Annotated in this window: 39 protein-coding genes and 1 pseudogene; 6 read left to right on the forward strand and 34 right to left on the reverse strand. The window is 41.4% G+C overall.

Annotation, left to right across the window (positions count from 1 at the left end):
* Positions 1 to 165 precede the first annotated feature (165 nt).
* Positions 166 to 3,423, forward strand: coding sequence for a S41 family peptidase (locus ACK4HU_RS06075; RefSeq protein WP_409804325.1), 3,258 nt, complete (start codon positions 166 to 168; stop codon positions 3,421 to 3,423).
* A 518-nt stretch (positions 3,424 to 3,941) separates the two neighbouring features.
* On the forward strand, positions 3,942 to 5,573 hold the full coding sequence (locus ACK4HU_RS06080) for a M28 family peptidase (protein WP_409804327.1): 1,632 nt from the start codon (positions 3,942 to 3,944) through the stop codon (positions 5,571 to 5,573).
* Positions 5,574 to 5,647: 74 nt separating this feature from the next.
* Here ACK4HU_RS06080 and ACK4HU_RS06085 read toward each other — a convergent pair whose 3' ends face one another.
* Positions 5,648 to 6,166, reverse strand: coding sequence for a hypothetical protein (locus ACK4HU_RS06085; RefSeq protein ID WP_409804330.1), 519 nt, complete (start codon positions 6,164 to 6,166; stop codon positions 5,648 to 5,650).
* 244 nt (positions 6,167 to 6,410) lie between these two features.
* Between ACK4HU_RS06085 and ACK4HU_RS06090 the strand changes: the two genes are divergently transcribed.
* From ACK4HU_RS06090 to ACK4HU_RS06100, 3 genes are all read left to right on the forward strand, one after another.
* Positions 6,411 to 8,357 carry a histidine kinase dimerization/phosphoacceptor domain -containing protein gene (locus ACK4HU_RS06090; protein ID WP_409804332.1) on the forward strand — a complete coding sequence of 649 codons (1,947 nt, stop codon included), beginning with the start codon at positions 6,411 to 6,413 and terminating at the stop codon, positions 8,355 to 8,357.
* A complete protein-coding gene (locus ACK4HU_RS06095) occupies positions 8,358 to 9,089 on the forward strand; it encodes a LytR/AlgR family response regulator transcription factor (RefSeq protein WP_409804335.1) in 732 nt (243 codons plus the stop codon).
* A gap of 114 nt (positions 9,090 to 9,203) precedes the next feature.
* A complete protein-coding gene (locus tag ACK4HU_RS06100; RefSeq protein WP_409804337.1) occupies positions 9,204 to 9,914 on the forward strand; it encodes a DUF6962 family protein in 711 nt (236 codons plus the stop codon).
* A 65-nt stretch (positions 9,915 to 9,979) separates the two neighbouring features.
* Here the strand turns inward: ACK4HU_RS06100 and ACK4HU_RS06105 are convergent, their stop codons facing one another.
* The 33 genes and pseudogenes from ACK4HU_RS06105 to ACK4HU_RS06265 all read right to left on the reverse strand — a co-directional run bounded on the left by ACK4HU_RS06105 (position 9,980) and on the right by ACK4HU_RS06265 (position 44,102).
* Complete coding sequence (locus ACK4HU_RS06105) at positions 9,980 to 10,327, reverse strand: DUF86 domain-containing protein (RefSeq protein WP_409804339.1); 348 nt, start codon at positions 10,325 to 10,327, stop codon at positions 9,980 to 9,982.
* Positions 10,317 to 10,904 carry a helix-turn-helix domain-containing protein gene (locus tag ACK4HU_RS06110; protein WP_409804341.1) on the reverse strand — a complete coding sequence of 196 codons (588 nt, stop codon included), beginning with the start codon at positions 10,902 to 10,904 and terminating at the stop codon, positions 10,317 to 10,319. The genes ACK4HU_RS06105 and ACK4HU_RS06110 overlap by 11 nt, the downstream gene beginning before the upstream one ends.
* Before the next feature lie 248 nt (positions 10,905 to 11,152).
* Complete coding sequence (locus ACK4HU_RS06115; RefSeq protein WP_409804342.1) at positions 11,153 to 11,989, reverse strand: sterol desaturase family protein; 837 nt, start codon at positions 11,987 to 11,989, stop codon at positions 11,153 to 11,155.
* Positions 11,990 to 12,038: 49 nt separating this feature from the next.
* Positions 12,039 to 13,220: a DUF1624 domain-containing protein gene (locus ACK4HU_RS06120; RefSeq protein WP_409804345.1), complete on the reverse strand. Its 1,182-nt coding sequence runs from the start codon at positions 13,218 to 13,220 to the stop codon at positions 12,039 to 12,041.
* A gap of 344 nt (positions 13,221 to 13,564) precedes the next feature.
* Positions 13,565 to 14,566 (reverse strand): c-type cytochrome, encoded by a 1,002-nt coding sequence (locus tag ACK4HU_RS06125; RefSeq protein WP_409804347.1) that lies wholly within the window; start codon positions 14,564 to 14,566, stop codon positions 13,565 to 13,567.
* A gap of 183 nt (positions 14,567 to 14,749) precedes the next feature.
* Entirely contained in the window at positions 14,750 to 15,382 is a 633-nt protein-coding gene (locus tag ACK4HU_RS06130; RefSeq protein ID WP_409804350.1) for a DUF2306 domain-containing protein, read from the reverse strand.
* Between the two features lie 11 nt (positions 15,383 to 15,393).
* On the reverse strand, positions 15,394 to 15,897 hold the full coding sequence (locus ACK4HU_RS06135; RefSeq protein ID WP_409804352.1) for a nuclear transport factor 2 family protein: 504 nt from the start codon (positions 15,895 to 15,897) through the stop codon (positions 15,394 to 15,396).
* A 167-nt stretch (positions 15,898 to 16,064) separates the two neighbouring features.
* On the reverse strand, positions 16,065 to 16,331 hold the full coding sequence (locus ACK4HU_RS06140; RefSeq protein ID WP_409804353.1) for a hypothetical protein: 267 nt from the start codon (positions 16,329 to 16,331) through the stop codon (positions 16,065 to 16,067).
* 140 nt (positions 16,332 to 16,471) lie between these two features.
* Positions 16,472 to 17,332, reverse strand: a complete 861-nt coding sequence (locus ACK4HU_RS06145; protein WP_409804355.1) for an SDR family oxidoreductase — start codon at positions 17,330 to 17,332, stop codon at positions 16,472 to 16,474.
* Positions 17,333 to 17,835: 503 nt separating this feature from the next.
* The gene (locus ACK4HU_RS06150; RefSeq protein ID WP_409804358.1) at positions 17,836 to 18,354 is read right to left on the reverse strand and encodes a nuclear transport factor 2 family protein; all 519 of its coding nucleotides are present in this window, start codon (positions 18,352 to 18,354) and stop codon (positions 17,836 to 17,838) included.
* A gap of 197 nt (positions 18,355 to 18,551) precedes the next feature.
* A complete protein-coding gene (locus tag ACK4HU_RS06155) occupies positions 18,552 to 19,883 on the reverse strand; it encodes a DUF418 domain-containing protein (RefSeq protein WP_409804360.1) in 1,332 nt (443 codons plus the stop codon).
* Between the two features lie 615 nt (positions 19,884 to 20,498).
* Positions 20,499 to 21,251 (reverse strand): DUF6090 family protein, encoded by a 753-nt coding sequence (locus ACK4HU_RS06160; RefSeq protein WP_409804362.1) that lies wholly within the window; start codon positions 21,249 to 21,251, stop codon positions 20,499 to 20,501.
* 20 nt (positions 21,252 to 21,271) lie between these two features.
* Entirely contained in the window at positions 21,272 to 21,538 is a 267-nt protein-coding gene (locus ACK4HU_RS06165; protein ID WP_409804364.1) for a hypothetical protein, read from the reverse strand.
* A 203-nt stretch (positions 21,539 to 21,741) separates the two neighbouring features.
* Positions 21,742 to 22,326 (reverse strand): hypothetical protein, encoded by a 585-nt coding sequence (locus tag ACK4HU_RS06170; protein WP_409804367.1) that lies wholly within the window; start codon positions 22,324 to 22,326, stop codon positions 21,742 to 21,744.
* 3 nt (positions 22,327 to 22,329) lie between these two features.
* Positions 22,330 to 23,103 (reverse strand): hypothetical protein, encoded by a 774-nt coding sequence (locus ACK4HU_RS06175; RefSeq protein ID WP_409804369.1) that lies wholly within the window; start codon positions 23,101 to 23,103, stop codon positions 22,330 to 22,332.
* 4 nt (positions 23,104 to 23,107) lie between these two features.
* Positions 23,108 to 23,542, reverse strand: coding sequence for a nuclear transport factor 2 family protein (locus ACK4HU_RS06180; protein WP_409804371.1), 435 nt, complete (start codon positions 23,540 to 23,542; stop codon positions 23,108 to 23,110).
* Positions 23,539 to 24,075 (reverse strand): DsrE family protein, encoded by a 537-nt coding sequence (locus ACK4HU_RS06185; protein WP_409804373.1) that lies wholly within the window; start codon positions 24,073 to 24,075, stop codon positions 23,539 to 23,541. Before ACK4HU_RS06185 ends, ACK4HU_RS06180 begins: the two co-directional genes overlap by 4 nt.
* Before the next feature lie 32 nt (positions 24,076 to 24,107).
* Positions 24,108 to 26,141 carry a S9 family peptidase gene (locus tag ACK4HU_RS06190; RefSeq protein WP_409804376.1) on the reverse strand — a complete coding sequence of 678 codons (2,034 nt, stop codon included), beginning with the start codon at positions 26,139 to 26,141 and terminating at the stop codon, positions 24,108 to 24,110.
* A gap of 45 nt (positions 26,142 to 26,186) precedes the next feature.
* Complete coding sequence (gene ggt / locus ACK4HU_RS06195) at positions 26,187 to 27,887, reverse strand: gamma-glutamyltransferase (RefSeq protein WP_409804378.1); 1,701 nt, start codon at positions 27,885 to 27,887, stop codon at positions 26,187 to 26,189.
* 120 nt (positions 27,888 to 28,007) lie between these two features.
* Positions 28,008 to 28,457: an amino acid permease gene (locus tag ACK4HU_RS06200; protein WP_409804380.1), complete on the reverse strand. Its 450-nt coding sequence runs from the start codon at positions 28,455 to 28,457 to the stop codon at positions 28,008 to 28,010.
* The gene (locus ACK4HU_RS06205; protein ID WP_409804382.1) at positions 28,421 to 29,317 is read right to left on the reverse strand and encodes an APC family permease; all 897 of its coding nucleotides are present in this window, start codon (positions 29,315 to 29,317) and stop codon (positions 28,421 to 28,423) included. Before ACK4HU_RS06205 ends, ACK4HU_RS06200 begins: the two co-directional genes overlap by 37 nt.
* Positions 29,318 to 29,587: 270 nt before the next feature.
* Complete coding sequence (locus tag ACK4HU_RS06210; protein WP_409804385.1) at positions 29,588 to 29,788, reverse strand: hypothetical protein; 201 nt, start codon at positions 29,786 to 29,788, stop codon at positions 29,588 to 29,590.
* A gap of 146 nt (positions 29,789 to 29,934) precedes the next feature.
* Positions 29,935 to 30,561 (reverse strand): hypothetical protein, encoded by a 627-nt coding sequence (locus ACK4HU_RS06215; RefSeq protein WP_409804387.1) that lies wholly within the window; start codon positions 30,559 to 30,561, stop codon positions 29,935 to 29,937.
* Positions 30,562 to 31,168: 607 nt separating this feature from the next.
* Positions 31,169 to 32,398 carry an ATP-binding protein gene (locus ACK4HU_RS06220; protein ID WP_409804390.1) on the reverse strand — a complete coding sequence of 410 codons (1,230 nt, stop codon included), beginning with the start codon at positions 32,396 to 32,398 and terminating at the stop codon, positions 31,169 to 31,171.
* 371 nt (positions 32,399 to 32,769) lie between these two features.
* Positions 32,770 to 35,226 carry a CehA/McbA family metallohydrolase gene (locus ACK4HU_RS06225; RefSeq protein WP_409804391.1) on the reverse strand — a complete coding sequence of 819 codons (2,457 nt, stop codon included), beginning with the start codon at positions 35,224 to 35,226 and terminating at the stop codon, positions 32,770 to 32,772.
* A 129-nt stretch (positions 35,227 to 35,355) separates the two neighbouring features.
* On the reverse strand, positions 35,356 to 36,531 hold the full coding sequence (locus tag ACK4HU_RS06230; protein WP_409804394.1) for a P1 family peptidase: 1,176 nt from the start codon (positions 36,529 to 36,531) through the stop codon (positions 35,356 to 35,358).
* A 298-nt stretch (positions 36,532 to 36,829) separates the two neighbouring features.
* Positions 36,830 to 37,561 (reverse strand): DUF6090 family protein, encoded by a 732-nt coding sequence (locus tag ACK4HU_RS06235; protein WP_409804397.1) that lies wholly within the window; start codon positions 37,559 to 37,561, stop codon positions 36,830 to 36,832.
* Positions 37,562 to 37,595: 34 nt separating this feature from the next.
* Positions 37,596 to 38,387: a DUF6090 family protein gene (locus ACK4HU_RS06240; RefSeq protein ID WP_409804399.1), complete on the reverse strand. Its 792-nt coding sequence runs from the start codon at positions 38,385 to 38,387 to the stop codon at positions 37,596 to 37,598.
* Between the two features lie 215 nt (positions 38,388 to 38,602).
* The gene (locus ACK4HU_RS06245; protein WP_409804401.1) at positions 38,603 to 40,615 is read right to left on the reverse strand and encodes a S9 family peptidase; all 2,013 of its coding nucleotides are present in this window, start codon (positions 40,613 to 40,615) and stop codon (positions 38,603 to 38,605) included.
* A gap of 103 nt (positions 40,616 to 40,718) precedes the next feature.
* Positions 40,719 to 42,014, reverse strand: a complete 1,296-nt coding sequence (locus ACK4HU_RS06250) for an agmatine/peptidylarginine deiminase (protein ID WP_409804404.1) — start codon at positions 42,012 to 42,014, stop codon at positions 40,719 to 40,721.
* Between the two features lie 30 nt (positions 42,015 to 42,044).
* A pseudogene (locus ACK4HU_RS06255) lies at positions 42,045 to 42,530 on the reverse strand (ester cyclase).
* Between the two features lie 19 nt (positions 42,531 to 42,549).
* The gene (locus tag ACK4HU_RS06260) at positions 42,550 to 43,038 is read right to left on the reverse strand and encodes an ester cyclase (protein WP_409804406.1); all 489 of its coding nucleotides are present in this window, start codon (positions 43,036 to 43,038) and stop codon (positions 42,550 to 42,552) included.
* Positions 43,039 to 43,163: 125 nt separating this feature from the next.
* Positions 43,164 to 44,102 carry an NAD-dependent epimerase/dehydratase family protein gene (locus ACK4HU_RS06265; RefSeq protein ID WP_409804408.1) on the reverse strand — a complete coding sequence of 313 codons (939 nt, stop codon included), beginning with the start codon at positions 44,100 to 44,102 and terminating at the stop codon, positions 43,164 to 43,166.
* A 533-nt stretch (positions 44,103 to 44,635) separates the two neighbouring features.
* On the opposite strand from ACK4HU_RS06265, the gene ACK4HU_RS06270 reads away from it, so the two are divergent.
* Positions 44,636 to 46,603 (forward strand): histidine kinase dimerization/phosphoacceptor domain -containing protein, encoded by a 1,968-nt coding sequence (locus ACK4HU_RS06270; protein ID WP_409804411.1) that lies wholly within the window; start codon positions 44,636 to 44,638, stop codon positions 46,601 to 46,603.
* Positions 46,604 to 46,770 lie beyond the last annotated feature (167 nt).

The following is a 46,770-nucleotide window of genomic DNA, read 5'->3' on the forward strand; positions in this document are numbered from 1 at the left end:
TTTTCGGGGTGGTTTTCATTTGGGGGCCCCCCCTTAATCCCCACCCCTCCCCTAAACAACCAGAATCCGGAGGCCGAGCGAAGTCGAGGCCATTTTGATTTACTGGCAAAGAAGCAGATATACATAATTTTCAATATTCCAAATGATCCACCCTACCTCTACATTATGAAAAAATTCTTAACGTTCAGCTTTGGGCTGATTTTGCCCTTAATCGGAATCTGCCAAAACGCTCCAGGTTACTTCATGCATCCGGATATTCATGAAAACATAATCGTTTTTGTGGCAGAAGGAGATCTATGGAAAACTTCCCTAAGTGGTGGCGAAGCAATCCGTCTGACCACTCATGCCGGAGAGGAAAGCTCACCTAAGATTTCTCCCGATGGGAAATGGGTTGCTTATGCTGCCACCTACGAAGGTCCTACCGAAGTTTATCTGATTCCGATCACCGGCGGTTTGCCGAGACGATTGACTTACGAACCTGCAGCTTCGATCCCGACTGATTGGAAATCCACTACAGAAGTCGCTTACGTGACCAATCAATATTCTACTTTGCCTCGATTGAATACCGTAGTGATGAATATCGAAAACGGTAATAAATCGATCGTACCACTTGAGATGGCAGCTGAGGGAAGTTTTAATGCTTCGGGTGACACCTACTATTTTGTCCGACCTACTTATCACAACAATGTTACTAAACGCTACGAAGGTGGCACCGCCCGTCAGCTATGGAAATATACCTCCGGACAAGGGGAGGCGGTAAAACTGACCAATGAATACAAAGGAGAAGATCATCACCCGATTCATCATAATGGCCGAGTTTATTTCCTCTCTTCCCGAGATGGAATCCAAAATGTCTGGTCGATGAATGAAAAAGGTTCGGATCTGAATCAGCATACCAAGCAGACAAGCTATGATGTGCGAGAAGCATCCATTCATGGAAATAACTTGGTGTACCGAGCTGGAGCAGATCTTTTCGTCCACAATCTGGAGCTTGTGAAGGATCAAAAACTTGCGATCACTCTGACCTCAGATTTTGAGCAGTTGCGGGAATACTGGATAGACAATCCAGCTAATTATATCAGCAATATCGCTGTAAGCAATGATGGGGAAAAAGTTGCACTGACCGCTCGAGGTCGTGTTTTTGTTTTTCCTGTAAAGCAGGGAAGATCTCTTCGACTTAGTCAAAAAGATGGTGTGCGTTATCGAGACGCAATTTTCTCATCAGACGAAAAAGACATCCTAACTTTCTCCGACGAAAGCGGAGAGTTTGAAATTCACCAGTATTCCGGCTTGGGTTTGGATCAGGGCAAAAAGCTGACTTCTGACGGGACAACACTTCGGTTTGGACTCACTCCCTCTCCCGATGGGAAAAAACTCGCTTACTATGATCTGGAAAATGACCTTTGGGTGATGGATTTGGCATCCGGCAAAAAGGTCAAAGCAAATGCTTCTGACGAGGGAATCAGCGGAGCAATGGCTTGGTCTCCGGATAGCAAATGGTTGGCGTTTGGCGAGACAGCTTCCAATACCTTTCAGCAACTTTTCATTTTCAACCCGGAAACAGGCAAGCGAATCCCGTTGACCACCGACCGAACCAACAGCATGAATCCGCAATGGAGTCCGGATGGAAAGTGGATTTACTTTATGTCCGACAGGAATTTTGAATCAAAAATTGGTTCGCCTTGGGGCACCCGTCAGCCGGAACCTTTCTGGGAAAAGCAGATCAAAATCTATCAGGTGGGATTGAAAAAAGGTTTGATTTCTCCTTTCCAACCTAAAAACGAACTGAAACCCACCGAGGAGAAAAAGTCAGAGGGAGCGGTGACTGTTTCCATAGATGAAGTGGGATTGATGGAGCGCGTTCGCGAGGTTCCAATCCCAGCCGGAAACTACAAGAATCTCGTGGTGACAGACAAGGCATTGTACTATCATCGAGTTGGCCCAGGAATGGGAATTTATTATGGTGGAGGCGCATCCAATGACGATAATACTGCATTGATGATGACTCCGATCGATGAGAAGGCCGAGCAGAAAGTTTTTGCCGACAAGGTCAACAGCTTTGTCACTTCGCTGAATAATAAGTATGCAGTCTTGCGAATGGGATCTAATCATTATGTGGTTGAATTGGGAACTTCGCCAATAACTGACCTTTCTAAAAATCAATTAAGTCTGAGTGGTTGGAAGTTTTCTGTCGATCCGAGAGTGGATTGGAAGCAGATTTATACCGATGCTTGGCGAATGGAGCGGGACTATTTCTATGACCGAAATATGCACGGTGTGGACTGGGATGCAATGTATGAAAAGTACCTTCCACTCGTAGATCGAGTGACCACCCGTCGGGAGCTTTCAGATGTGATGGGGGAATTGATCGGGGAGTTGAGCGTCCTTCATACTTCAGTCGGTGGAGGAGATTTGCGTAGTGGTGATGATCAGATTCAGTTTGGGATGCTGGGAGCGAGATTTTCCAGAAATGAAAAACTGAAAGGCTATTCCATCGATCATATTTTCCAAAGTGATCCAGACTATCCTGATGAGATGTCTCCTCTTTCCCACCCGGATCTGAATATCATCGAAGGAGATGTGATCACTCATATCGATGGAGTGGCTGTGATGGATGCACCGGATCTGTTGTATTTACTCAGAGATAAGGCAAATAAGCAAACCCGGATCAAAGTCTTGGGTGCTACTGGGGCAGACAAAGGCGATCGGATCATTGTTCCTTTGACTTCTCAACAGGAATCAAACCTTCGCTACAACGAATGGGAATATACCCGTCGTTTGATGGCAGAGGAAAAATCAGGAGGCGATATCGGCTACGTTCACCTTCGAGCCATGACTGCACCGGATATCGGGCAGTGGTACCGGGATTTTTATCCACAGTTTAAGAAGTCAGGCCTAGTCATCGATGTGCGCCAAAATCGTGGAGGAAATATCGATTCCTTTATTCTGGAAAAGCTCATGCGGGAAGTCTTTTTCTACTGGAAAAGCAGAACGGGCGAACCCTATTGGAACATGCCTTATGCCTTCCGTGGACATTTGGTTTTACTTGTGGATGAATTTACGGCCTCGGATGGAGAAGCTTTTGCCGAAGGCTTCCGAAGACTCGAAATGGGTCAAGCGCTCGGCGCAAGAACTTGGGGTGGGGAAGTTTGGCTTTCAGGTGTAAATACTTTGACGGATAATGGAGTGGCAAGGGCTCCGATGAATGGGGTGTATGGAGAAGAAGGCGAATGGCTCATCGAAGGAGTTGGTTTTGTTCCGGACATCGAAGTGATCAATTTGCCAAAGGCAACTTTTGACGGAAAAGATGCGCAATTGGATGCTGCGATTGAGCATTTGAAAGCATTGATCAAAGCCGATCCGAGAACTGTACCTCAAGCACCGGCCTATCCGGATAAGAGTTTTAAGAATGGAAAAAATTGATCAGTTAAGGTCAGTGGGGACACTGACCTTGGCGGAAGAATTGAAAAGTTGAGGTCAGAGGAGACACTGACCTCGGCGAACTGACATCTGCGTCACTGCGAGTGAGGAACGAGCGAAGCAGTCTTATAAAAAAAAGAACATTAGTAAATGATTCAGTTTTTTGGTAATTGAATTAGGAAAATATGGATATACGCAATTCTGCCAGTAGCCAAATTCTATTTAGCTTCACCTCGACCTCGCTCGGGGTCCGTTAGTTTTGTTTTAATCGAGGCTGTCTCAGAAGTACCGAATGTCACATTGAGTGAAGTCGAAATGTAGTCCAATTCCCTAGGAATGGCCTTCGACTCCGCTCAGGCTGACACTGGAACCCTTTTTGAGACGGCCTCCCTAAACAACCAGAATCCGGTGGCCGTCCCGATAGCTATCGGGACGAGGCCATTTTGATTTACTGGCAAAGAAGCGTATACATAGACAAGAAAAATTAAGCTTCTCCAATATTTTAAATCACTTCTATTATAATGAAAAAACACCTATCTCTACTTCTAATTCTAATCTCTTTCCAATCATTTTCCCAAAAAATCCCCATTCCCGGCTCCGTCAAACGAGCGATGAATCAAGTGGACACGGTCACCATCCGAAACCACATCGCTTACCTTGCCGATGATAAACTGAAAGGCCGAATGCCCGGCACGGAGGGCTATCAAATGGCAGTGGATTATGTCGTGGATCAATTCCAAAAGATGGGAATTCAACCCGGTGGTGATCCCGGACAGTACACGCAAAAGTTGATTTTGAGAAAGTCTGTGGTGAATAACTCCACCGCCAAAGCAGCCTTGAAAGATAAAAATGGAAATGTGGATTCCTTGATTTTTGCCAAGGATTTTCAGCCAGTTCCCCATCCCATGTCGGCAACCGCTTCAGGAGAAGGCGCTTTGGTTTTTGTGGGTTATGGGGTGGATATACCGGGATTGTATTCGGATTATGAGGGGATTGATGTCAAAGGAAAAGTCGTGGTGATGGTCACGGGAGTGCCGGATGGAATTCCAGCCTCGACCTTGGTTTCGCATTTTTCCAGTCCCGGAAATAAAATGAACACAGCTTTTGCCAAAGGAGCGGTAGGAACAATTCTAGTCAACTCAAACGCCCAGTTTACCAATCCCAATCCAACAATTCAGTCCAACGTCGCCGTGAATCCGGAGAAGACGACTGCATATGGCCGTGGCTTTGTTGGGAATCTAGGCTTTGCGCTCAATGGAAGTAAATCTTTCCTCACGGGTTTGTTTTTGAACTCTGGGAAAAATCTAAATCAGGTTTTAGCCGATATCAAAGCCCGTAAAAACTCCTCTTTTGAATTTCCTTTTCAATTTGCTGCAAGCTATTCTAACACGCACAGTGAGTTTGAAAGCCATAATGTGATCGGCTTGATTCCGGGTTCAGATTCCAAGTTGAAAAATGAATATGTGGTACATTCCGCCCACCTTGATCACGTGGGAATCGGCAGACCGGAAAATGGAGACTCCATTTTTAATGGAGCACATGACAATGCATCAGGAGTTGCCTCACTTTTGGAAATTGCCAGAATCTATAAAAATGGAAATGCTAGACCCAAGCGCTCTGTTTTGATCGTGATGGTAACGGCCGAGGAGATGGGCTTGGTGGGGTCCTCCTATTTTGCGGCGAATCCTACTGTGCCGAAGTCTTCGATAGTGGCTGATGTAAATACGGATATGCCAACCGTAATCGCACCATTGCTGTCAATTGTACCGCTAGGGGCTGAGCATTCCAGCATCATGGGCAATGTAAAATTCGCCGCAGATTACCTCGGTTTGGAGGTCGAGGCAGATCCTGAGCCTGAGCAAAATCGATTTGTTCGAAGTGATCAATACAGTTTTGTGGTTAGTGGAATTCCAGCCCTACATATCAAGTATGGCAACAAGACCAACATTCCCGGATTTGACATGGATGCATTTATCAAGGAATGGAGAGCCAAATATTACCACCGTGCAGCTGATGGAATGGATGGGATTTTCAATTTCACTGCAGCAAAAACTTACGTGCACCTCAACTTTCTGATCAGCTATTCGATCGCAAATACACCTGCGAAACCCCGTTGGAATCCGGGGGATTTGTTTGGAACAGGTGGTAATTAAATTGAATAAACCGGGAAGATTGGTCAATTGGAAATCGAACCTCTTCCCGGTTATTAAAAAATGGTTTGGTGGCTTTATTTTGAAGGTATAGCAGCTGCTTTCTCTGCTTCAATTTGTAGGGCCATTGCATCCATCTGGATCGGGGAATTATCCCAATAGCCATAGGTTTTGACAATTTTTCCACCGACAAATTGGGAGGTGATGTGAATTGGAACCTCATAGGTTTTGCCGTTGGCTGCCATTGTACCTTTCCAGACACCCCAGTAATTCACCCAAGTTTCCCCTTTGTCATCCAAGACCATTTCAACGGCTTCATTTTCCCGATCAATCGAGTAGGAACTTAGGGGTTCCAACTCCAGTTTTTGTTGAGCGATGATTTGTTGGATGGTTGCAGGTTTATCCTCGGTTGTATTGAAGAAAATTTGGGCACCCTCGGCATAGTGGGATTGGTAGGCCTCCCACTCTCCATTTACATAATTGGACATGATCGATTTGACCGTTTCGATCTCGGCGGATTGCTGGGTGTATCGGTCTTTGCTATTGCACGAGCAAAGCAATAAGGCGATTACACTGATTAAGGTTAGATTTTTCATAGTGTGGGTATTAAATGGTTTTGATTATTATGATCAGAACTCATATTTCAAAATGTCCAAATAATGAGCATTTGAAAATTTTGATGAGAAATCGTTGACGAAGTTGAAAAGTTTTGTCCTTTCTTAAAATCCATCTTGGATGAACGTATGCTAATCTTGTCCCAAATGGGTCTAAAATTTTTCAGAAGCATTTGAACTACAAAAAATTGAGTTTCAAAAACTTATATTTAGCTAAATTAGCAAGATGAAGAGACTTTTAATCCTTCTGCTTTTTTTAAATCCATTTCTGTCCAGCGCACAGATAGAAAAGGTAAATGGACAGTATCACTACAAAGAGGTATTTGTAGAAAAAGATGATTTTGGTTCGGAGTATCTGGATGTTTTGGAGAATAGTCTGGACGAAATCCACGATGACCCCTTGCTGATGTTGAAAATCCTGAATGACCTGGGTTATTACTATCATACCCGAAATCTCAATAAAGCACTGGAGCTGATCAACCGTGGGCTTGATGAAGCGCTAATACAAAAAAATATCTACTGGCAGGGAAGACTTGAGATTTCTCAGGCAGCGATTTTACTACGAATGGATGAATTGGACCTGGCGGAGGTCTTACTTAAAGATGCGATTCCAAAAATTCCTGAATCTGAGAGTTGGTTGCTTTATACTAATCTTGGCTATGTCTATGAAAGACGAGGAGACTTGGGAAGGGCATTTGATTATGCAGCTAAAACCCTCAAAATTGGGGAAACCTACGGTGAGCAAAAAGCCATTGCCATGGCCTATTCCGATATGAGCAACCTTTTTTGGAAGCAGGGAAAATTTGCCGTTGGATTGGAATATGGGCTCAAATCCATCGATATTTTTGAGAAGGGAGAGATCAATGATCTGGATTATGACTTCACGCTTCATGTGGTTGGCAATAACCTGGTGGAATTGAAAAGGCTGAATGAGGCAGAAGCATACTTTTATAAATCCATTGAGATCGGCGAGAAATATGGCTTCTATAATAATTTAAGCGATAGTTACATCGCACTTTCGGAGCTAAATTCCCAACAGGGGGACTTCCGCGAAGCGATAGATTCAGGATTGGAAGCTTTGAAATTTGCGGAGCTCCTGGAAAATAGATTTATGATCATGCGGTCATATTTGTCCCTCGGAAGGACGAGTAATCTTGCTGGTAATTTTGTGGAGGCAGTTGGCTTTTTGCAAAAAAGTATTCAAATAGCCACATCGGATTTTGAAGATAAATATTTCCTAAGCTTGGCTTATTTGGAATTAAGTAATGCTTTGGAAGGTAGTGGGCAATTTGATAAAGCATTGAATGCCTCACGAATCTACGATCAGCTAAGACAGGATGTATTTACAGCTGAGACTAATGACCGGATTTCCGTCTTGCAGACAGAAATGCAGCTTTCACAAAAAGAAAACACGATCAAGCTACAAGAGGCCCAACTTTCTAAAAATCGGATTCTCCAGGGCTTTATCCTAATCCTTTCTGGTGTATTGGCGACTTTTTTATTTGTACTTTATCTGATTTTTCTCAAAAAGAAGAAATACAGTCGTTTGTTGGAAAAGAAGAATGTGGAGAAGGAGTTTTTACTCAAGGAAATTCATCATCGGGTCAAAAACAATCTGGAGACAATTTCAAGCTTGCTTTCCCTACAAAAATCAAAGATTCAAAGTAAAGAGTTTCGCAAAATAATGGAGGAAACTCAAAACCGAGTTCAAAGCATGGGAATGATTCATCAACGATTATATCAGGGTGAAAACATGAAGGAGATCGAAATGAAAGGGTTTTTCGAAAATCTAGGGAATCACATCATTGACACGTTTGATGCCTCGGAAAGAATCCGATTTTTAGCTAATATGGAACCTATTGAACTTGATGTTGATTTGGCGATTCCCATTGGACTTATCGTGAATGAATTGATTTCCAATTCGCTTAAATATGCATTTCCGGAAAATCGGTTTGGTGATATTGAAGTGCAATTATCTGAAAAAGACAACCATTTATTCCTGATTGTTTCCGATAATGGGATTGGAATGACAGCAGATCCTCCAATCCTAGGGACGGGATTCGGCAGTGAACTTATCCGCTTGCTTACCCTCCAATTGGATGGGAAAATGACCCTTCAGGCCCAAAAAGGGACCTCAATTATATTTGAATTTCAACTCAACAGAGCTGCTTAAATGGAAAAGACTAAAATACTGATCGTAGAGGATGACATGATCATCGCCGCCAATATCAGTTTGCAGCTGTCCAATCTGGGATACGAGGTGACTGGGATTGAAACCAAAGCAGAAGAAGCCGTCCATCATGCGCTGGAAACCAAGCCTGATATGATCCTGATGGACATCCAACTCAAGGGAGGATCTAACGGAATAGATGCCGCACACGCCATCCGCAAATACCTCGACATTCCCTTGATCTATCTTACTGCCAATGTGGATGACGCTACTTTTCAAAAAGCAAAAGAAACGCATCCCTTTGCCTTTATCGCCAAACCCTTCACCAACTTAAATCTGGAACGAACCATTGCCCTAGTCGAAGAAAAAATATTGGAGAAAAGGACAACTGTATCGGTGGAAGATACTTTTGAAGATTCTCAGGAGGATCGGATTTTTATCCGAAATAACAACAAACTGGTCAAGGTGATGCTGGACGATATTCTTTATGTGGAGGCAGATCGGAATTATTGTAAAATCACCACCAAAGCACAATCCTTTATGGTGGTCAGCCCGATGAATAAATTTTGTGAGAAAATTGATCCTAGGAACTTTATTAGAATTCATCGCTCATTTGTTGTGAACTTTTCAAAACTGGAAGCCGTGGCCGAGTCTTATGTCGAGGTCAATGGAAAATTGATCCCCATCGGAAAACAGTATAAGGAAGAGTTGCACAGGATGTTGAATAAGGTCTGACGGAAATGGAGGAAGACTTTCTGCCGAACTAAAGGCTTTAGAAAAGGTCTGTGAGGACACAGACCTTGGGGTAGGGGAAATTTAAAAATGGATTCTCCGTTAGAATATTCAACCATGGAGTTATTACCTCAACCTTCTATTCATATTTTTAGAATTCGTGTGGACGAGCCGATGACCACATTTACAGATCTGCTTGTTTCTGCGGTTTGCTTTTATGCTTTTTACCAGCTTTCTAAGCGAAAAATACCTGGCCGAACCCTACTTTATTTCAGGTATTATTTTCTACTGATGGGAATTGCTACCGCCTTAGGAGGCCTGGTTGGACATGCATTTTTATATCTACTAAGTTTTGCTTGGAAACTGCCAGGATGGATTACGAGTATGCTTTCAGTGGCACTCATTGAACGATCTGCTATCCAACATGCTAAGCCTTATATCAAACCCGGAGTAGGAAAAGCTTTCCTGGTTATCAATGTGATCGAATTAGTTGTCATCATGACAATCACGATGATCACGCTCGATTTTGCTTGGGTCGAATTCCATTCCGGCTATGGACTTTTGGCAATCGTCGCCCCTTTTCACCTCTGGGTTTACTACAAAACCCGAGATTGTGGGAGTGCATTCATTTTGCTGGCGGTGGGGATCGCCTCCATCGCGGCCTTATTCTATATGAACAAGGTTTCTTTTCATACCTGGTTCAACTATCTGGACATCAGCCATACGGTGATGGCAATCGCTGCTTATGTATTTTACCTCGGAGCGCTTAATCTCAATAAGCCTATGAAGGGGGAAAATCGAAGTAATTTGCCTGAACAGCCTGCTTGAAATTTGAAAAAGGTCTGTGGAGACACAGACCTTGGGGATGAAAATAAAATTAGATCCAAAACCAATTAGAACTCAGTTTCAAGGATAATTTTAATCGTTGATTTTAATTTGGGTAATTCCTTCTGAATGGTTTCCCAAACAGCAATCATTTTGATGTTAAAATATTCATGGGCAATCATATTCCTGAACGACATAACCTTATACCAAGGGTAGTCATATTTGAGTAACTTATCGCTTTCCACATAATTAATGGACTCACCAATGACTATAAACTGCATCAGCACAGCGTCTTGAACCAAGCCATTATTGCAGAAAGTAATTCTATCCTGATCTTTTATATATTCCTCGATTTCAGCAATAGCTATAAGGATTTGTTCCAACCTCTTTTGGCTATCCAAATGCCTATCTTTCATATATCAGCTTAAGATCCTCTTTTACATGCTCTAAAATATAGGGCTTGAAAGAATCAATAAATCCTATGTCAACTTTTCGGTTGATGGTTTTTTCTAATTCATTTTGTATTTCAAGCAGATCAAAATAGGAGAACGTCGGATCAGCTTGGACAGCGATGTCCACATCACTTTTGGGACCATCATCTTTCCTTGAAAAAGAACCATAAATCCATGCCTTTTGTACTTGTTTGAAATTGCTAATACCATCTTGGATCTTTCTCAAAATTTCATTGCGATCAATTTTTTGAAATGCCAGATATGCAGCCCTCTCCTCCGCCACTTGCAATGCTTCCAAACCAATCTCTTCACCGGCCACTTCATATAGCACTTTATCTGCCAAAAAAGCCAACATTAACCCTTTTTCCGGAACATTGAAATAGACAGCGAGTTTGGGTATCAAATCCCTGCTTGGCCTGCGAAGTCCGCGTTCGATTTTGCTCAAAATCGCCTGATCTATATCGAGATAAGCCGCAACTGTCCTTAGTGGCAAATCCTTTTCTTCTCTCAATTTTCTGATAGTTTCTCCTAGGCTCAGCATTTTTTGAAAAAGCTTTTGACAAATATTATTTTGACTTATTTTGTCAAAAATATTAATTTTTAAAAATAAATACAAGGATCAAAGAGGATCTTTCCATTAAACTCAGCATTCCTCCATCACTTTACTGAAGCTGAAATGTAGGGTTCACCAAATGAATCATACGAAATCGAAAAAAGGCAGCATTTTTCCTTAACAGGCAGCTTGAACCCAAATTTTGCGTAATCCGGGAATAACCGCTAGAGCGCCTATTATGAATGCCTATTATGACTAATCAAATTCTCCTTTTCAGTTCTCTCAATTCGGATAAAAGGACTTCTGACCAAATACCAGAATGTCTGCTTTCTATCTTCGTCAAATTCTTTTAAGCCTAACTTAACCTGATCAGCAGGCTTGTACTTGTAGGTTCCAAAAATCCTGTCCCAAAGGATAAAGATGTCTGCATAATTGGAATCGGTGTAGTGTTGATCTTGGTCATGATGGATCTTGTGCAGGTTGGGTGTGGTGAAGATCAATCCGAAGGTCTTTTCCAACCAAGCAGGAAATCGAAGATTGGAATGCTCAAGAACCAGAAAAGGTGTCAGAACCAAGAAATAGAAACCGATGACCATCAAATCCAAACCAAAAATACCGGCAGCCACAATGGGAGTACTGCCAAACCAAAACAATACCTCAATCGGATGAGCCCGGAAATAGGAGGAGGAATCCATCGTTGTGTCGCTGTGATGGACTCGGTGGAAACGCCAAATAACAGGGACTCTATGAGATAAGCGATGAAACCAATAGGTTGATAAATCCAAAAGCAAAATTCCTAAAATCAACTTTAACCAAAGCGGTAGATCAATCAGGTAAAACAGCCCGATTTCATGTTGATTGAGCCATTCAATACTAAAAACGGTGACGCCTGCCCAAAAGAGATTTCCCGCAAAAAACACGATCTGAAATAGGAAACTGTTCCAGAAGTGCTTTCCTCTGTCTCGGAAAGAAAATTGGGTGCTTAGGATTTGTTCCAAAGTGAAGAACACCGCAATCAAACCAATTGCGATGTAATTGATGTCAATAGAGAGGAGGTAATCGAGAGCTTGCATAAGGTATGATATTTTTGAGATCTGGCAAATCACGGCTGAAAGGAGAAAATCAAAAGTAACTTAACCACCATTTATCTTTATTCCCAATTTTATATCGGTCAAACTTTTTACAAAGAGGATACAAAACTAAGATCACTGAAATCCAGACAACATATACTACCCAAAGGGGAAACCCATATCCTGGAATAGGATTTTCAAAACCGCGTAAAACCACTAAAATCATGTTCTTTTTCCAACCAAATCCTGAAAGCGTAGCCAGTACCATGGCAATCAAATGGATAAGGTAAAGGTGGAGGATATAGTAAAAAAACGGAACCCTACCGAAAGTGCAGATAAAATCTACCGTTTTACCTTTCCATTTCTCAGAGTTTGCCAAAAGCAGAAATGTACCTCCTAATGTCATCAACAGATACAATAAAGAAGGTGGATATTTAGATGGATTAAAGAATGAAATGAGACTCATTGAAAGTGTTCCAAGCTGTTCAAATACTTTGGGTTCACCATAAAAATTTGTCCATCTCAAAATAACAAACAGCAAAATGGCCAATATTCCGATCACGTTGAATGTCAGCTTTCTTTTGGCACTATCAACAGACTTGTTATAAAAATCACCAAAGCAATACCCAAGAGACATCACACCGGTCCATGGAATGATTGTATAGCCCACCAAGAGCAAGAAGTTATCCAATACAAAGAAAGTATTCCTTTGGTGAATAAGGGCCCACCATATCGAATCATCGAAACGGATACTATCAAGAAGGTTGTGACCAAAAATCATGATAAGGCTAAAAATCAAAATAAATTTTCTCGGAAGAAACACCAATCCTGCCAAAGCAATCATGCTGATCCCCAAAGACCAAATAACGCCAAACAAAAACGTCCCAAAACCAATATCAAAAAACCATGAAAAGCATACTACGGTAAATTCAATGAAAATCAGCCAAATTCCTCTTTTTAAAAGAAATCCGGACAATTCCTTTTTTGACTTTCGCTTACTGATCATAAAGGCGGACATGCCAGCCAGAAAACTAAAGGCAGGCGCACAGAAGTGGGTGACCCATCTAGTGAAGAAAATCGCCAAAGTAGTCTGTGTAGGGTCACCAGGATCAAACAAAAATGCCGGAGCATGAACAAAATCCCGCACATGGTCCAATGCCATGATGATCATGGCCAAACCTTTTACAAGATCGATAGAGGAAATTCTTTGATTAGGGTTAGAGATTATAGTCATTGGGGCTAATAAGTGACATTAAAAATCAGTTCAATCATTTGCCTCATTATTCTAAATGTGTCATTATCCTTTGGTTTTTAACTTGAATGATAAATTGAATCTTTCAATTCTTTCCCTCAATTTTTGGAGAGGTTTATCCAAATCAATTGCTGATTGTTTAATATTTCACCCAACGTAGCCTCAAACTTTTTCCGTCAATGATTTCTCTTGCAGAAAGAATCAAGGTGATTTGTCCATAGTCAAATTTGAACTGCCTCGTTATAATTTCAACTTAGCGTCTTCGTGCCTTTGTGGCAAAATAAAATTTTAGGGCCACAAAGGCTCGAAGACACCAAGTCCAAAACTCATTTCTTAAACATCAACTCCCCCGCATCATAATCAGAAGGCTCGAGACTTGTCAAATAGAGGTAAAGCGCCTCTAAGTCCTCATCCGTCATTCGTGAAAAGGGCCCCCAATGCATCGGTGAAATTTTGATTTGTCTGCCTTTTCGAAACCGTTCTTTCCATTCTTCTACATTCTTGAATTTCGACAAGGAACTATTGGGGGAAGGAGTAATATTTGGTGTTCGCAACCAGAGTTCAGGATCCTCTCCTACCATTAGATGCAATTCAGGAAAGGGCTCAAATTCCATTCCTCCACCGTATTCAGGGCCTATCGCTTCAAAGGTCATTTGGTCTCTATTGGTATGGCAGCCTACACAATTGGCTACATATCGGGAAAGGTATTCACCTAGCTCAATGGTAGCGGCCATGGGAGGAGCGGATGGATAAGGCTTGGGGTTTTCAATCGGCTGAAAGGAGGAAGCTATAATCCGAACAGCCTTGCCCATAAATGTCCACTCATTTTGTTGTACGTCGTTACTGACGGGCTCCATACTTCTCAAATAGGAAACCACCGCCACTAGATCTTCATCAGCCATATCCCAAAAAGGCATCAACACAGAAAGTGTGGCTGTTCCATCAGGCTTTACTGCATGGCGCATCATTCGAAAAACTTCAGCGTCTGAATATCTTCCAATTCCCGTGGTAGGGTCAGGGGTTAAATTTTTAGTGTATAATGTCCCTACTGGACCCAAAGGAAATATGACTCCACCCTTTAGTGGAACATTCTCTCCTGCATCGGCAGCTATCATTTCAGCTACACTACCCACATGACAGTTGGAACAGTGTGCTGGGCCATGAACCAAATATTTGCCTCTTTCGATAATTTCAGGATCGGTGCTTACTTGAAGCTCCGGATAGGGAATATCATAAGTTTTATTCCAATTCAATTGGACAAAAACAACAAAACCTCCAATGATAACAATCAGAAGGATTAGGATACCGAAAATGATTTTCTTTAGCATGGGTTGAGTAGTTAGGTGAACTGATTTTCTTTTTTGATTATCCGCTTTTACCCCAGTAGGCGATTTTTTTTTGGTTACTGGTCGGATGTCAGATGACCGATGACCGATGAAGCCAAAATCACGTTTTTCGAAGAATTTCTTATTCTATAATTTAAACTACTGGCAGAATAGCGTGTATCCATATTATCTTTTATTCCATTGTAAAATGATTTCAGTGAAAAAAAGTGGAATGACCCAGGAAATCCAGATCAAATTGGCACCCACAATAGTGAAATTTCCGAATTCATGGATCCATGACATTTCATTCATCCATCGGAATAGTACAAAAGCAAAAGTCACCACATAGCTTCGAATCATCCATTCTTTGTGGAGGTTGACCCGCTTTAGCAGGATAAATCGTAAGGCCATTGCAGATGTAAAAAACCAAGCCATAGCCAGCATCATTAAGGAAAATGCCCACGATATATGGATGGCCATTCCGGTCGTCAAAGCAAGAGCGACTGAACTGACGGTGCCGACCAAAATTCCGGTGAGGTATAATCTTCCCATCCATCGATGAACCTTCAAATACCTGTCCCGGAAGCCTGCCCAAAACTGAAAGGGTCCCAAAACCAAGGCGAGTAATCCCCCAGAAATATGACCGATCAGCGGCCACTTCATTCCCCAATACCTGCCAAAAACTTCCTGATCCAAACCGAAGTAGGGAAAAGCATCATTCAGTACAAATTTTCCAGCGAAAAGGATCAGAAAAGCCCAAGCCAATAGCATCAGCCAGGCTTTAGGTTTATCGGGGACAAGGGTGAAGGTTTTGGCCATAGGTTTTTGCTTTACTTTGTCATCGCCTCATGCAGTTTTTTGGTGTCTACATACTGTTGAAAAGACACCACTTTCCCGTCTTTTAGTGACCAAAGATGAGCCACTTGTGCATCATAACTGTTGCCATTTTTGAATTTGCCATCATAGCGTAAAGTGGCGAGTACTTTGTCATTGGACATTTCGTGAAGGACGATATCCTTCAGATTGAAATACTCATGGTCTGCCATTATTCGACCAAAAACGCCATTTAGTACTGCATCCGGACCTAGGTATGGATTACCATCGGCATAGAAATTTCCTTCGGCTTCATTCCAAACTACATTTGAATCTAAGCCGCCTAAAACAGCAGGAATATCGCCAACGGCAAAGGCCTTATAAAGTCCATCTATGACAGTCATGTTACTGTTTAGATAAGTAGGACTTCCGTTTTTGGCTCCAGGATCTTCTTGGCATATCGCTGGAAATGTCAAGGAAATCAAGACCGCGATGAACAGGTAATTTTTTAAAGTTTTCATAATGAAATATTTAGTTTTATGTGAAATGTTAATTTGATTTTTCTACTTCAGGCCTGAGGTTGAAGTATTCAGGTTTTTCAGAGTTCATGTTTACGTGGTTAGGAATTTCAAACAAAAATTTCAGTTTGGTCCAGATTGAGATTATCGTGGACTCCTCTGGTTTTTAACTACAATTTCACTTCAACTGACATGGTAATGGGTTCCAGTACCGTATGGGTATCCTTGATATGCTGGATTTTCGGGTCGTTGATAATTGCCCCTAATTTTTCGATATCATCAGTATCAACCACTAATAAAATGGAGTTGGGATCATCAGCATCCTGAAAAGTTCTGAATCCATTGGAAGCAGGAGCAAATAATCTTACCCGGTCCTCATGGCCTTTTAGCCAAGCATCTATATCACCTACTTTGTGACGAAATACATAAGTTGCCATTTTTTTTATCGTTTAAATTTTGCCTACTCTGGACGGTTTTCGGCTTTCCCGTTTTCTATTTTAAGATGTCGCCTGCTGCGAAAGAAATCGAATTCCGTCTTCTCAACTTTATTATTAGGAGTAGACTTTTGGCCTAGAACTTAATCTCGTCGGGCATTCAGCCCAAATTCCCGTTCTGCAGCATCATACCATTCTTTATCCGGAAGTGAATTCCGGTCTGTCCACTCCTCATCGGTCATGGAATTGCGCCATAATATGAATGGTAAGGCATCAGGCCCAACAGGATGTCTAAGGATCCAAGAATTCTCAGATGCGAATTCAACAATCTGATCAGCGACCAAAGTGGCAGGGGTTGGATTCTTCAAGGAAGCAAAGAAAAGATCCGCCATTCGCTTGGAGCTTGGATAGATCGAGGTATGCTCTTCCTCTATCTCATGGGCCATATCCGTATCAATGATTCCCGGCTCTATTATTCCCACCCGGATATTGAAGGGCTTGACTTCTTGAGCTAATGCCTCACTCACTGCTTCCAGGGCAAATTTGCTTGCCGAATAACATCCTAAAGGAGACGAAGTCAATCGACCCGAAATGGAAGTAACATTAATAATGCAGCCACTTTTTCGTGTTCTCATGGATGGAATGACTGCTTGAATACATCGGACAGCTCCAAAAAAGTTAGTCTCCATCACTGCCTTAAATTCCGAGATAGGCATTTCCTCAATAGATCCATTTAAACCAATTCCTGCATTATTGACCAGCACATCAATTGCTCCATAGTCTTGCATGATCTGCTTGATGCATGAGGTGACAGACTCATCAGAGTTGACATCCATCGCATGAAGGGAGATCGATAGTGATTCTGCTTTTATTTTTTGCCTTAGTTCAGTGGCTCCACCGGGATTCCTTAGCGTTGCAAATACCTGATATCCTGCTCTACCAAATGCTAAAGCAGTTTCAAGACCAATACCTCTGCTGCTTCCTGTGATGAGTACCTTTTTCATATGATTATAATTTGATTTTTAAAGGCCATATGGAATCTCGCATGGATTATAATTATCACTCTGTGTGTTGCTTTGGGTCATGCCTTTCTACCTCAGGCAGGCTCGATTTCATAGTCGTTGATTATAAAAATTATTGGGAGCCGTCGGACTCGATGTAATTGGAACGTATAAAATCGTACTTATTAAGCTATTGGTATTTGCGCTCAAATGGAATCTACCTAGGACGAAAAGGTGGTTTTATTGTCCGAAGCATACGAAAAACTTTTCGGAAGAAATCGAAAATATCAGCACTACTGTCAATTGGTAACCCTTCGCTGTTCCTCTTGGGATCCTACTTTTCTATTCCTTGTTCCTTGGATCTTTTTATTTCCAAATTGGTATGTATAAGGCTACAATGGGGATCAATCAGTAAAACCTCCAATAAAAAAAACCAACAAAAACTCCTTTGGCGATCTGATACCACCAAAGGAGCTAAGCTTTTTATTATAAGCCGTTTGACTAGTTTATTTTGCAGGAGGGGTCACCTTAAATCCCTGCGCTTGGAGAATACTGAGCATATCATACCAGTATCTAATAAATGTAATTTTACCATTTGCAATTTGCGAGGCCGTATGATATGGCACCTCTATCTTCTTCCCGCTTGCCTTATCTGTAAGTGTGTTTGTTCCCCATGCTAAAACCCATTCCCCCTCATTCCAGTTGTTGCTCACTTTGACAGGCAGATAAAGCTCTTGCGAAAGGCTGTGTTTGTAGGTATTGGTACTCGTAGTGTAATATTCTTTGTGCTGGGCCACTGTAAGTGAGTCCAAGCCACCGCCTAAACCATAGATCATGGCGCCTGGGGCGAATTGGGCATTCATCTTGGCTACATCTCCGGCCTGAAGCGCTTTGGTGTAGGTTTGAACCACCTCCATTGCTTTAGTTGCGTTTTGAAATTCAAGGGTCACTTCCTGCGCCATTGAAACTAGGGTCGTTAGCATCAGCATTAATGCAGATGCTAGGATTGTTTTGAAAATTTTCATAATAAATGGATTTGATTGTTTAGAAATAGGAAAAATTTATTAATCCGTTAAAATTAAAATATCACCGTTGATCCGAAAGGAACTTAGGACGAACAGTGGGATCTACTGTCCGAAGACTACTGAATATTTACCGAGCAAAATTTGAAGAATGGCTCCTAAGTCCTATCAAGAAAAATATTTGCCAACATTCTGAATTTTTACCGGTACACGCTCATTACTGGAGCCGGTAATTCTTTCCGCATGGGATGCACTTTTCTATAGCTCAAGTTTCTCCAGACCCATTCTAAAGGACCATAATGAAAATACCGAAGCCAGATGGGACTTAGGATGAGCTGGAAAATCCAGATTGGGAAGACTACATATAGGAGTTCGTAGCGTTGCAACTTTCCGAAGAGGCCAAATCCAACTCCGGTAAAGACAATCATGCAAATGACAGAGTGCATGATGTAATTGGTTAGGGCCATTTTGCCGACCGAGGAAAGACTGCTTTTCAGCCAAATCAAAAAATTCGATTTAGAGAATAGCATGATTAGTCCAATGTGGCCCATGCAAGTAGCGATTCTTCCAAGGTCATAGGTGAGATTCGACTTTGCTATTGAAACAGGAGAAAACTGACCATTCAAAACGACTTGGAGTTCATAATAATTGATGGAAAGTCCGATCAGATAACCGATTGCAGCCATCCCTCCATAGAAGCCAAATGATTTTTTCCCAGAAAGGATATTCCACTTAAATAGCGCAATCCCGACCAACATCATGCTGAGGACGTCCCAAAGCCCGTATCGGTAAGACATAAATTGATCGTAATGAGAATTGATTGGAGCCAAAAATGCAACCACATCAAAATAGCCTTTCTGCATCGATGTATTGTATTCTGCTATGAATTCGGGAGAACGCTCTTCTTGAAACTTTTCCCACTGGGATTGGGATTCTTTAAGCTCCTTGGTCAGTTCTTTATTTTCGGCTTTGTAGGTATCAATAAGAGCTACATTCGCAGCCAATTTTTCACTTTTTCGAAAGTCCGAGTAGTTCCAGATCATTCCTCCCAAAACCAAAATGGCTGCAGCCAAAATCAATTTCTTAGGGGCCATGTTTCTAAATGAATACACCAGAAAACCCATGAGGGCATAATCGTACAAAATCTCTCCTGTCCAGAGCAGGAGATACCCGTGGATCAACCCAAAAACTAGCAGCCAAGTAAGCCTCCGGAAGAATATATCTGCGGCCTTGATACCTGCTCCTCGTTTTGTCAATCGGTCTAGAAAAATAAACATCCCAACTCCAAAGAGGAGGGAAAACAGTCCGCGCATGGTTCCTTCAAAAAACATGTTGGTAGCTATCCAAGTATAGAGATTCCAACCTGAAAATCCACCGGCTACTGTTGGGTCATTGTAGGAATTTGCCAATCCAAAAGCATTGATATTCATTAAAAGAATTCCAAAAAGAACAATGCCACGCATGACATCGAGAGATTGGATACGCTCGGACTCTTGAAGAGGAGCAATGGCGGAAGGGGTGATTTGATCCATAAGTTTTGAAAAATCCCCCTTGCAGGTGATCAGATTTAAGAGTGTTGTGTTAAGTTTTTGAAAAATTTCACCTGCAGGAGGATTTGAATCCAAACTAGAGTATTGGAACCTTACCCAAAAACCACCTAGGACGAACAGCCTGAATTCTTGTCCCAATATGCCCTTCTATTTTTCAGAGAGGAAAATGGAGAGGGAGGTTTTTGGAGGATTTATCTATAAAAATATGAATGTCGGCAATGACACCTCTAGGCAAATTGAAGTAGTAGATATAAAGGTCAATGTTTGGTGGCTTAAGATCCGAAGGATCGTAACAATTCATAACCCCCGGTGAAGCCGGGGGTACAGTAAATAAAATAAAAAAGGAGCCCTGAAGGGGTGACAGGTTTAAATTTCACCCTTTCAGGGCTCAAATGAAGGAAATTTTCAATGGCTACCCTGCACTTCGTACAGGGTTCCAGCTTGGCAGACAGGCATGAATGGTTTCGCTCCTTCGGAGCTATTTAAAAGGGCGATCTGAAATTTTGTAAAAATATCGACTTCACAAATTTTACTCTGCTTTCACCTTAGTGCTGGTGCAATTGTGGATGTACATAATAAAATTTATATGATCAGAGATTATTCATTGAGATGTGCAAGGTGCATGTCGATTTGTGCGATTAATCTCATCACGATTTCCTTAATTTCCTCATACTGATTTTGCTGGAAATTCCGGATAAACAGGTTCATTTTAAGCACTTCCTGAAATTTTTTGTTTCTTACCAGCGCCTCATAATCCTGCGGGCTTGCCGATACCCAGACCGTATCCATGCTTAAGTTTTCGAGAACCATTGGATAGAAATAATTCCATTGGTAACCATCGTCTACTCCCTTTTCGGTATTCTCCAGGTAGGGATATCGTGTAGAATAGAGATTTGAAATCCGATTGCGAAGGGAGTCGTCGGAAATCAGATCCAGGCCTACAGATTTTAGATTTTCCCAGGAGGCAGTGTTTTCTGACAATTGGAAATTGCCGAAAATGTTGCCGAAATAGGGTTTCAGGGAATCATGGAATGGTCTTTCCTCTCTGAGAGTGGCCAGGATGACTTCATTGGAGGTAATTCTTTTTTGGTTTCCACTGATGTTATACTCCAGATCCAATAGATCACTTTGGAGATTACTTTTCATCTCACTCAACAAAATAGCTTCTTTTGCTCTTAGCTTGCTCGATTCATTCCAGTTATTGATACTTAAGGCAATCAAGATCCCGATGACAACCAAAAAGATCTCTCCGATAGCATAAGCTATGTATCGGGTGACCCGGTTTCCGGCGTTGCCGGCAGACAGGTGGGATAAGAGCTTTTGGCGGATTTTTCGGAAAAGTGAGATCATGGGTTACAATTCAATTATTGTTAATGCAGTAAATGTCCTGTAGGGACAAAATATGGGTAGAAACCAGATATGTAATCAGGAATAGCGTGCCGTAGGCCTGCCTGTCCGGTAGGCAGGTACGCAATATGATTTTTACCAAATGCAAATTTTCCGTTATATCCCGTACCTAAAGGCACGGTGACGGCTTTGATATTCTTTTGTTCTACCCATATCAAGTCCCTATAGTGACTGTCACCCATATTTGCCTCGAGGAGCTTTTGGCGGATTTTGCGGAAGAATTTTAGCATATATCTTTTTATTATTTCTTTCCCATGCACTACAAGCTGTGTTTTTCTTTAATCTCTTTGATCAGGTCTTCACTGAGTAGCAGCTGTACCTGATACTCCTAAAGCGAACGCCCCGTCATCGTCCGGACGGTCACCACCTTATTGATAAATAAATCCAAGGTGTCTTGGTCTTGGATTTTGATGTACATCTCTTTGGTAACTGGCTAATTGAATCTTAGCTCACCTGTCACCTCAAAATTGACAAGTGTGGCAGCAATCGGGACCAGCTCCCATTCTCCCTTTTCCACAAGTTCATCCCGGAATACGGTTTTCTTCAATTGGTTGTCGTATGCATTCATTTGATTGACCAACCCTTGATCGAAATACCTCAGTGTACCCGAGGATTTCATCTGCGAGTAAGTGCCTTCTGTCGGGGAAAAAGGGAAAGTGGAGAAAACCATCGTCATACTTTTGTAAAATGCCACCGTATCCCAATCCTCACCAGGAGCATGAAGCATGTGGAGGAAATCATCCATGTTTTGGTCTTTCTCTTTCATAAATCGGATTCCTTCAAGCAAAGCTTCTCGGTCCTGTTCCAGATCTTCCAACATGGATTGCGCGAGGACTTTGGCACTTTTGTTCTCGACGTATTCTTCCCGCTGATTTTCTACAAAAAACCCAAGGACAACTGCCAAAAACAGCATAAAGAATTCCTTGAAATAGGATTTCCAATTCTTCTTTTTCAAAGAGTTAATTACCTCCTTGTTGGAAAGGTCTTTCTCAGTTTCGGGGACTTGATTTTTTTCCATTTTCTACTCTAGGTCATATTCTTTGGTAAGCAAAGCAATCAGCTCAATTGCACTTTCATTGAGCCTTTTCAACTTGGCAGAGATCAAGAAATCACTTCCCTTTAATTGGTGCGCCCAATGGGCTAAGGCTTGCTGAAGTGAGGAGTCATAGGAACGAAGCGGTGGATTGCCGGAAGTTCTACGGATACCGGTTTCTGTGACCATTTTGTCGAAAACAAAGGGGTCAAAAATCTGAATAATATAATTTAGTGCTTCGTAACGTTCAATTTTCGCATCTTCGTAGTTATGGGCTAATTGTTCTACTAGTTTCTGATAGGCCATAATACTATCGGTCGCTTGTTTATTTCGAATCAATCGTATAGATCCTGAATTTTTCAATTGAGAAAAGGTGCGGTCATTACTCTGAAAACTAAATCCTCTCATTAGAATTCTTCCAAAAAAATACAATTCATTTTCATGCCCTTCGATGGTCTGATTCTTTAAAAGGAACATAAGTGAGTCCATTTTGGACTTCTTCAAATCCGCTCTATCAAGAACTTGTTTAATGGAAGCAGTATCAGATTTTAAATCCTCAATGTAAGACTGGATAAACTGTCTTTCCTGTTGCTTTTCTACCATATTACCCCGGTAATTTTCTGCTAGAAATCCACAGAAAACAGCCAGGAAAAGCATAAAAAACTCCTTGAAATAGGATGTCCAGTTCTTCTTTTTCAGGGAGTTAATTACCTCTTTGTTGGAAAGGTCTTTCTCGTTTTCGGATACTTGATTTTCTTCCATCTTCTTAATTTTCCAGTGTGACAAACAACTGCGAGTGGATCAGCCAAGTCCCTGAGGCTTTGGTCCATTGAGCGGAGTATTTGCCCCCAACCACAGGTTCTTCCGAATTTTCATAATACCCTTTCCAAGTTCCCGTCTCCCAAGCCAGCTTAGTTTTGGGATTGATCAGTACCTCATCCGGCGTCCGGATCCAATACATTTTGGGGCCTTTGGCATTTTGGATGTATTCCATGAGGGCTGCTTTTCCCGAAAGCAGAGTTCCACCACCGGTCGTGATCAGGACATCATCAGTCATAAAGGTGTTATTCAACTCTTCGTCAAATACCCGAAGGGCCTGATTGGAAGCTTCCCGTTGGGCGAGGATCAGCTCTTTATCCTGAGCTAAAATTGTCCCCCAAAAAAGGATGAAACCTAATGTTAGAAACAGGCCCTTGATCATAAAACGATTACCTGGTACCCTTTCTGAATCAAGTCCGTAGTCGCAGTGAATCTCGAAACGGCCATTCTCACTCCCGGATAAATGTCCTCTGGAAGCAGGTTTTGTTTCATCATGGATTGACCACAGACAATCACCTGAATGCCGTTTCTCTGTAGTTCGTCCAACAATTCGGCATTCGGATTCTCAAGATTAAATCGCTTGCTGTAAGTCTGGTTTGATAAAACCGTTGGCGCAGAACCGGAATAGACCACGACGGCCAGTTCAATATTTTCTTTCGGGACTCCGGCATAGCGATGGAGGTTGTACATCCGAGCGGCATAGTCGAGCATTTCGGCAACTTGGGACTTATCCTCCAGGCGATCTCCCAGCTCGATCACCAGTTTGTATGGCTTGGTCGGATCCGGGTTTTCTACCTCAAAAGGAACAGGAATCACCCCACCATATCCTTTTATGGCGGGGAATACCATGTCTTGGCCATTAGAGAGGGAGATTGAAGAAAGGAAAAGAATTAGGGAAAAGATGGATGTTTTCATAATAAAATTGGGTTAGATGAGAGGAAAGGGTTTTATTTTTTATCCCGATAATGGTTAAACCAACTCAAAATCGCTGCGGTCTTGCTCATGAGCATACTTGGTCTCCCCGTCAAGCCATGTGAAGCATTTGGAATGCGAACCAAAGCAGCCTCCACGCCTTGGAGTTTGAGGGCAGCATAGTACTGTTCGGATTCAGAAATGGGCGTTCGGAAATCCTGTTCGCCCGTCAGCAGCATCGTTGGGGTTTTCACATTTCCCACAAGAGATAATGGCGATCTTCTCCAGTAGTTTTCCTGATCTTCCCAAGGCATCGCTCCAAACCAATACTTGGCAAAAAATGCCGGCGAATCTGCATGCAGCACAAAACTCGTCCAGTTGATCACCGGCTTGGCCACCACAGCAGCTTTGAAGCGATCGGTTTTACCAATGATCCAAGCTGTCAAAACACCGCCGCCTGAACCTCCTGTTACAAATAGGTTATCCGTGTCGATATAGCCTTTGGCAATTACCGCATCGACTCCCGAGATAAGGTCATCGTAATCATGATTGGGATAGTCGTGGTGAATTGAGTTTCCAAATTCCTCTCCGTAACCGGTGCTTCCTCGCGGATTGGTATAAAGGACCACATAACCAGCAGCGGCATAGGCTTGAATTTCATAGGCGAAAGATGGCCCGTACATGGCAAATGGGCCACCGTGGATTTCAAGGATGAAAGGATACTTTTTAGCAGGATCAAAATCGGGAGGAGTCACGATCCAACCCTGGACTCGCTTTTGGTCAAAAGAAGATTCCCACCAGATTTCTTCGGTTTTTCCAATCTTTCGGAAGGAAAACAAATCGTCATTGACTGCCGTCAGTCTTTTGGTTTCTCCCCCATTCCAAATCGCCAAATCAGCCGGGTGCTCCGGTCCGCCTTGGGTAAAAGCGAAGCGGTTGTTGGCAGAGACTGTGAAAGTTCCGGCATTGTAAGGCCTTCCCAAATCCAAACCTCCAAGTCCTTCGACCACGATTCGGATTTTTCCCGTCAGCGCGACATGCCCGATTTTGGTATCGCCAAATTCATCGTACTGGAAGTAGATCCCCTGACCATTTCCTTCCCATTGAGGATTGCCAGCATCACGGTCCAGATCAGCGGTAAGGTTTTTCACACCGGATCCATCCACATTCATTACATACAGATTAGATACCGTGTAGCCTTGAAACGTATCGTCATTTCCGGTAAAAGCAATGAGTTTCCCGTCAGGTGAAAGTGCAGGATTGGCATCTGGCCCAAATCTAGATGTCAGAGCCTTTATCTCTCCTGAACTCAGATCCAAGCGATAGATCTCTGAATTGGCTGGCTCCAATTCATTGTTTTCATGAAGATTGGCTGAGAAAAAGAGGCTTTTACCGTCTTTAGCCCAGATTGGACTTCCGTGATTGTTGGAAGTGAAAGTTCGCTGTCTTGGCGTGCCTCCATCGATTCCCAAAGTGAAAATCTGGGTTTTGCCCGGTTTCAAGTATCCTGCTCCGTCCCTTCGATAGTTCAACCCATCTATAAAAATAGGAGGAGCATTCCACTCCGCACCCTCAGGTTTCCCTGGGATGGTCAGCATGGTTTTTTTGGTTCCAGGTACAAACTGAGTGAATGCCAATTGCTTGTCATCCGGACTCCAGGATACCGCACCGGGAGGAGTAGCCGTATTGGTCAGTGAGATCGTCTCGCGGGTGTCCAAGTACATGACATAGAGTTTGACTTTTTCATCATCCTGATTGGAAAGGAAGGCAAGCTTCTTACCATCATTGGACCAGCGTGGAGCATAGTCGCGTTGATTTCCTTGGGTGAGTTGACGGACTCGACTGCCGTCCACATTGCTAATCCAGAGATTGGAGTAATCCCGGTCGGTCATGATGTCTTTGAAGTTCCGGATAAAGACAATCTGGGATCCATCCGGAGAAATCTGCGGATCGGTGACATACTCCATACTGAAGAGGTCAGTAAGTTCGAGTTTGGTTTTTTCCTGGGCTTCTAATGGCGTGTAGAAAAAAGCAAAAAGGATGATTAGGATGAGTGAGATTTGTTTCATATTAGAATAATTATTTGATTTCATAAATTCATTTTTTAGTCAATATCAATACCCCCTAGCAGCTCCATCTGCACTTGCTGAATCTGCTGCTCCGACAAATATTCCGAGTCTTGCATCGTAAGTAATTCCCATTAGCACTCCAAGATTGGTTGTAGGGCGAAGGGTGTGTCCCATTTTTTCCAAAGCGTCCCGGGTATCCGGTGAAAGCAAGTTGCGTTCATAGAGAATCTGATCGGGAAGCCACTGATGGTGGATTTTCATGGCTTCGATCGCCCGATCGATCCGCATATCGTAAGCGAGCACATTCAGCACGGTTTGAAACACGGTATTGATGATCGTTCTTCCTCCGGGGCTGCCGATGACGAGGTAAGGCTTGCCCTCTTTTGCCACAATAGTAGGCGTCATGCTGGATAGCATTCGTTTCTCAGGTGCGACCAAATTTGGGTTTGTACCGATCTGCCCGGTAGTGGTGGTGATTCCAGGAATAGGATTGAAATCGCCCATCTCATTGTTGAAGATGAAGCCAAGCTTGTCCGAACCCATTCCGGCGCCGTAGCTATTTTCTAAAGTATAGGTCAGTGAGACGGCGTTGCCTTCCTTGTCGACCACTGAGAAATGCGTCGTATGATCACCACCGTAAAGTTGCCCAAACTTGGAAGAATCACTCGGCGAGGCCTTGGTCAGATCTAAGTTTGCAAACCGCTCTTTGGCAAACTCCTTGGAGATTAATCGATCAATCGGCATTTCGGGATTGAAATCCGGGTCACCCAAATGCTCCGCACGATCCGCAAAAGCCCTTCGCATCGCTTCTGCCACAAGATGCACATAGGCGGTAGAGTTAAATTCCACTTTGGAAATATCTGCCGCTTCCATCAGATTCATCATTTCGATCAGGGTGACACCACCCGAACTTGGAGGAGGCATGGAAAAAATCTCGTAGTCCTTAAATGTAGTCCTCACTGGAGATCGCTCCACCGCTTCATATTTCGCGAGGTCTTGCTGCGTGATGATTCCCCCATTGGCTTTCATGTAGCTTTCAATCTCGGCGGCTACCGATCCCTTATAAAATCCATCTCTCCCCTGATCACGGATGGCTTCCAGAGTTTTTGCCAATGCGGGCTGCTTCCAGAGTTCGTCCGGAGCAACTACTTCTCCATCTGCTCCGCGGAAAAAGTTCTGCATGATATCAAATGAAGGATCCAAAGCAGACATTCTGAGTGCCGCATTGTATAATCCCCAAGACATGGGAAATCCGTTTTTCGCCAGATCAATTGCAGGTTGAACCAAATCTTTCCAAGGCAATTTGCCATACTTTTGATGAGCTTGATAAAGTCCTGCCACCGTCCCAGGCACACCGACTGAAAGCAATCCTTCATGATTCGAATCATTTCTGATCTTTCCATTTTCGTCCAAAAACATGGTAGGACTTGCAGCCAAAGGAGCTTTTTCTCTAAAATCGAAAGTAGTGACGTCCCCGTCTGACTTCATCAAAACAATAAATCCACCTCCTCCAATATTTCCTGCAGAAGGATGTGTCACCGCCAGAGACAAAGCCGTGGCCACTGCGGCATCGATGGCATTTCCTCCCTTTTTCAAAATAGAAACCCCAACTTCGGAACTTAGGTAATGATCCGAAACGACCATTCCGTTTTTGCCATAAGTCTGTGCATGAAGCGAACTGCTGAGTCCGAAGAATAGACTGAAGCAAATGGATAGGAAGAGGGAAATTGTAATTCTTGACTGCATAAGATTTTCTTTGATAGCGGCGATTTATTTTGTTTTTCAGAATGGACTGCCTGAGAAAATATTCATTCCAGGCTGAAGTTCAGAAGTTAAACATTTTCCGGTTCAACATTTTAGTCCTTTCTATCCTCTAGTCTTTTTCCATTTTCTGAAGACCTTTCCCAAGAAATAGATACCTGTCAATACGAGGATCAGAATGAGCGTCCCTTTCATCTCCGTTCCCGTCATATTGGATAGGAAAAAAAGAATGATTCCTGCCGAAATAATCGGAACAGTAGGCCCGAAAGGAATCTTGAATCCATCGGAAGGTAAATCTTTGATTTTTCGAAGCTTGATGACCGAAAGCGACACAGCAAAATAGACCAAGAGCAAGCTTGAAGCGGCAATGGCAGCCAATGTCCTAAAACCACCGATGGAAGCCAGAGTAAACCCAATTCCGGCGTAAAGTATAATTGCCAAATAAGGGGTTTTGAATTGGCGATGAATGGAAGCCAACCTACTAAAAGGAATCACCCCGTCTGTGGATAACCTGAAAATCACTCTTGGATTATTGAGGATCTCACCGCTAAGCATCCCAAACATAGAAATTGCTGCCCCGACGAAAACCAAGGTATATCCGACCGGGCCAAAATGAGCTTTCCGGCTTCTGCCAATGGAGCTTCTTTGAAATTTGGAAGTTCATCACCCAATACCCCTTGGGAAACCAACTGAATCATGATATAAATAATCAAGACGGAGGAAATCCCGATAAAAATCGCCCTAGGAATGGTTTTTTGAGGGTTTTTGATTTCTCCTCCAATGATCAATGCGGCATCTCCGCCCATAAAAGCAAAAAATAAAATCAGGGACGTCTGCCCTAACTGCTGAATTGTCGGGGTTGATTCCCAATGAAGATTGATCCATTGGACATCTTTCCAACCCAAACTGATTAAAAGTAACAGAGGGATCAATTTGCCAACTGTAGTGATTTTAACCAATCCAATTCCTTGTTTGACACCGATCACATTAAGGGTAGCCAATCCTGAAAAAAAGAGAAAAAGGGTAATAACTCTTGCGATTGGATTCTTGAAAACAGGAGAGATCAATCCTAAAATTTCAACCAATGCATTGGAAACTGCCGCATCTGAGAAGACCCCAGCCATCATGTAAAATATGGAAACCAAAAAGCCCGGATAAGCTCCAAATGCAGTTTCTACGTAAGCATAAGCCCCTCCGGAATGGGTGACTTTGCTACCTGCCTCTGCGAAGCAAAGCATGATCAAGCCGATCAGCAATCCGCAAAAGAGATATGCCAATACCCCGGATGCGCCCATGGTTTCGGCAATAATGGCTGGCAAAACAAAGATGCCTGCTCCCACCATGATATTGACAATATTGGCCGAGAGTCCCCACACACCGACTTCTCTTTTTAATCCTTCTTGGGTGGTTTGCATGTTGAATTTAAAAAGAGCAACTCAAAAAGTTTTTCCATTAAACTGTATTTAATAGGTTTTTGGAAAAGATAAAAAAATCAAGAGCCACAGCGCCTCGACCTAGGACGAACTGCATGGTTTTCTATCCCAACAGTAGGGATTATTTTTCGGGGGAGGTATTGAGGGAAAATGGATTTTGTTTGATGTGAATTACTTGTCGGGATTGAATTATTGATAGCTAATTAGACAATTTTCTAAATCCAATCATCAGAATAAAATTCAACCTTGATTCTAACCCAAATCTGCCTGTTCAACAATAGGTAGAAAGAGCCTGATTTTCTTTTCATCGGCCGGATAAAACAAAAAAGGGCTTACGTCGCCTACCATTTCTTCAATGTTTGTACGGGCATACAGGTCCCGGATACGATCCCGTAACTGCCCGGAATTGGATACGCCTAGTTTCATCTGCAGGTAATCGTAATTTGGTTTCACAGATTTGGAAAGCAGAAAAACGATATCATAAAAATTTGGAAGCATAGGGCCCATCGAAAAGGATCTCCAATATTTTGTACTGCAAATATTCGCGCAACACAAATGCTCGGTGTATCTGCAAACTTTCGGGATATGCTGAAAGAATTTCAGTAAGATTGAGCATTGTCTATCATTTTATTGATGGTGGATAAACGCTTCATAAGGCTGGGTGAAGAAAACAAGGCGCTAAAGGCTTCCAATTGCTCGGTTTGTATATCTGCGCACATTTGGGGTAAATTAAAGCGGTAAGATTCAAAGTCATCTTCTTCTTGAGCCTTTGGGTGAAAATAAAGGAAATCAAGTAGTGCCTTCTCAGGTTCCGCCAATTTGATACCATAGCCATCCTTATTAATAATGCGATAACCAAAGAAAAGAGCAGGCTTTATACTTGCGTAGCTAAACCGGCCTTTGGGAGTATCAAACATAGTAGTTTTGCGCGTAGAAATGGAGGTTAAGGTGAAAACGCCCTCCGGTATCCACCCATAATGTGCGAAAGCAGATTCCAATGAGATGTAGGATGGGGCATAGATCTTATTAGCGGTATAATAGACTTGTTCCTGCGTTTTAATTCCGTCAGCAAGACTATACCAACCATTTCGTACCCTCAATAGGTATCCCTTTTTCTGCCAATTCAGTAGGTTTTCCCGTTCAAAACCAGGAAATCTCTTTTCAATATCATTTATTGAAAAGACAGGAATTCCTTGGAAGATTTTTGAAAATTCTAATATGCTCATTTCTATTTATCCTAATAAAATAGGTTTTATGGAAACGAATTTAAGGAAATTGATCGAACCATAGAAAAGATATAGTTAAAATTAATAGTCGAAAAAGGGATAACTCTCGGACATTTAGCGAATTATTCTAAAATAGGCAGATGGAGCCATCCAGATTGCTTCCTTTAGGTACGTTTTGATTTTCTTTTAGCCATGTGTCGCTTGGGCGATAGAAAATAATTTGTATTCGCTTGAGATAGCCGAGCATTTAAAGAGAAAATTAAATCAAAAGCCAAAGCGCTTCAACCTAGGACGAATTGCTTGGACATCTTCCCCAATGTATGGGAATTCTTTCCGAACGAGGGTTATCAACCCTTTGAATTTCAATTCAGAAAATATTTCTTCATCTCAAGATTTAACCCGAAATATGCATTAGCAATTCTATTGTGGCCTTTAATTGCTTCAAAATCAGTCACTATGTTGCTGTTTTCGACTTCACCATAGCGGTGCTTTGACTCAGTCTCCAAACAGCCTGATTTTCTTGCAATTAAAGGCCTCATAACTAAACCTAATGCATAATTCGGGTTTGAGAATACCATCCCAAGTTGATCATTCCAAAAAGTCAGGTTTATTGGGATTCAAGCAACCATTGGAATACATTTAAGTTTTTTATTCCACTGCGATCCTGCGTAAACGAGTCCGTTGAAAGTAAGAATTTTGGATAGTTGTCCTTTATTTTTTCCAGTGCACTAAATTCCCGCTCAACGGTCTTTTCACTTGTCAATTGCCAAGCTACTTGGTAGTATTCAATATTGCCTAAGGAAGTCTTGCAAACAAAGTCCACCTCAGTACTTCTGGAGGTTCCAGTCCAGATTTTGTTTCCTCTACGAAGAAGTTCCAAAAAAACAATATTTTCCAAAATGTGACCTCTGTCTGTCATTCGGTCTTTTCCAACCAAAACATTTAATAGGCCTAAGTCCACCAAATAATATTTTTCTTGTGTAGCCAATTGTTTTTTGCCTTTCAAATCGAACCGATTCACTTTGTAAAATACAAAACTAGACACCAGATATTCTAGGTACTTTTCTACTGTGGAGTGATGGATATTTTGACCATCCTGTTTAAGCGTATTGGAAATATTGCTTGGGGAAAGCGCGTTTCCAATCGTAGAAGCCACGAATTTCGCAATGTTGACAAAAGCTCGTTTGTTATTTATTTGGTAGCGTTGGGTAATGTCTTTTTCTATGATTGTTGTGTAAATGGCTTCTAGGTATTCGTAAATCTTGTCATATCCACTTTCTCTTAATTCAACTCCTTTTGGCAATGAAGTTTCGTTTACGAAATCAAAAAACAAAGCCTCGAAGTTTAGGTATTTGTTGCTCGTTTCTATGCTTCGTGCTGTTAAGTATTCTTTGAAAGAAAAGGGTAAAATAGAAATCTCTATGTAACGACCGCTCAGCAAAGTTGCCAGTTCGCTACTCAACAAAAATGCATTTGAACCTGTAATGTAAAGATCTGTATTTTCGGTGGCAAAAAGCCCGTCCACTAATTTTTCAAAATTCGGGATGTTTTGCACTTCGTCCAAAAACACATAATTAGGTTTTTCAGGGTGCAACTTTTTCTTTATTTCAAAATACAAGTCACTCCACGATTTGTTTAGATAGTTTTCGGGGAGTTCAAAGTTGTAGAATTGAATTTGTTTTTTGTCAGTACCAAGGTTCAGTAACTGGACTTGGAATAGTTCCAGCAGTGTGCTTTTTCCCGATCTACGCAAACCCGTAACCACTTTTATTAGGTCTGCATCTTTGTAAGACAGCAGTTTACTAATGTATTCTTTGCGATTGGTATAGTGGTACATTGAGTAAAAATACACATTAAATTATCAAAACTTGCAAAGTTTGCAAGTTTTGATAATTTAGAATTTCATTTTCTTTCCTATCACTTGATGGAGGTACCCTGATGTTTTTTTGGTTTGAATGAAATTATTCTTCGCCTTTCTTTCCCTTTTTGGTCCAAATTTTTAGGAATACTTACAGTTCCGATAGGGACAAAATATCGGTAGAAATCAGATGTGTAATCAGAAATAGCGTGCCGTAGGCCTGCCTGTCCGGTAGGCAGGTACGCAATATGGTTTTTACATAATGTGGTTTTTCTAAATATCCCGTACCTTAAGGCACGATTGCGTCATGGAGAATTGTTTGTGCTACCCATATCAGGCCCATAACGGGACTATTTTATCATCTCTCTTAGTTTTTTCCTCGCCTCTTCAAATCGAGTCATCATTCGGGTCATCTCGGTTTCTCCATAAGCTACTCTTGCTATTCTTTCAGAAGCATCAATGGCTCGAATCAGATCCGCGGCGGCTGCTTTGCGAGAGTTGGGGTCAGTACTACCAATCGACTCTATCCAGATCGGAGAACTGTGAGCAAATGGTCGCGCGTGCATGCTTGGCCAGGTGTCTTCTTTTAGCTCGCTGGCATAGGCCCGGATCGCTACCCAACCGCCTTTTGGTAAGACAACTTGGCCTTTGTACTCTCGCGTTTCACCAGCTTTGATTCCTGTCAGCTTCTCAACTACCACACCATTGACCACTAGCTCCACCACGTCGATGTCATTGGTTCCGGCCAAAGTTGCTTTCCAGTTCTGTCTTCCACTTGCGACTACATCACCCGGTTGAGCATTTTGTCCAACTTGGAAAAGCAAAGCAGGACCGGTGGTCACAAATCCCCTTCCGGCTATGGCTGCTTCGAGTACAGATTCGGAAGTGATTTCCTTTCCATCCAATTGGACATAATTTCGGCCGGTGCCAACTGCCATCGTCCGATGGAAATCCACCCACATGTCAGTTCCAGACATAGCCGCTACCGGTCTACCGATATTAAGCAGACGATACCAAACCTGACTGTTTCCCAGTGGACTGGTCCAGGCGCATACCATTTCCAATCCGATGCGCTCGGCAAGAACTGCATCTGAAATTAGCTCAATGGGAATGGGACCCTCATCCAAATGGTCGAAGGGATTGGAATCATCGCTGATAGGGTGCACATAAGTCGTAAAAGCCCCTGTTCGGTCAGCGTAATCCACTACTTCGCCATTGCTTCGATCAGGGTCACCCAATTTTGGATTTGTTGGTCCCCAAAACCAAGGCGCATAGGGTTGCTTCACACCGAGTAGGCTTACATGTCCATGGAAGTGGGATCGTACTTCCTGGCTTTGGACGACAATCCGTCCCTCTTTGACAGTTTCTTTGCCTACAATCAAACCATCAATTCTGCGCTCCCAGCGATTCCATGACATAGGGGCGAGTAAGTCAAGATCTTCTCCAGCCATCGCACGAAGTGCATCTTCATGTGTGGCCCGGTGATGCCCGTCGCCATTTAGATGTACATGGTGATCTGCTGAGAAATAGCCTGCGGCTGCTGCATCCCAAATGGAAGTAAGTTTGAGGCTTGTTTCTACTCCTTTGCCTTCAATTACTTGGATGGTCGATTCCATCATCGGCGTCATCGGCCCGCGAACTGCTGTTACGCGATAGTTTCCAACAGGAAGATTGAATTGTGATTCTCCTTCCAGGTAAAAATAATGACGACCCGACTGAGGATCCACGAAAGTAGCATCTTCATGGAAAGCCACGGGATAGCCATCCTCTCGAATGATTGATACACGAGCCGTGATAGGTTTCCCGGTAGCATCTTTTACACTCACATTTAATGTTCCGCTAGCCTCTCCAAGATCCCAATTCGAGATTTTCACTTCTTCAGTTGCGCCACCGTAAGTAGCAATTCGCATCAAGCGAAACTGACGGTTTTCGTCCAGTTCCACGAAATAAATCTGATTACCATCAGTACTGAAGGCCGGAGTTAAGGCGAAAGGATCGCCGTCAGTGAGTCGGTGCTTCACCCGGGGATCATTGAGATCCATAGTCCAAAGATGATAGTCATTGTCAATCGGTGCACTGTAAACGATCAGGTTTTGAGTCGGGTGAGCGTCAGCGGTAAAGTGGTAGGTCAGAGTTTGTTCAAGTGCGATGGTATCGGTTCCCGACGCAAAGTCTTTGATCCTAAGCACTCGGTGCGCTCCCCTTCCGTGGAGGTACATGAGGCTTTCTCCTTTGGGCAGACTTCGTGAGTTGCGCTCTACCTGTGGCAGGTCTGTTAGCTGTTCATCTGTTTTCTTGGCTAGGTGATATCGACGAAGATTGATTGAACCAGTGACTCCTGAACTATAGTAGAGCCATTCTCCGTCTTTCGAGAATTCAGGGTCCAGCTCGATGGCCTCCGTATCAATTCTTGTTTCTTGTCCACTTGCTAGTTCCCTGACAATGATAGCAGTATTTCGTCCCTCGTCTCGAACGAAAGCAAGTTGTTTGCCATTGGGAGACCAGCGAGGGCGAGAGTCTATTCCTGGACCTTTGGTCAGTCTGAGGGCTGAACCAGAGTCCAGATTCAGATTCCAAATCCAACCACGTGCTGAAAAAGCAAGATGCTTTCCATCCGGCGCTGGAGCAGGATCTGTGGGGCCATGAGCAAGAATTGGGAGCTCATGCTGCTCTAGGTAAACATGATGGCCAAAGTCATTGAGTTTGGCGTAGCGGTTTGTCCACTGCGCGGAAGCATTGCTAACTATGAGCAGTTGGGTGAAGGCTGAAAAAATTACAGCAGCTAAGATGTTTGTTTGATATCTCATTTTATTTTGGATTTGCGTAGGCAAAATGGTACATGTTGTACCGTTATCAAAGAAAGAAGGAGTTTGGAGTTTCATTTTAGGGTGCATACCCTTTTCATTTTTCCTACTTTTCTTCAATATCACCTTTTCTTATTTATTCAGTCGATTGTATTTTTTGAGTACCTCCACCAGCAATCCATGAGGCAATGCATAAGACTTATTTCCATTAATACCTTCCATGGTTTCTGCTGCGATCATGGCATTGATGATGGCTTCTTCGACAGACTGAACCGTGGCTTCCAATAGCGGGTCTATCAGATCATTGGGCAGCATATTCACTTCCGAGAAATCATAGCGCTGAAAAGCATCGGGATTGGCAGTGGAAAAAGCTATAAATATATCTCCCGAGCCGTTTGTTCCTATTCCTCCTGTCAACCCAATTCCAATTGGAACTCTATTCGCAATCCGCTTCAACTGATGTGGAAGTAAGGGTGCGTCAGTTGCAACCACCACGATGATAGACCCGTCTCCTTCTTGGCGATAGGATTGTGGAGGCAGTTTCAATTCATTGTTCAAAGTGTCCATCAATTCCTTTCCCACCGGAACTCCGGCGATCGTGAGGGAAGGTTTCCTGCCAAAGTTTGCTTGTACCAAAACCCCAACCGTGTAAGTGGAATCCAAAATTTGAATGATTCTCGATGAAGTGCCTGTTCCTCCCTTAAATCCCAAACACATCATTCCAGTGCCACCTCCCACATTTCCTTCGGCTATTTGACCACCAGATGAATTATTGATAGCTTCCAATACATGCTTTTCTTCTACATGAAATCCATAGATATCATTCAAAAAACCGTCGTAAGTCTCGGCTACTACAGGATAGGTGTACCACCACTCTTCACCCTGATACCAATCTGAATCTACATACCATTTCAAAACCGCATCCCGGACCACACCTACGCTGTTGGTATTGGTGATCATGATCGGGGTTTCTAGGAAGCCGGATTCTGTCAGCCAAGTGGTTCCTGTCATCTCCCCGTTTCCGTTCAGGCTGTACCAATTGGCAAACACAGGACTGAATTTTTGTGCTTTACCTCGTGGGAAAATTGCGGTGACGCCTGTTCTGACAGGTCCTTTTCCCACCCTATTTTCCCCGCTTCCTGAGATGATAGTGCTGTATCCGACCTCTACTCCTTTCACATCTGTGATGGCATTAAATTGACCAGTTGTACCGTTAAACGGAACACCCAAATCTCTTGCCCGGGGTTTTTGGGCGAAGGATGTAGAACAAATTGAGATTAAGAAGAAAATTAAAAATAACCGGTTCATATATTTCATTTTAAATTTTAGTTGTTTCTAGTTGGTTTATTTATAGAATATGATTATTCGCTTCTTTGCCAGTAGGTCAAAACGGCCTCGACTTCGCTCGGCCACCGGATTTCAGGTTATTGAAGGGAGGGTAGGAATATGCGGCTGGGCCGCATATTCCTACCCTCCCTTAAAAACAAAACTAACGGACACCGAGCGAAGTCGAGGTGGAACTTAATAAAATTTGGCTACTGGCAGAATTGCGGATATACATATGTTTTTATATAAATTGTTGTTCTTTCATTATTTTTTTGTCTATTCAATTTATGCTTGAGAGATAATTAATTATTGTTTCAAGGTTGTTTTTAGCCATTTCCCGAGCATTGATCAACATTCCGATTTCCGCAGTCCAAACAAGTTTTGAATTTCGTAAGATTCCGATAAACGCTGTATCGTTAATAATATAGTTCAAACTAGATAAATCTTTAGGCCTTTTTAATCCTTCCATTTCTAGCGGAAATCCCTGTTTAATAAGATAATTCCGAAAATAATTAAAGTTGTTTACTGTACCTGTTTGCGAAATCAATTCATTTCTTTCAATTGAATAACCAGTATAGTAAGTTGTAAGATTATTTGTCAAACTATCAGGTAATAGTTCTGTTCTTGGATGTTTATTCAATTTATTGTATCCAAAATTTGTCGGTACAAAATATGTAAAACGATGAATTCCTGTAATATTAATCAATAATGAGTCTTCAGGCATTCTGTTGTCTTTGTTAAGTAAATTATCAATACTAGATATCGTTTCTTCTGAAATTTCAATCATCAAATTTAAAAATTCAATGTCTTTATTGAGATCATTTCTTACCTCCTTAATAATTTGAGTTAGTTCATTTTTGGAAGTAATATTTTGATTCCAATTATTTAGACTCAACGCAATTAAAATCCCAATGACCACAAGGATAATTTCTCCAATTGCATATATGAGGTACTTGCTGAATTTGTTTTCAGTCAATAGATTTTGTCTAATTTTTCTAAAGAATTTTATCATTGGTGAGTGGTTTGCAATAATTATAGACTAAACTTTAAATTTCATCAATCTCTCTTTGTATCTCTACAAGCAATAGTTCCGCCCTAGTTATGCTTGTTTGAGCCCCGATTAATCTCCAACCAGCATTGTATCTAACTTCTCTCAATCTTACAAGAAGTCCAAGATCTTTTTTTATGGTTTCTAAGGGGTTGACAATAAAAGGTATATCTGTTTCGATTAAATTATAATTAATCATTATATGGTTTCTTAATTCAAGAACGAATCTATTTGGCGAGAATTCATCCTGCCCAAAAAACCATTTTAATTGGCTGTAATATAGATTCAATATATTTTTGAGCTCTTGATTATCTAATTTAGAATACAAACCTGAATTTTTTAATTCGTCTAATGCGTAGGTTTGCACAACCATGCTCCTAGGAGAATTTATTCGCAAAAATGATTTTTCAAAAAATTCAGCGTTAAATGTTTTGGGTATTTCTCCTTGCCATATTAATGTGCTCTTTAGTTTAATAGGTATAGTATCTATTTCCTGAAAAGGAATTTCAGTCCATTTTAATATTTGTAATATTGAATTAGCCCTGAAGTCATTAAACGCTTCTATTTCTTTCAAAAGATCAAGATCTTGTTTTATGGCTGTGGAAAGATTTATAAGATTGGTTTTCATTTCTTGCTTTACAAGACGTTCTTGATTCCAGGTATTGATACTTAATGCTATCAAAATCCCAATAACAACAAGGAAAATTTCTCCAACTGCATATTTGAGATATTTGCCGGTCTTCCCTTCTGAAAGTAGGTTCTGTCTAATTTTTCTAAAGAATTTTATCATGGGTTAGAGGTTTCTGGTAATAATGCACAAAGCTGTAATTTCATTTTTGAGCCCAAAGCTTAAAAGAAAATAAGTGTATCAATGCGATAAAAAAGAGGTGTTTTTTTACTGCTTTATTCATGATTTTTTGATTTGTATATTTTTAAGTTTTTGATTTTACTTTGAAAATTTGTTTTAGAAAAGAGGATATAGCACTGTCATTATTTTTTTAAACGTTACTTTAAATAAGATCCCAACCATTCTAATGTATATTTTTGCAGTTCTTTTTGTCTTAAAGGATCAGCAGGATAATGACCTGAAATAGGAAATGCTATAAATTTTGTTTCTGTACCAATATCTTGCAGCACTCTAAAATATTGATAAGATTGCGATATGGGTACTCTTTCATCATCAGTATTTGATAGTAAAAGTGTGGGTGTTTTTACATTTTCTGCGTAAGTAATCGGTGAGTTTTTTATCCAGTCTTCCTTTACTTTTTTATCTACATAAGGCGATTTACCTTTACCGAATTCAAATTGATAAGTCGTTCCAAAATCTGATAAAGAATATTGTTCAAACCAATCTGTTATGGCAGCTCCGGCAATGGCACATTTCCAGCCTTTGTAGTTTCCAATAAGCCAGGTAGTCATAAAACCACCGTAAGACCAGCCTGTAACTGCTATATTATTACCTTCTACATAAGGTCTTTTCTTTAGCTCTTCAATGCCTAGCATCACATCTCTTCCCGGGCCTTCTCCCATATCACCATTAATTGCTTCTGAGAATCCATAGCCCATATTATCGCTTCCTCTATAATTAGGTTGAAAAACAATATAGCCTTGGGCTGCCTTTAATTGTGTAGAAAAATTAAATGTCTCCTTCGATGCCAATCTTGGCCCACCATGGGGTTCAACTACCAAAGGGTATTTTTTCTTTGGGTCAAAGTCTGGAGGAAAAGTAATAATACCGTTAGGTTTATATTCATCAGATTTCCAAGAAATCGTTTCCTGTTTTCCAAAGGTAAATGCATCCATTTCTTTATTAAAATGGGTCAATTTTTGAGGGTCTGCATCTGGATTGGAAAGATAATAGAGTTCGTTAGGTGATTGCGAGGTGCTTGCAACAATGGCGATTGCGTTATTTTGACCTATTGTAAACTGATACCCATACGTACCCCCATTGGTACACAAATCCCCTAAACTTATTTTTTTTGCCACACCGTTTAGGGGTTGCATCCAAAGTGAAACCGTATTAAAATCATTGGCAGCTACAAACAATGCTTTACTATCGCTACTCCATTCGGCATTAAAAAAACAGCGATCTATTTCTGCGGTTAAATTTTTCTCTTCACTGCTAATAAGCGATTTATAAAATATATCTGAACCATACCCTACATTCTTTAGGTTAAACTGATAGGCGATAGATTTCCCATCTGGCGAAAAAATAGTTTGACCTTCGAGGTGAATGGCATCTTTTTCTACAGTCTTTGTCGTAATTCTACTTATTTTTTTAGTCGCAATGTCAATGCTGTTGCTAGTAGAAATCAAGCCACCCGAATAAGGTGTTTCAAATTGTTGAAATGCTATTTTTGTGCCATCTGGTGACCAAGAGATATTTGACATTATATCCTCAACAAAAAGAGACCATGAACCAGATGTTAATCGTTCTGCTTCGCCACCATCTGATGCTATAAGCCACAAATGTGTGGAACTGAGCCTGGCTTTTACAAACATACTATGCTTGTTTACCTCAAATGCATCGTAGCCTTTTTCTATTTCTTTTTTATTGGCCACTTCATCGAATTGCGAGAAGGCAATCATTTTTCCATCTGGTCGCCAACTAAACAGAAATACACCAGTAGGCGATTTTGTAATTTGTTTGGCTTCTCCACCAGCCATAGACAGCACAAATATTTGTGATTTTTTTTCAGCATCAGCAGCAATAAATGCTATTTGAGTTCCTGAGGGTGACCATCTTGGCGAACGAACCGTAGCTCTATCAAACGTGAGTTGTTGACTGTTTTGTGTAGAAATATCTATTTTATGTATAGCAGATTTGAATGTATTTGTAAGCGTATCTGGTTTTGCAACCACTACCAAAATTGATTTTCCATCTGGTGAAATTTGCGGGTCGAAAAGGGTATGAATTCTATCCATATCGTTTATTTCAAAACGCTTCTGGGCTGAAACCATAATGGAAAAAAAGGATATGAATGCGATAAAGAGTACGCTGGTTAGTTTTGTTTTCATTTTAAAATTTGATTGATTAATCTACAGATTTTGTGTATTAAAGCCTTTTAATCTCTCAACCAAACTGTTTACTTTTATTGAGGCTTTAACTTTTTGATTTGTTTCAAAATTTGATTTTATTTTTTAATAATGCCGGTTGTTGCATACTTATACAATGAATGCCGCCACCACCTAAATTCACAGCAAGGGCATCTATCATGATTACTTTTTTATCTGGAAAAGCAGCCTTTAAAACCTCGGCCGCTTTTTCATCTTTCAATTTCAACGCAGCAGGCATTCCTTCCCTCCAAATCGTTTGACCAATAATGACTTTATTGGTAATGATAAAGTTGAGGTAACTAAATGCAGCCATTACTTTTACACGTTGTCCATCAGGGAATTTGTTGCCATCCGCATAGTCTAATGTTTTCATAAATTCATATACATAGTCACCGGGACTCATGGAGTTGTAAATTGTTCCGGGAAGTGGCATTCTGATGATGGTAAATGGTTTGCCGTTTTGGTCCGTTGCTTTGGATAAAATTTGATAATTCTCCTCCATTCGTTTGTTATTTTCAAAAGCGATTGGGTCAGCTAATTCTGCAGGATCTACTTCTGCTAAAAGGATAGTAGAATCATTTACAAAACGCATAAATTCATCTACATGACCATTTGTAGTAGCTACTGTATATGCTTTAGTTCCGTCCGGGGTTGTAATTGGGCCGAGGAAGGTATGGTCATCTTCAACCAAGCCTTGTTTTAACCAGATTACTTTTTTTGTTCCTAATAATCTTTTGTACTCGGCTTCCATTTCTTTTTTAGTCATGGTAGGATTTCTTCCCATTTCCACAGACTCGGTTGTTATCAAAGTACCTTTCCCATTTACTTCTCTGTTTCCACCCTCACTAATCATAGCACTAGAAATCACAGGTAAATTTAAATGTTTAGCCACCCGTACATCATACATTTCTTCTGTTTTGGTATCCGTGTTTAAAGTATCGGAGTAGCCCCAAGAATTAAAATTGAAGTCTGCAATGGCGAATGTATTTTGATTTGTCTGCACAAAAATAGGCCCCATATCTCTAGCCCATATCTCAAAAGATGAAATTTCCAAGATTGTAAGTCGTGGTTGTTCTCCGAAGCGTTTGTTTAGTGTTTCTTGTGCTTGTTTAAGAAGTTCTTTGTTTTTACAGGTAACTACAATATCTGTAGTGCCAATTAAAGCTTCTATAATGGAAAGAGTAACTTTTTCAACAGATTCGCTTTCTTTATGATTTGTAGATGGCCAAATCAACCAAAGTGCTTCTTGAGTATCAAACTCTGCCGGTTGATTGATAACCACTAAATCTTTATTTTTCTGTGGCGTACCACATGAAATTATTAGTATTGCAACTACTAGGCTGGTTAAAATTGATTTCATATTATGTTTGATATTCATTGTAGCTTACATTTATTTCTTAAAATCAAGAATTTGTTTTTTGATTGCTGGGTCATCTGGGAAGCACCATTGTTCAGCTATTTTACCATTACTTATGCGATAAATAGAATCTTCGTATATCTCAATTTGAGCTCCTGTTACCTCAATTTCTTCGTACGTTTTGGTATGGGTTGCTGTGGCTTTATAGCGAGTGACCACTTTATCATTTTCTTGAATGATATCCACTATTTCTTCATGTCAATCCGGAAAAATGGCTCTCCAACCTGAAATATTTTTTTTAGCTTCTTTAATGCCTGTCCATTTTTCACTTGTTAAATAATGACATACAAAATCAGAAGTTAGTATATCATCGAAATGGTCCATTTTACCTTGATTCCAAACCTCGTGGTATTCCAAAACAACTGCTTTGTTTTTTTCTAAAACCCCATTTTTATCCGTTGATTGGCAACTACTGAAAAGTAAGAATGTTGCAAGTAGTGCTAAAAATGGGTTGTTCATAATTCTCGGATTTTAAATGTTATTTCTTTGTTTGCAATTGATTTCTTAAACTCACCTCGTCTGGGAATCCCCATTGTTCGATAATTTTTCCGTTTGCTAACCGATAAATTGAAGTTTCATAAATTATAACTTTATTACCAGTAGAGTCCACGCCATTAAAAATCCCTTGATGAGTACCTGTCGATTTATACCTTGTCACTACTTTATCACCTTCAGCAATAATGTCAACAATCTCCTCTGTCCAATCTGGAAATGACTTTTTGTGATTTGAGATGGAATTTTTTGCTCCTTCAATTCCCTCCCATTCTAGTCCGCCTATAAAATGGCAAACAAAGTCTGGGGATATTATTGTATCGAGAAGACTTATCTTTCCGTTAGACCAAACTTTATGGTATTTTTTTACAATATCTCGATTAGCGTCTAAATTAATTTCTTGTGTGTTTGTATTGCAACTGTAAGTAATGATACTCGCCACAATAATTAATAAGGATAAGAAATGGTTTTTCATTTTGTTGTTTGTTTAAATGATTTTTTTATTTGTACTTTAAATGAAAGTGATGTCGTTCTTAAAAATGGCACACAACTCCAATCTTTGCATAGACATTCCGTAAGGCATTATAGACATAAGCGCTTTTAATTTGAATAGTTATTCAAAGGAATACTTACTGGTTTAAAGCTTATTCCCAAATCCTTTGTTGCCAAAGCAGAACTGTAAACAATTTCAGGCTTGCCTACCGGAGATTGGTTATTCAGCATCAATGAGATATCCGAGACCCTGTAACTTTCCCCTGATAAGAGATAGTTTTTCCCATGTATGTTTTTGGTGGTAGCCGCTTTGAAAATCGCTTCGGCAACATCTTCTACATCCACCAATGCCCATAATACATCCACATCATAGATCATTTGAATGAAGGGATTGGGGGCAATTTTATTTTTAAACAGAAATTGTATACCCGTTGAAGTGGAATCCTGTCTGTTTGACAGAGATTTCCCCATTACACCCGTCGGTGAAACAGAAGTAATTTCAAAACTTAGATCAGGGTGGTCTGCGATGAATTTATTGACCGCCTGATTGGCGATAAACTTTGCCTGGGCATAAGGAATGCCTTCTTCGCTCATAAATGGCGCATCATTTTCAGTGATTTGCTCACCTTCAGTTTTTCCTCCTGGCAAAAATGGGAAGTTGGTATTGTAAGCCGCCACGGATGCAATGAATACAACTTTCTCAATCCGGGGAGTTTTGAGAACTGCTTCCAAGAAGTTTTCGGTACCCTTGATCGTCGGGTCAAACAATTCTTTCTGAAGGTCTTTCACATCTAATTGGAATGGTGTTCCTCCATGAATGACTAGTTCACAGTCTTTCAGAAAATCCAAAAGCTCCTGTTTGTTTTCCACATCCAATTGAGCGATTTCCAGGTTCTCAGCATTTTTGAGGCTGAGTAAGTGCTCGTACTTTTCCTTTTTGGAAAGGTCTGTGGTAGATACTTTTACCTTGTATCCTTCATTCAGAAACTTTTGGGTGTTGTAGCTTCCAATAAAGCCCGAACCTCCGATGATGCCTACTTTTTTCATGTGTTTATAATTTGATTTTTAAAGGCCACACCTGCCTGCCGGCAGGCAGGTGGAATCTCGCATGACACCCCCCTCGATAGCCATTGGGTCATTCCTCTGTGTAATACCGAAGGGTCATGCTTGATTTCATTACTATTTAGTTTTGCTTTATCGTAGATAAAGTAATGAAACTAATGTTCCAAAAGCCTCAACCTAGGACGAACAGCGCCATAATCTATCCCAATGCAGGGGAATACTTTTCGGAGGAAGATTCGGTAGAAAGTAAGTTTCACCTCGACTTTGCTCGGTGTCCGTAGGTTTTTGTTTTTAGGGGAGGGGAGGAATATGCGGCGCCGCCGCATATTCTTCCCCTCCCTTCAAATAACCCGAAATCCGGTGGCCGAGCGAAGTCGAGGCCATTTTGATCTACCGATAAAGAAGCGGAAAATTAGATTACAGAAAATAGTAAAAGCGATTTCCCCGCTCCAGTGCCTGACTATCTCGACAAATCCAAGTATGTTTGGAAGATGCAGGATGGTCCTCAAACCCCACTGATGTTTAAATTTTCTAGTCGATTATTCGGCTTTCTTTCCCTCTTCCTATTCTTCCTTTTAGGGACTTTAGATTCCTATGCCCAAAAACCAAATTTGGATAACAGCCATTTCAAGGAAGGATTACTGGAGTTGAAATTCAAAGATGCCTGGCACTATCAACCCGGAGATAATTTGGAATGGGCCGACCCTGATTTTGATGATTCTGATTGGTACCATTTAGACCCAATTGACCTAAAAGCTTACCAAATGCCGGATAGCTTGTGGAAAGGGTTTGGCTGGTGGAGGATTACCTTTACAGCCGATCCAAATACCATTGAGGCTATTGAAAGGCTCTATTTTTACTCTTGGGGAGCAGCAGAAATCTATCTGGATGGATCGTTAGTGGCTAGCTACGGAAGTTTTTCGCAGGATAGCCAACTGGAAAAAACCTATTCTCCCAATTATACTGGAGACCGACCATTACAATTTGCACCACAGGAGGTTCATACTTTAGCCATTAGATTTTCTAACCATCAGGCAAAAAATAACTTCAAAATATTCAGATACTTTTCTGAAAACCTAGGCTTTGATATTGGGTTTTCCTCGGCAGTCCGAGCAAAATATTCAGACTTTCGGTATGCCAACAGCTTCGCTACGCTTTCTGTCATCGTAGTGGTACTCTCTATCCTGTTGTTGTTGCATGTTCTCCTGTATTTCAAATTCAGGAAAGAGGATCCTTACCTGGTGATTACGCTCATCACCTTTTTCTTTTTATGTGCTGCTATTTGTGCCCATATACTGCTGTTTTTAGATCTTGACGGTTTTACAAATCCAATCTTCAGTAGCATATTAAATTCTACCGCTTTTGGTTTGGGGTATGGTCTTTTACCCTATTCGCTAAGTTCTCTTTTTAGGATAAAAAAATATTATTGGACCAAGCACTTGGTATGGTTGGCACTGCTGAGAACCGCCAATTATTTTATTCCTGTTTTCAATTTTATCCTTTTTGATGCTACGATTATTCTTGCTGTAATTATTTTGATGGTGATCATCATGCGGATAGCCATCAACGAGAAAAATAGAGGAGCGCTTTACGTAACTATTGGAGCCATTGGTACTTCTGTTTTCTTATTGGTCAATCGAATGGTCAATGCGGACCTTATCACGCTGAGCACATTTTTTTATTATGTAGATCTGATATTGCTATACATCAGTTATCCATTGGGGATTTACATTTACATCACCAATCAGTATGGCAGGCTTTTCCTTGCCATGGAGCATGAGGTGGCAGAGCGGACGCAGCAACTTAATGCCATGGTCAGCGACCTGACCAAAACCCAACAGGAACTTTCATTGAAAAACAATCAAAATGTCCTGTTGCTGAAGGAGATCCATCACCGAGTTAAAAACAACCTGGAAGTGGTCTCTGGTTTATTGGCGCTGCAGTCTGCAAAAATGGATGACCCAACCATGCAGGAAGTCATGTTGGCAAGCCAAAACAGGGTTCAGTCCATGGGAATTTTGCACCAAAAACTGTATCAAAGTGAGCATTTGGCGTTTATTGAAATGAAAAATTATTTCGAGAACCTGTGCATCAATATCCTCGATTCTTACAATGAGTCCGAGCGAATCAAGGTCACGATTGAAATGCCGGAACTTGAATTCGATGTCGATACGGCCGTACCTCTAGGCCTGATAGTAAATGAACTGCTCACCAATTCCTTGAAGTACGCTTTTCCCACAGGTGAAAAAGGAAATATCGAATTGAGTTTGAAAAAAGTGGGTGAAGACGATTTTCAATTGAAAATCAGTGATAATGGAGTGGGTAAAGTCGTAGATGCTAAAGCAAAAGGCACCGGCTTCGGCACTCAGCTAGTCGAGTTGCTTACCCGTCAGATTGATGGGAAACTGATTCAGGACGTCAGTAACGGCACAACGATTTTAATCAACTTTAAAAGGCAGGTAGCAACTTTAGGGGGTCAGGTTTAAGCTTTGATTGGGAATATTTTATTCTAATGACAGAATTCTGATTTGCCCCTCGGCAAGCTCGGGGACCGGATGATTTTGTAAATAAGGTGGGGGGATTGGGGAAACCGGGCCCCCCCGATTAACAAACCCCCACCACCACAAAAAAAAACACCCGGGGGCCGCCATTA

This window comes from Algoriphagus sp., assembly GCF_046296635.1.
Classification (GTDB): Bacteria; Bacteroidota; Bacteroidia; order Cytophagales; family Cyclobacteriaceae; genus Algoriphagus.

Excerpts from the sequence above, each read along its gene's own strand:
- ACK4HU_RS06085 (WP_409804330.1), bottom strand. The coding sequence starts at position 6,166 with ATGAAAAATCTAACCTTAATCAGTGTAATCGCCTTATTGCTTTGCTCG.
- ACK4HU_RS06120 (WP_409804345.1), bottom strand. The coding sequence starts at position 13,220 with ATGACTATAATCTCTAACCCTAATCAAAGAATTTCCTCTATCGATCTT.
- ACK4HU_RS06130 (WP_409804350.1), bottom strand. The coding sequence starts at position 15,382 with ATGGCCAAAACCTTCACCCTTGTCCCCGATAAACCTAAAGCCTGGCTG.
- ACK4HU_RS06265 (WP_409804408.1), bottom strand. The coding sequence starts at position 44,102 with ATGAAAAAAGTAGGCATCATCGGAGGTTCGGGCTTTATTGGAAGCTAC.
- ACK4HU_RS06110 (WP_409804341.1), bottom strand. The coding sequence starts at position 10,904 with ATGCTGAGCCTAGGAGAAACTATCAGAAAATTGAGAGAAGAAAAGGAT.
- ACK4HU_RS06165 (WP_409804364.1), bottom strand. The coding sequence starts at position 21,538 with ATGCTAAAATTCTTCCGCAAAATCCGCCAAAAGCTCCTCGAGGCAAAT.
- ACK4HU_RS06260 (WP_409804406.1), bottom strand. The coding sequence starts at position 43,038 with ATGAAAAACCATTTCTTATCCTTATTAATTATTGTGGCGAGTATCATT.
- ACK4HU_RS06200 (WP_409804380.1), bottom strand. The coding sequence starts at position 28,457 with ATGCTTAGCGGTGAGATCCTCAATAATCCAAGAGTGATTTTCAGGTTA.
- ACK4HU_RS06180 (WP_409804371.1), bottom strand. The coding sequence starts at position 23,542 with ATGATCAAGGGCCTGTTTCTAACATTAGGTTTCATCCTTTTTTGGGGG.
- ACK4HU_RS06220 (WP_409804390.1), bottom strand. The coding sequence starts at position 32,398 with ATGTACCACTATACCAATCGCAAAGAATACATTAGTAAACTGCTGTCT.
- ACK4HU_RS06185 (WP_409804373.1), bottom strand. The coding sequence starts at position 24,075 with ATGAAAACATCCATCTTTTCCCTAATTCTTTTCCTTTCTTCAATCTCC.
- ACK4HU_RS06155 (WP_409804360.1), bottom strand. The coding sequence starts at position 19,883 with ATGGATCAAATCACCCCTTCCGCCATTGCTCCTCTTCAAGAGTCCGAG.
- ACK4HU_RS06235 (WP_409804397.1), bottom strand. The coding sequence starts at position 37,561 with ATGATAAAATTCTTTAGAAAAATTAGACAAAATCTATTGACTGAAAAC.
- ACK4HU_RS06175 (WP_409804369.1), bottom strand. The coding sequence starts at position 23,103 with ATGGAAGAAAATCAAGTATCCGAAAACGAGAAAGACCTTTCCAACAAA.
- ACK4HU_RS06135 (WP_409804352.1), bottom strand. The coding sequence starts at position 15,897 with ATGAAAACTTTAAAAAATTACCTGTTCATCGCGGTCTTGATTTCCTTG.
- ACK4HU_RS06160 (WP_409804362.1), bottom strand. The coding sequence starts at position 21,251 with ATGATCTCACTTTTCCGAAAAATCCGCCAAAAGCTCTTATCCCACCTG.
- ACK4HU_RS06100 (WP_409804337.1), top strand. The coding sequence starts at position 9,204 with ATGGAGTTATTACCTCAACCTTCTATTCATATTTTTAGAATTCGTGTG.
- ACK4HU_RS06230 (WP_409804394.1), bottom strand. The coding sequence starts at position 36,531 with ATGAACCGGTTATTTTTAATTTTCTTCTTAATCTCAATTTGTTCTACA.
- ACK4HU_RS06115 (WP_409804342.1), bottom strand. The coding sequence starts at position 11,989 with ATGCAAGCTCTCGATTACCTCCTCTCTATTGACATCAATTACATCGCA.
- ACK4HU_RS06225 (WP_409804391.1), bottom strand. The coding sequence starts at position 35,226 with ATGAGATATCAAACAAACATCTTAGCTGCTGTAATTTTTTCAGCCTTC.
- ACK4HU_RS06090 (WP_409804332.1), top strand. The coding sequence starts at position 6,411 with ATGAAGAGACTTTTAATCCTTCTGCTTTTTTTAAATCCATTTCTGTCC.
- ACK4HU_RS06250 (WP_409804404.1), bottom strand. The coding sequence starts at position 42,014 with ATGAAATCAATTTTAACCAGCCTAGTAGTTGCAATACTAATAATTTCA.
- ACK4HU_RS06270 (WP_409804411.1), top strand. The coding sequence starts at position 44,636 with ATGTTTAAATTTTCTAGTCGATTATTCGGCTTTCTTTCCCTCTTCCTA.
- ACK4HU_RS06215 (WP_409804387.1), bottom strand. The coding sequence starts at position 30,561 with ATGAGCATATTAGAATTTTCAAAAATCTTCCAAGGAATTCCTGTCTTT.
- ACK4HU_RS06075 (WP_409804325.1), top strand. The coding sequence starts at position 166 with ATGAAAAAATTCTTAACGTTCAGCTTTGGGCTGATTTTGCCCTTAATC.
- ggt (WP_409804378.1), bottom strand. The coding sequence starts at position 27,887 with ATGCAGTCAAGAATTACAATTTCCCTCTTCCTATCCATTTGCTTCAGT.
- ACK4HU_RS06140 (WP_409804353.1), bottom strand. The coding sequence starts at position 16,331 with ATGGCAACTTATGTATTTCGTCACAAAGTAGGTGATATAGATGCTTGG.
- ACK4HU_RS06190 (WP_409804376.1), bottom strand. The coding sequence starts at position 26,141 with ATGAAACAAATCTCACTCATCCTAATCATCCTTTTTGCTTTTTTCTAC.
- ACK4HU_RS06145 (WP_409804355.1), bottom strand. The coding sequence starts at position 17,332 with ATGAAAAAGGTACTCATCACAGGAAGCAGCAGAGGTATTGGTCTTGAA.
- ACK4HU_RS06240 (WP_409804399.1), bottom strand. The coding sequence starts at position 38,387 with ATGATAAAATTCTTTAGAAAAATTAGACAGAACCTACTTTCAGAAGGG.
- ACK4HU_RS06205 (WP_409804382.1), bottom strand. The coding sequence starts at position 29,317 with ATGCAAACCACCCAAGAAGGATTAAAAAGAGAAGTCGGTGTGTGGGGA.
- ACK4HU_RS06170 (WP_409804367.1), bottom strand. The coding sequence starts at position 22,326 with ATGGAAAAAAATCAAGTCCCCGAAACTGAGAAAGACCTTTCCAACAAG.
- ACK4HU_RS06150 (WP_409804358.1), bottom strand. The coding sequence starts at position 18,354 with ATGAAAATTTTCAAAACAATCCTAGCATCTGCATTAATGCTGATGCTA.
- ACK4HU_RS06095 (WP_409804335.1), top strand. The coding sequence starts at position 8,358 with ATGGAAAAGACTAAAATACTGATCGTAGAGGATGACATGATCATCGCC.
- ACK4HU_RS06080 (WP_409804327.1), top strand. The coding sequence starts at position 3,942 with ATGAAAAAACACCTATCTCTACTTCTAATTCTAATCTCTTTCCAATCA.
- ACK4HU_RS06105 (WP_409804339.1), bottom strand. The coding sequence starts at position 10,327 with ATGAAAGATAGGCATTTGGATAGCCAAAAGAGGTTGGAACAAATCCTT.
- ACK4HU_RS06125 (WP_409804347.1), bottom strand. The coding sequence starts at position 14,566 with ATGCTAAAGAAAATCATTTTCGGTATCCTAATCCTTCTGATTGTTATC.
- ACK4HU_RS06245 (WP_409804401.1), bottom strand. The coding sequence starts at position 40,615 with ATGAAAACAAAACTAACCAGCGTACTCTTTATCGCATTCATATCCTTT.